Annotated in this window: 52 protein-coding genes and 1 pseudogene (1 of these 53 cut by a window edge); 29 read left to right on the top strand and 24 right to left on the bottom strand. The window is 69.3% G+C overall.

Annotation, left to right across the window (positions count from 1 at the left end; translation table 11 throughout):
* From ACFYWY_RS35445 to ACFYWY_RS35375, 15 genes are all read left to right on the top strand, one after another.
* Positions 1–454, top strand: partial view of a sigma-70 family RNA polymerase sigma factor gene (locus ACFYWY_RS35445; RefSeq protein ID WP_389194732.1) — the end only. 605 nt of this gene lie to the left of the window's left edge; only the last 454 of its 1,059 coding nucleotides appear in the window; its start codon lies beyond the left edge, outside the window; it ends in the stop codon at positions 452–454.
* Positions 455–594: 140 nt separating this feature from the next.
* Positions 595–1,539, top strand: coding sequence for an ABC transporter ATP-binding protein (locus ACFYWY_RS35440; RefSeq protein ID WP_389194729.1), 945 nt, complete (start codon positions 595–597; stop codon positions 1,537–1,539).
* The gene (locus ACFYWY_RS35435) at positions 1,536–2,306 is read left to right on the top strand and encodes an MlaE family ABC transporter permease (protein WP_389194726.1); all 771 of its coding nucleotides are present in this window, start codon (positions 1,536–1,538) and stop codon (positions 2,304–2,306) included. The genes ACFYWY_RS35440 and ACFYWY_RS35435 overlap by 4 nt, the downstream gene beginning before the upstream one ends.
* A 3-nt stretch (positions 2,307–2,309) precedes the next feature.
* Positions 2,310–3,128 carry an MlaE family ABC transporter permease gene (locus ACFYWY_RS35430; RefSeq protein WP_389194723.1) on the top strand — a complete coding sequence of 273 codons (819 nt, stop codon included), beginning with the start codon at positions 2,310–2,312 and terminating at the stop codon, positions 3,126–3,128.
* A gap of 7 nt (positions 3,129–3,135) precedes the next feature.
* On the top strand, positions 3,136–4,401 hold the full coding sequence (locus tag ACFYWY_RS35425; protein ID WP_389194721.1) for an MCE family protein: 1,266 nt from the start codon (positions 3,136–3,138) through the stop codon (positions 4,399–4,401).
* On the top strand, positions 4,398–5,450 hold the full coding sequence (locus ACFYWY_RS35420) for an MCE family protein (protein ID WP_389194718.1): 1,053 nt from the start codon (positions 4,398–4,400) through the stop codon (positions 5,448–5,450). The genes ACFYWY_RS35425 and ACFYWY_RS35420 overlap by 4 nt, the downstream gene beginning before the upstream one ends.
* On the top strand, positions 5,447–6,427 hold the full coding sequence (locus ACFYWY_RS35415) for an MCE family protein (RefSeq protein ID WP_389194716.1): 981 nt from the start codon (positions 5,447–5,449) through the stop codon (positions 6,425–6,427). The genes ACFYWY_RS35420 and ACFYWY_RS35415 overlap by 4 nt, the downstream gene beginning before the upstream one ends.
* Before the next feature lie 14 nt (positions 6,428–6,441).
* Positions 6,442–7,563: an MCE family protein gene (locus ACFYWY_RS35410; RefSeq protein WP_389194713.1), complete on the top strand. Its 1,122-nt coding sequence runs from the start codon at positions 6,442–6,444 to the stop codon at positions 7,561–7,563.
* Entirely contained in the window at positions 7,560–8,864 is a 1,305-nt protein-coding gene (locus ACFYWY_RS35405; RefSeq protein WP_389194710.1) for an MCE family protein, read from the top strand. Before ACFYWY_RS35410 ends, ACFYWY_RS35405 begins: the two co-directional genes overlap by 4 nt.
* Positions 8,861–10,132 carry an MCE family protein gene (locus tag ACFYWY_RS35400; RefSeq protein WP_389194708.1) on the top strand — a complete coding sequence of 424 codons (1,272 nt, stop codon included), beginning with the start codon at positions 8,861–8,863 and terminating at the stop codon, positions 10,130–10,132. The genes ACFYWY_RS35405 and ACFYWY_RS35400 overlap by 4 nt, the downstream gene beginning before the upstream one ends.
* Entirely contained in the window at positions 10,105–10,680 is a 576-nt protein-coding gene (locus tag ACFYWY_RS35395) for a hypothetical protein (protein WP_389194705.1), read from the top strand. Before ACFYWY_RS35400 ends, ACFYWY_RS35395 begins: the two co-directional genes overlap by 28 nt.
* 46 nt (positions 10,681–10,726) lie before the next feature.
* Positions 10,727–11,488, top strand: coding sequence for a hypothetical protein (locus ACFYWY_RS35390; RefSeq protein ID WP_389194703.1), 762 nt, complete (start codon positions 10,727–10,729; stop codon positions 11,486–11,488).
* A gap of 219 nt (positions 11,489–11,707) precedes the next feature.
* Positions 11,708–12,547, top strand: coding sequence for a TIM barrel protein (locus ACFYWY_RS35385; protein ID WP_389194701.1), 840 nt, complete (start codon positions 11,708–11,710; stop codon positions 12,545–12,547).
* Between the two features lie 38 nt (positions 12,548–12,585).
* Positions 12,586–13,473 carry a 2-hydroxy-3-oxopropionate reductase gene (locus ACFYWY_RS35380; RefSeq protein ID WP_389194698.1) on the top strand — a complete coding sequence of 296 codons (888 nt, stop codon included), beginning with the start codon at positions 12,586–12,588 and terminating at the stop codon, positions 13,471–13,473.
* A gap of 174 nt (positions 13,474–13,647) precedes the next feature.
* Complete coding sequence (locus ACFYWY_RS35375) at positions 13,648–15,114, top strand: catalase (protein ID WP_389194695.1); 1,467 nt, start codon at positions 13,648–13,650, stop codon at positions 15,112–15,114.
* A gap of 535 nt (positions 15,115–15,649) precedes the next feature.
* On the opposite strand, the gene gcl is transcribed toward ACFYWY_RS35375, so the two are convergent.
* Complete coding sequence (gene gcl, locus ACFYWY_RS35370) at positions 15,650–17,437, bottom strand: glyoxylate carboligase (protein ID WP_389194692.1); 1,788 nt, start codon at positions 17,435–17,437, stop codon at positions 15,650–15,652.
* A 203-nt stretch (positions 17,438–17,640) separates the two neighbouring features.
* On the opposite strand from gcl, the gene ACFYWY_RS35365 reads away from it, so the two are divergent.
* Both ACFYWY_RS35365 and ACFYWY_RS35360 read left to right on the top strand, forming a co-directional pair.
* Positions 17,641–18,405, top strand: a complete 765-nt coding sequence (locus tag ACFYWY_RS35365) for a hypothetical protein (protein WP_389194689.1) — start codon at positions 17,641–17,643, stop codon at positions 18,403–18,405.
* A 72-nt stretch (positions 18,406–18,477) separates the two neighbouring features.
* The gene (locus ACFYWY_RS35360) at positions 18,478–18,987 is read left to right on the top strand and encodes a GNAT family N-acetyltransferase (protein ID WP_389194686.1); all 510 of its coding nucleotides are present in this window, start codon (positions 18,478–18,480) and stop codon (positions 18,985–18,987) included.
* 149 nt (positions 18,988–19,136) lie between these two features.
* Here the strand turns inward: ACFYWY_RS35360 and ACFYWY_RS35355 are convergent, their stop codons facing one another.
* Together ACFYWY_RS35355 and ACFYWY_RS35350 are read right to left on the bottom strand one after the other, a co-directional pair.
* Positions 19,137–20,753 carry an AMP-binding protein gene (locus ACFYWY_RS35355; RefSeq protein ID WP_389194684.1) on the bottom strand — a complete coding sequence of 539 codons (1,617 nt, stop codon included), beginning with the start codon at positions 20,751–20,753 and terminating at the stop codon, positions 19,137–19,139.
* Complete coding sequence (locus tag ACFYWY_RS35350; RefSeq protein ID WP_389194681.1) at positions 20,750–22,438, bottom strand: AMP-binding protein; 1,689 nt, start codon at positions 22,436–22,438, stop codon at positions 20,750–20,752. Before ACFYWY_RS35350 ends, ACFYWY_RS35355 begins: the two co-directional genes overlap by 4 nt.
* Positions 22,439–22,566: 128 nt before the next feature.
* On the opposite strand from ACFYWY_RS35350, the gene ACFYWY_RS35345 reads away from it, so the two are divergent.
* Both ACFYWY_RS35345 and ACFYWY_RS35340 read left to right on the top strand, forming a co-directional pair.
* Positions 22,567–23,367 carry a LuxR C-terminal-related transcriptional regulator gene (locus ACFYWY_RS35345; protein WP_389194751.1) on the top strand — a complete coding sequence of 267 codons (801 nt, stop codon included), beginning with the start codon at positions 22,567–22,569 and terminating at the stop codon, positions 23,365–23,367.
* Positions 23,368–23,472: 105 nt separating this feature from the next.
* A complete protein-coding gene (locus tag ACFYWY_RS35340; protein WP_389194678.1) occupies positions 23,473–24,120 on the top strand; it encodes a LysE family translocator in 648 nt (215 codons plus the stop codon).
* A 6-nt stretch (positions 24,121–24,126) separates the two neighbouring features.
* Here the strand turns inward: ACFYWY_RS35340 and ACFYWY_RS35335 are convergent, their stop codons facing one another.
* A complete protein-coding gene (locus ACFYWY_RS35335) occupies positions 24,127–25,266 on the bottom strand; it encodes a winged helix DNA-binding domain-containing protein (RefSeq protein WP_389194675.1) in 1,140 nt (379 codons plus the stop codon).
* Between the two features lie 148 nt (positions 25,267–25,414).
* Here ACFYWY_RS35335 and ACFYWY_RS35330 point away from each other — a divergent pair, with 148 nt between their 5' ends.
* Together ACFYWY_RS35330 and ACFYWY_RS35325 are read left to right on the top strand one after the other, a co-directional pair.
* Positions 25,415–26,554 (top strand): magnesium and cobalt transport protein CorA, encoded by a 1,140-nt coding sequence (locus ACFYWY_RS35330; protein WP_389194672.1) that lies wholly within the window; start codon positions 25,415–25,417, stop codon positions 26,552–26,554.
* Positions 26,555–27,092: 538 nt separating this feature from the next.
* On the top strand, positions 27,093–27,578 hold the full coding sequence (locus tag ACFYWY_RS35325) for a DUF1932 domain-containing protein (protein ID WP_389194669.1): 486 nt from the start codon (positions 27,093–27,095) through the stop codon (positions 27,576–27,578).
* Here ACFYWY_RS35325 and ACFYWY_RS35320 read toward each other — a convergent pair.
* Both ACFYWY_RS35320 and ACFYWY_RS35315 read right to left on the bottom strand, forming a co-directional pair.
* A complete protein-coding gene (locus ACFYWY_RS35320) occupies positions 27,508–28,809 on the bottom strand; it encodes an MFS transporter (protein ID WP_389194666.1) in 1,302 nt (433 codons plus the stop codon). The two genes, ACFYWY_RS35325 and ACFYWY_RS35320, sit on opposite strands and share 71 nt — an antisense overlap.
* A complete protein-coding gene (locus tag ACFYWY_RS35315; protein ID WP_389194663.1) occupies positions 28,806–32,027 on the bottom strand; it encodes a BTAD domain-containing putative transcriptional regulator in 3,222 nt (1,073 codons plus the stop codon). Before ACFYWY_RS35315 ends, ACFYWY_RS35320 begins: the two co-directional genes overlap by 4 nt.
* 378 nt (positions 32,028–32,405) lie before the next feature.
* Here ACFYWY_RS35315 and ACFYWY_RS35310 point away from each other — a divergent pair, with 378 nt between their 5' ends.
* Entirely contained in the window at positions 32,406–33,071 is a 666-nt protein-coding gene (locus ACFYWY_RS35310) for a 4'-phosphopantetheinyl transferase (RefSeq protein ID WP_389194660.1), read from the top strand.
* Between the two features lie 287 nt (positions 33,072–33,358).
* On the opposite strand, the gene ACFYWY_RS35305 is transcribed toward ACFYWY_RS35310, so the two are convergent.
* A complete protein-coding gene (locus ACFYWY_RS35305; protein WP_389194658.1) occupies positions 33,359–34,219 on the bottom strand; it encodes an alpha/beta fold hydrolase in 861 nt (286 codons plus the stop codon).
* Between the two features lie 64 nt (positions 34,220–34,283).
* Here ACFYWY_RS35305 and ACFYWY_RS35300 point away from each other — a divergent pair, with 64 nt between their 5' ends.
* A complete protein-coding gene (locus ACFYWY_RS35300; RefSeq protein WP_356232160.1) occupies positions 34,284–34,817 on the top strand; it encodes an isochorismatase family cysteine hydrolase in 534 nt (177 codons plus the stop codon).
* A 48-nt stretch (positions 34,818–34,865) separates the two neighbouring features.
* Here the strand turns inward: ACFYWY_RS35300 and ACFYWY_RS35295 are convergent, their stop codons facing one another.
* From ACFYWY_RS35295 to ACFYWY_RS35250, 10 genes are all read right to left on the bottom strand, one after another.
* On the bottom strand, positions 34,866–35,258 hold the full coding sequence (locus ACFYWY_RS35295) for a PPOX class F420-dependent oxidoreductase (RefSeq protein WP_389194656.1): 393 nt from the start codon (positions 35,256–35,258) through the stop codon (positions 34,866–34,868).
* Positions 35,255–36,769 carry an FAD-dependent monooxygenase gene (locus tag ACFYWY_RS35290; RefSeq protein ID WP_389194653.1) on the bottom strand — a complete coding sequence of 505 codons (1,515 nt, stop codon included), beginning with the start codon at positions 36,767–36,769 and terminating at the stop codon, positions 35,255–35,257. Before ACFYWY_RS35290 ends, ACFYWY_RS35295 begins: the two co-directional genes overlap by 4 nt.
* Positions 36,766–38,337, bottom strand: coding sequence for an MFS transporter (locus ACFYWY_RS35285; RefSeq protein WP_389194651.1), 1,572 nt, complete (start codon positions 38,335–38,337; stop codon positions 36,766–36,768). Before ACFYWY_RS35285 ends, ACFYWY_RS35290 begins: the two co-directional genes overlap by 4 nt.
* 87 nt (positions 38,338–38,424) lie before the next feature.
* Entirely contained in the window at positions 38,425–39,462 is a 1,038-nt protein-coding gene (locus tag ACFYWY_RS35280; RefSeq protein ID WP_389194648.1) for a 3-oxoacyl-[acyl-carrier-protein] synthase III C-terminal domain-containing protein, read from the bottom strand.
* Positions 39,449–40,270, bottom strand: coding sequence for an HAD family hydrolase (locus ACFYWY_RS35275; RefSeq protein ID WP_389194645.1), 822 nt, complete (start codon positions 40,268–40,270; stop codon positions 39,449–39,451). The genes ACFYWY_RS35280 and ACFYWY_RS35275 overlap by 14 nt, the downstream gene beginning before the upstream one ends.
* A 4-nt stretch (positions 40,271–40,274) precedes the next feature.
* Positions 40,275–41,240 (bottom strand): aldo/keto reductase, encoded by a 966-nt coding sequence (locus tag ACFYWY_RS35270; protein ID WP_389194643.1) that lies wholly within the window; start codon positions 41,238–41,240, stop codon positions 40,275–40,277.
* 73 nt (positions 41,241–41,313) lie between these two features.
* On the bottom strand, positions 41,314–42,522 hold the full coding sequence (locus tag ACFYWY_RS35265) for a beta-ketoacyl-[acyl-carrier-protein] synthase family protein (protein ID WP_389194640.1): 1,209 nt from the start codon (positions 42,520–42,522) through the stop codon (positions 41,314–41,316).
* A gap of 20 nt (positions 42,523–42,542) precedes the next feature.
* On the bottom strand, positions 42,543–42,782 hold the full coding sequence (locus ACFYWY_RS35260; protein ID WP_356232142.1) for a phosphopantetheine-binding protein: 240 nt from the start codon (positions 42,780–42,782) through the stop codon (positions 42,543–42,545).
* A gap of 72 nt (positions 42,783–42,854) precedes the next feature.
* A complete protein-coding gene (locus tag ACFYWY_RS35255; protein WP_389194637.1) occupies positions 42,855–43,901 on the bottom strand; it encodes a beta-ketoacyl-ACP synthase III in 1,047 nt (348 codons plus the stop codon).
* Positions 43,898–44,893: an AfsA-related hotdog domain-containing protein gene (locus ACFYWY_RS35250; RefSeq protein ID WP_389194634.1), complete on the bottom strand. Its 996-nt coding sequence runs from the start codon at positions 44,891–44,893 to the stop codon at positions 43,898–43,900. The genes ACFYWY_RS35255 and ACFYWY_RS35250 overlap by 4 nt, the downstream gene beginning before the upstream one ends.
* A 532-nt stretch (positions 44,894–45,425) precedes the next feature.
* Between ACFYWY_RS35250 and ACFYWY_RS35245 the strand changes: the two are divergent.
* Together ACFYWY_RS35245 and ACFYWY_RS35240 are read left to right on the top strand one after the other, a co-directional pair.
* Positions 45,426–45,554, top strand: a pseudogene (locus ACFYWY_RS35245) (CorA family divalent cation transporter); the annotation flags it as partial.
* A 730-nt stretch (positions 45,555–46,284) separates the two neighbouring features.
* On the top strand, positions 46,285–46,599 hold the full coding sequence (locus ACFYWY_RS35240) for a hypothetical protein (RefSeq protein WP_389194631.1): 315 nt from the start codon (positions 46,285–46,287) through the stop codon (positions 46,597–46,599).
* Between the two features lie 297 nt (positions 46,600–46,896).
* Here the strand turns inward: ACFYWY_RS35240 and ACFYWY_RS35235 are convergent, their stop codons facing one another.
* From ACFYWY_RS35235 to ACFYWY_RS35210, 6 genes are all read right to left on the bottom strand, one after another.
* Positions 46,897–47,268, bottom strand: coding sequence for a hypothetical protein (locus tag ACFYWY_RS35235; RefSeq protein WP_389194629.1), 372 nt, complete (start codon positions 47,266–47,268; stop codon positions 46,897–46,899).
* 73 nt (positions 47,269–47,341) lie between these two features.
* Entirely contained in the window at positions 47,342–48,388 is a 1,047-nt protein-coding gene (locus ACFYWY_RS35230) for a fatty acid desaturase family protein (RefSeq protein ID WP_389194626.1), read from the bottom strand.
* A complete protein-coding gene (locus tag ACFYWY_RS35225) occupies positions 48,385–48,918 on the bottom strand; it encodes an STAS domain-containing protein (protein ID WP_389194624.1) in 534 nt (177 codons plus the stop codon). Before ACFYWY_RS35225 ends, ACFYWY_RS35230 begins: the two co-directional genes overlap by 4 nt.
* Before the next feature lie 580 nt (positions 48,919–49,498).
* Positions 49,499–50,347 (bottom strand): ribonuclease BN, encoded by an 849-nt coding sequence (locus ACFYWY_RS35220; protein WP_389194622.1) that lies wholly within the window; start codon positions 50,345–50,347, stop codon positions 49,499–49,501.
* Positions 50,348–50,386: 39 nt separating this feature from the next.
* Positions 50,387–50,557 carry a hypothetical protein gene (locus ACFYWY_RS35215; protein WP_381194364.1) on the bottom strand — a complete coding sequence of 57 codons (171 nt, stop codon included), beginning with the start codon at positions 50,555–50,557 and terminating at the stop codon, positions 50,387–50,389.
* A 68-nt stretch (positions 50,558–50,625) separates the two neighbouring features.
* Positions 50,626–50,781: a DUF6131 family protein gene (locus ACFYWY_RS35210; protein ID WP_389194619.1), complete on the bottom strand. Its 156-nt coding sequence runs from the start codon at positions 50,779–50,781 to the stop codon at positions 50,626–50,628.
* 1,364 nt (positions 50,782–52,145) lie between these two features.
* Here ACFYWY_RS35210 and ACFYWY_RS35205 point away from each other — a divergent pair.
* From ACFYWY_RS35205 to ACFYWY_RS35190, 4 genes are all read left to right on the top strand, one after another.
* Entirely contained in the window at positions 52,146–52,520 is a 375-nt protein-coding gene (locus ACFYWY_RS35205) for an STAS domain-containing protein (protein WP_389194616.1), read from the top strand.
* Between the two features lie 64 nt (positions 52,521–52,584).
* On the top strand, positions 52,585–53,316 hold the full coding sequence (locus tag ACFYWY_RS35200) for an ANTAR domain-containing protein (protein WP_389194613.1): 732 nt from the start codon (positions 52,585–52,587) through the stop codon (positions 53,314–53,316).
* Between the two features lie 5 nt (positions 53,317–53,321).
* Entirely contained in the window at positions 53,322–54,122 is an 801-nt protein-coding gene (locus ACFYWY_RS35195; RefSeq protein ID WP_389194611.1) for a GAF domain-containing protein, read from the top strand.
* Positions 54,123–54,322: 200 nt separating this feature from the next.
* Positions 54,323–55,231, top strand: coding sequence for a flavin reductase family protein (locus ACFYWY_RS35190; protein WP_389194608.1), 909 nt, complete (start codon positions 54,323–54,325; stop codon positions 55,229–55,231).
* 147 nt (positions 55,232–55,378) lie between these two features.
* Here the strand turns inward: ACFYWY_RS35190 and ACFYWY_RS35185 are convergent, their stop codons facing one another.
* Positions 55,379–56,437, bottom strand: a complete 1,059-nt coding sequence (locus ACFYWY_RS35185; RefSeq protein WP_389194605.1) for a VWA domain-containing protein — start codon at positions 56,435–56,437, stop codon at positions 55,379–55,381.
* Positions 56,438–56,584: the final 147 nt, after the last annotated feature.

Here is a 56,584-nt window from a genome sequence, read left to right as displayed (position 1 = left end):
GGCGGCGACGCTGGTCGTCGCCGGGTTCATCCTGCCGTACGCCCACGACTGGGACCGGCCCGGTGCCGGGCCCGCCCCGTCGAAGGCCTCGGACGTGCGGACACCGGACCACGGCCGAGCGGAGCCGTCCGCCGCCGGCACCCCCGCAGAGACGGTGTCGGGGACCGCCACGAGCGGGACGGACGCGCCCGGAGTCCGACTGCCCGCACTGCCGTCCCTGCCGGAGGTCACCTTGCCACCGCTGCCGCCGCTCTCCACCCCGGACGTCCCTGAAGTGCCTAACGTCCCCGACATACCTGACGTCCCCGAAGTGCCGGACGTGCCGGACGTGCCCCTTATGACTGTCGCGCCCGAGGTGACCGTGCCCTCCGTGCCGGAGGTGCCCATGACCACGCCATCGCCCTCGGTGCCCCTGGCCACCCCGTCCGCCCCGGTGTCCCTGCCACGCCCATAGCTGCCCGCGGCCACCTCGCACACCGATGTTCACCCCTGATTTCGCGCCCGTAAAAAATTTCGTGCTTGGCCGCGACGGACGGGCCGCCCTTCCCCGTAGAGCAGATGTCGGAGCTGCTCCACTGCTGAAGGGTGAACCGGATGGGTGTCGAGATCTGTGTGGAAGGGCTGACCAAGTCCTTCGGCCACCAGGTCATCTGGCAGGACGTTTCGCTGACGCTGCCCGCCGGCGAGGTTTCGGTCATGCTCGGCCCTTCGGGCACCGGCAAGTCCGTGTTCCTCAAGACGTTGGTCGGCCTGCTCAAGCCGGAGGCCGGTTCGATCCGGATCGCGGGCACGGACATCACCAAGCTGCGCGAACACGACCTGTACGAGGTGCGGAAGCAGTTCGGCGTGCTGTTCCAGGACGGCGCGCTGTTCGGGTCGATGAACCTCTACGACAACATCGCCTTCCCGCTGCGTGAGCACACCCGCAAGTCGGAGAGCGCGATCCGGCAGATCGTCCTCGAGAAGATGGACATGGTCGGGCTCATCGGCGCAGAGGAGAAGCTGCCCGGCGAGATATCCGGCGGCATGCGCAAAAGGGCCGGACTGGCGCGGGCCCTGGTGCTCGATCCGGAGATCATCCTCTTCGACGAGCCGGACTCGGGTCTCGACCCGGTGCGCGTGGCGTACCTCAATCAGCTGATCGTCGATCTCAACGCACAGATCGACGCGACCTTCCTGATCGTCACGCACGACATCGCATCGGCCCGGCAGGTCCCGGACAACATCGGGCTGCTCTTCCGCCGCGAGCTGGTGATGTTCGGCCCCCGGGAACAGCTGCTGACCAGCGACCAGCCGGTCGTACGGCAGTTCCTGAACGGCCGGATGCAGGGGCCGATCGGCATGGCGGAGGAGAAGGACGCCGCCCAGGTCGAGCAGGAGCTCGCGCGTCTCGGCGACGCAGAGCTGAGCGTTCCCAAGGCCGCCGACGAGTTGACGCCGCGCCTGCTGCCGAGCCCCGGGATCACCCGGCCGCCCCGCTGGGAGGCGATCGCCCGGCGTGAGGCGGCGCTGAACAAGGTGGAGGTGGCGGACGCATGAGCCTTTCCCCGACAGGCGCGCTGCGACATTCCGGCAGCCTGTTCGCGATGGCCCTGGACGTCGTACGGACCTTCCCCAGGCGCCCGTTCCAGGTACGGGAGTTCATCCAGCAGGCCTGGTTCATCGCGAGCGTCACCATCCTGCCCACCGCCCTGGTCTCCATCCCGTTCGGGGCGGTCATCGCCCTGCAGATCGGCAGTCTGACCCGCCAGCTCGGCGCGCAGTCGTTCTCGGGCGCGGCCTCGGTGCTGGCCGTGCTGCGGGAGGCCTCGCCGATCGTCACCGCACTGCTGATCGCGGGAGCGGGCGGCACCGCGATCTGCGCGGACCTCGGGGCGCGCAAGATCCGTGAGGAGATCGACGCGATGCAGGTGCTGGGCATCGACCCGATCCACCGCCTGGTCGTACCGCGGGTGCTGGCCTCGATGGTGGTGGCCGTGCTGCTCAACGGTCTTGTGTCGGTGGTCGGGGTGGCCGGCGGCTACTTCTTCAACGTGATCCTCCAAAACGGTACGCCCGGCGCGTATCTGGCCTCCTTCACCACCCTCGCCCAACTGTCCGATCTATGGGCAGCCGAGCTGAAGGCCCTGGTGTTCGGCGCCATCGCGGCGATCGTCGCCTCGTACAAGGGACTGACCGCGAAGGGCGGGTCGAAGGGCGTGGGCGACGCCGTGAACGAGTCCGTGGTGATCACTTTCATGCTGCTGTTCGTGACGAACTTCGTGATGACCGCGGTGTACTTCCAGGTCGTTCCGCAGAGGGGTTGACCGATGCCGCTGATGAATCGTCTGCTGCTGGACCGGCTCGAGGAGCTGGGCGGCCAACTGTCCTTCTACGGACGCTCGCTGGCCTGGACCGGCCGCACGCTGCGCCGCTACAAGAAGGAGACCCTGCGTCTACTCGCCGAGGTGAGCTTCGGCCGCGGGGCGCTGGCGGTGGTCGGCGGGACGGTCGGCGTCATCGCCTTCCTGTCCTTCTTCACCGGCACCGAGGTCGGCCTGCAGGGCTACGCCGCGCTCAACCAGCTGGGCACCTCCAACTTCGTGGCGTTCCTGTCCGCGTACTTCAACACCCGTGAGATCGCCCCGCTGGTGGCCGGTCTCGCCCTGTCGGCGACGGTCGGGGCAGGGTTCACCGCCCAGCTCGGGGCCATGCGGATCAGCGAGGAGACCGATGCGCTGGAAGTGATGGGCGTCCCCTCCCTGCCGTTCCTGGTGACCACCCGGATGATCGCCGGGTTTGTCGCCGTGATCCCGCTGTATGTGATCGGACTGCTGTCCTCGTACTTCGCGGCGCGCACCATCACGACCGGCTACTACGGACAGTCCGCGGGCACCTACGACCACTACTTCCAGCAGTATCTGCCGCCGGTCGACGTCCTGTGGTCCTTCGGCAAGGTGATCGTCTTCGCCGTCGTGATCATCCTCGTCCACTGCTACTACGGCTACTACGCGAGCGGCGGCCCGGCCGGCGTCGGCGTCGCGGTCGGCCGTGCCGTGCGGACCTCCATCGTCGCCATCAACATCCTGGACTTCTTCCTCAGCCTGGCGATCTGGGGCGCCAACACGACCGTACGGATAGCGGGGTAGAAGATCCATGCGCATTCCCATTCCCGTCCCGACACGCGGCGCACGACTGCGGCTGTACGGCATCGTCTTCATCGCGGTCATCGCGCTTCTGCTGTCGCTGTCCGTCGCCGTCTACCAGCAGGTGTTCGTCTCCGTCGTACGGATCACGCTGGAGGCCGACACCCTGGGCAACCAGCTGGACCCGCGGGCCGACGTCAAGCTGCGCGGGCTGCTGGTCGGCGAGGTGCGCGAGGTCCGGGCCGACGGCCAGAAGGCGACGCTCGACATCGCCCTCAAACCGGAGCACGTCTCCCGCATCCCGGCCGACGTGCACGCCCGGCTGCTGCCCAAGACACTCTTCGGCGAGAAGTACGTCGATCTGGTCGCCCCGCGCGGCTCCGCGGGGCGGCACATCCGCGCCGGGGACGTCATCACCCAGGACCGCACCGAGGCCGGCATCGAGCTCCAGCATCTGATGAACGACCTGCTGCCGCTGCTGCGGACCGTTCGGCCCGCCGAACTCAACGCCACGCTGTCGGCGTTCGCCACCGCGCTCGACGGGCGCGGCGACCAGATCGGCGCCAACCTCACCCGTTTCGAGCGCTATCTCAGCCGGCTCAACCCGCACATGCCGTCCATCAAGGAAAACATCTCGCGGTTCGCCGATGTGACCGCGGTGTACGGGGACGCTGCACCCGATCTGCTGAGGATCCTGCGGAACACCGTCACCACCAGCCGCACTGTCGTCGAGCAGCGGGAGCAACTGGCCTCCGCGCTCACCGCGACCGCCGACGCCGCCGGCACCGCGGACGGGTTCCTCGACGAGAACGAGGGCCGGCTGATCACCCTCGGCCGCGTCTCGCGACCCACGCTGGCCCTGTTCGCCCGCTACGCGCCGGTCTACCCCTGCCTCCTGGACGGCCTGGTGAAGCAGACGGCGGCCTCCGAAGAAGCCTTCAGGGGCGGAGAGATGCGCATCACCCTCGAATTCGTCCGCCCTCGGCCCGCGTACAAACCCGGTGAGGAACCGCGCTATGCAGAACGTTCAGGACCCGACTGCAGGGGGTTGCCCAACCCCCGGGTGCCCGCACCGGACACAAAGCTCAATGACGGTACGTCGGCGCACGGCTCGGGAGGCGGTACCCATAGTGCTGTGTCCGCCACCGAAGCCGAGCAGCGTGCGGTCGGCTCACTCGTGGCGCCCGTCATGGGAGTTCCGGCCGACCAGGTGCCGGCCGTCGCGACGCTGCTCTTCGGCCCGATGGCCCGCGGAACGGCGGTGAGCGTCGCATGACGAAGTCAGGAGCCATTCAGACCGCGGCCCCGCTGATCAAGTTCATTCTCTTCGCCGTGGTGACGGTGCTGGTGACGGCGATGCTCGCGGCCACCATCGTCAACCTCTCCTTCACGCCGCAGGAGACGTACCGCGCGGTGTTCAGCGACGTCACCAGCCTGGAGGAGGGCGACGACATCAGGGTCGCCGGAGTGCGGGTCGGCGAGGTCGAGGACATCCGGATCAAGGGCGGCGGGATCAAGGACCGCACGCTGGCGGAGGTCACCTTCACGGTCGACCACAACCGTCCGCTGTTCTCCAGCACCGGCGCCGTCGTCCGCTACCGGAATCTGGTCGGACAGCGGTACATCGCGCTGACGGAGGGCGCGGGTGACGGGGCGCCGCTGCCGCCCGGCGCCCGGATCCCGCTGGCCAGGACCCAGCCGGCGCTCGATCTCAACGCGCTGCTGAACGGATTCAAGCCGCTCTTCGCCGCACTGAGCCCCGACGACATGAACCAGCTCGCCACCGAGATCATCAAGACCCTGCAGGGAGAGGGCGGGACGGTGAAGAGCCTGCTCGCCCACACCGCCTCCCTGACCACCACACTCGCCGACCGCGACAAGCTCGTCGGGTCCGTGATCGACAACCTCAACGAGGTGCTGAAGACGCTGGACAAGCGCGGCGCCCGCTTCTCCGGACTGCTCAAGCAGTTGCAGCGGCTGATCTCCGGGCTGTCCGCCGACCGCAAGCCCATCGGCGAGTCGCTGACCAGCATCGGCCAACTGACCGAGGCAACTTCGGGCCTGATCGAGGACGCCCGCCCGCCGCTGAAGGACGACATCGCCGAGCTGACCGACCTCACCGGAACGCTGAACAGACACGAGAAGACCGTGGAGGGCGTGCTGAAACGGCTGCCGAACAAGCTGAACAAGTTGACGGGGACGGCGTCGTACGGCTCCTGGTTCAACTTCTACCTCTGTGACTTCGACGGCCGGATCGTGCTGCCGAAGACCAGGCAGGTGCTCACCCCTGAGCTCCATGTCGCGAGGGCGAGGTGCGGCCAGTGATCCCCTTCCGTGAGCGCAACCCCGTAATGATCGGGGCGGTCGGCATCTCCACGCTCGCGCTGCTGGCCGTCGCGGCGTTCAACGCCGACAGCCTCCCGCTGATCGGCAACGGCGAGACGTACAGCGCGGCATTCTCGGAAGCGGGCGGCCTCAAACCCGGCGACGAGGTGCGCATCGCCGGGGTCAAGGTCGGCAAGGTCGACGAGGTCGATCTGGACGGCGACCATGTGAAGGTGACCTTCAAGGTCAAGGGGGACCCGGAGTTCGGCACGAGGACCGGCGCGGCCATCCGGATCAAGACGATCCTGGGCTCCAAGTACCTCGCGCTGCAGCCGAAGGGGGCAGGGCAGCTACCGCCGGGCAGCGAGATCCCGCTGAACCGTACGGTTCCGGCGTACGACGTCGTGACGGCGTTCAGTGATCTGACCACCACGACGGAGAAGGTCGACATGGACCAGCTGGCGAAGGCCATGGACACCATCTCCGCCACCTTCAAGGACTCGCCGGCCGACGTGCAGGCATCCATCAAGGGGCTTTCGAGGATCTCCCGTACGGTGGCGTCCCGCGACGAGGCCCTGCGTGAACTTCTCAAGCACGCCAACGGGGTCACGGGCGTTCTCTCCGAACGTTCCGGCGACTTCTCCCGGGTGGTCAAGGACGGCGACAAGCTGTTCCGGGAGATCACCAGGCGGCGTGCGGCGATCCATGCGCTGCTCAAGAGTTCGGCCGCGATGGGCATCCAGCTCTCCGGCCTCGTCGAGGACAACCGCAAGGAGATCGGCCCGGCGCTCAAGGGCCTGAACGCGGTGGTCACCATGCTCGAACGCAACCAGGCCTCCCTCGACCGCAGCGTCAAGCTGCTCGCCCCCTATGTACGGGTGTTCACCAACACTCTCGGCAACGGCCGCTGGTTCGACAGCTACATCCAGAACATGGTCGCCGCTCCGGTGGTTCCGCGGACGGGAGGCTCGCAATGATGGGGAAGTTCCCGATGAAACGACGACTGGCTCTGGTCACCGCGCTGGTGCTGGTCGCCACCGGGGCGATCGTGTTCTGGCCGCGCTCGTCGCCGGTCAAGGTCACGGCGTACTTCCCGCGCACGGTGGGCATCTACCCCGGCTCGGACGTACGCGTCCTCGGTGTCCGCATCGGCGAGGTCAAGAAGATCACGCCGAGCGGCAAGCGGGTGCGGGTGGAGCTGGAGTACGAGGCCGGGCGCAAGGTCCCCGCGGACGCCAAGGCCGCGATCATCAACTCCTCGGTGGTCAGCGACCGTTACGTACAGCTGCTGCCGGTGTACCGGAGCGGGCCGACGCTCAAAGACGGCGCCGTCATCCCCGAGCACCGCACGGCCGTCCCGGTCGAACTGGACCGCGTCTTCGACAGCCTGCACACCACGGCCGAGGCGCTCGGTCCGCGGGGAGCCAACGCGGACGGTTCGCTGTCCCGGCTCCTCGGGGTGAGCGCGGACAACCTCCACGGCCAGGGGAAGCAGCTGCACCAGACGGTGGAGGATCTGTCGCTGGCGGTCGGCACGCTGTCCGACGGCCGGAAGGACCTGTTCGGCACCGTACGGAATCTGCAGGTGTTCACGGCTGTTCTGGCGGCCGACGACGACAGCGTCCGTTCCTTCAACGACAGCCTCGCCAAGGTGGCCGACCAGCTGGCCGGGGAGCGCAAGGACCTCGCGGCGGCGCTGCGGCACCTGGGAGTGGCGCTGCGCGATGTGACGGAGTTCGTCAAAGCGAACAAGAAGTTGCTGACGGCCGATGTGAAGGGCCTGAGCAAGGTCACCAAGGTGCTGGTCACCCAGCGGGCTGCGCTGGCCGAGCTGCTGGAGGTCGCACCCGCGGGGCTGTCCAATCTGCAGAACGCCTACAACCCGTCCTCCGGCACCCTCGACACCCGTAACAACCCGGACCATCCCCAGGACCCGGCCGCGCTGTTGTGCTCGCTGCTGAGGACGACCGGTGACACCGGCGGCAAGAACCCCGACTGCGGGGAGCTTGAGACGCTGTTCGACTCCCTTCCGAAGCTGTCGCCGAATGTGCCGACCGCGGGCACGGGACCGGTGGACAAGACCCTCGGCGGAATCCTGGAGGCCCGTGCATGAGCGCGCTGCGCAAGGGGAGGGCAGCCGCCTGGGCGGCCGTCGGCTCGCTGTTGATATCCGGCTGCGACATCAACGGGTGGTACGACGTCGACCTGCCCGGCGGCGCCGCCTCGGACGGCAATGCCTTCAAGGTCACCGTGGAGTTCAGGGACGTCCTCGACCTGGTTCCGCAGTCCTCCGTGAAGGTCAACAACGTCACCGTGGGCGCCGTCGAGAAGGTGGAGCTGACCGGCTGGCACGCCCGGGTGCGGCTGCGGGTGGCCGATTCGGTGAAACTGCCCGCCAACGCAGTGGCCGAGCTGCGCCAGACCAGCATGCTCGGTGAGAAGTACGTGGCACTGTCCGCCCCGCCGGGTACCGCACCCGTCGGCAAACTCACCGACGGCGCCCGGATCCCGCTGTCCCGCAGCGGCCGCAACCCGGAGATCGAAGAGGTGCTGGCCGCGTTGTCGGCTCTGCTCAACGGCGGCGGAGTGGCGCAGCTCAAGACCATCACCGTGGAGCTGAACGAGGCCCTGGCGGGCCGGGAGAACCGGGTCAAGTCCCTGCTCACAGAGTTGGACACCTTCATCGGCGGTCTCGACAGCCAGCGCGCGGAGATCATCCGCGCGCTGAACGGCATAGACCGGCTGTCCAAGCGACTCGCCAAGGAGAAGACGACGGTCGCCCAGGCCGTCGACACCATGCCGCCCGCGCTGAAGGTGCTGGCCGACCAGCGCAAGAACCTGACACGGATGCTCACGTCCCTGTCGAAGCTGGGCACGACGGGCACCCGGGTGATCAACGCCTCGCGGGACGATGTGGTCGCGAATCTGACGAGCCTGCGGCCGATCCTGGAGCAGCTGAACAAGGCGGGCAACGACCTGCCCAACGCCCTGGAACTCATGACGACGTATCCGTTCCCGCGCAGTGCGACGAATGCCATCAAGGGCGACTACGTCAATCTCAAGATCACCGCCGATCTGGATCTCGCGAGCATCTACGGCAACCTCGGCGACGGGAACGGGAAGCCCAAACCCCCGGCGAAGCCCGGAGTTCCGGAGGTGCCGGGTGCCCCGGAGGTCCCCGAGGTGCCAGGAGTTCCCGGCCTGCCACGACCCTCCACACCGACGTCCGGGCCAGGTGTTCCGGGCACTCCGAACGACCCGCCGGCCCCCGGCGATCCGCTGTGCCCGCCGGTGTGCACCAGCGGCTACGCCTCGTACGGCGTACCCACCGAACCCACAGAAAACACCGACGGCTACCCGCCCGGAGTCGACCTCGCTCTCGCGGAGCTCATGCTGAAGGGGATGCAGCCGTGATCACACGCAGCGTCAAGACGCAGTTGGTCGCCTTCGCCGTCCTCACCGCCGTCGGCGTGTCCTACGTCGGCGCCCAGTACACGGGGCTGTCCGAAGCGGTCCTCGACCGCGGGTACACCGTCCGGGCCGACTTCGCCGCGTCCGGAGGCATCTTCAAGGGTGCCGAGGTCACCTATCGCGGCGTGCCGGTGGGCCGGGTCGGCGAGCTGCGGCTGACCGGCTCGGACGGCGTGTCGGTGGCGCTGGACATCGAGGACGGCCAGCGGATACCGGCGGACACTCTGGCCGTGGTCGCGCACCGTTCGGCTGTCGGCGAGCAGTACGTCGATCTGCAGCCGCGCGTTACCGGCGGCCCCTATCTGCGGCACGGCAGCACGATCGCCCGCGGTGACACGCGGGTGCCACTGCCGTCCACGGATCTCGTCATGAGTGTGGACCGCCTGGTGAAATCCGTCGGCAAGGAGGATCTGCGGATCACGGTCGACGAGCTGGGCAAGGCCTTCGCGGGCACCGGCCCGCACCTGAGCCGACTGGTCGACTCGGGCAACCGGCTGATCGAGTCGGCGTCCGACTCGCTCCCGCAGACCATCACGCTGATCGAGGACTCGCGCGTGGCACTCAAGACGCAGTCCGACAAGGGCTCGGCGATCAAGTCGTTCTCCCGCGACCTGGCGGACCTCACCGCCGAGTTGAAGTCCAGTGACGGTGACATCCGCAGGCTGACCGGCGCGGGCGCGCCCGCGGCGAACGAGCTGAACTCGCTGCTGAAGGCCAACCGGACGCATCTTCCGGTGCTGTTGGGCAATCTCATCAGCGGCGGCCAGATCACGGTGGCGCGGCTACCGGGCGTCGAGCAGTCGCTCGTCACCTTTCCCGTGGTGGTCGCGGGCAGCTTCACCGTGATCCCGGGCGACGGCACCACCCACTTCGGCATGGTCGTCAATGCCGACGAGCCGCCGGCGTGCCGGCAGGGCTACGGGACGCAGCGCCGCGACCCCGCGGACACGAGCGAGCGTCCGGCGAACACCGCCGCACGCTGCACGGCCCCGCGCGGCGGCAAGACCTCGGTCCGCGGCGCCCAGAACGCGCCTGGAGCCTCGGGTTCCGGCGGGGCCGGCCCGGCCGCGTTCATCACCCCCTACGACCCGGAGACCGGCGCCGCGGCCGGCCCGGACGGATCGTTCGTCGAGATCGGCTCGACGGGCGGAGAACAGAACGTGTTCGGAAAGGACTCGTGGCAATGGCTGCTCGTCGGACCGATGGCATGACCGGCGGTCGCGTCGCGCGCGCGACACGGCGGCTGCGCGAACTGGGTATCAGACTGGTCGAGGCCGCACGGCGGGGGAGGGCACTGCCCGCGACGCTCGCCGTGGCGACGGCCGTGACGACGGTGCTGAGCGTGTGGCTGACTTTCCAGCTGTACGAGCAGCGCCTGCAGGAGCAGCGGCATCAGGCCATTCTGGCCGCCGCACGCCAGTCGGCGCTGAACTTCACCTCGCTCGACTACCGGCACTACGCACGGGACAGCGAGACCGTGCTGAAGGGCGCCGCCGGCGACTTCAAGGAACAGTTCGCGGCGCAGACCGCGGAACTCACGAAGCTGGTGGCCGCGAACAAGTCGGTCTCCGAGGGCCAGGTGCTCGAAGCGGGCATCACCCGCGCCGACGAGAACACCGCCCGGGTCATGGTGGTCGCCGACAGCAAGGTGACCAACACCGCCGCCCCCGAGGGGCAGGCCCGCACCTACCGGCTGCAACTCGACCTTGTGCTCGAGAACGGTCGCTGGCTGACGTCCAACGTCGAGTTCGTCGGCTGACCGCGTCGCCCGGACACACCCCGTACCACCAGTGAGGAGAGACACCGTGGCGAACCCCAGCACGCGGAGCCGCCGCGCCGGCTCACCCGGAAGCCGGTCCATGGCCGCGGCCGCCCGTGCCGCAGCCAGGCGAGCCGAGCGCACCGGCCCGGGCCCCGGGCCCGACTCCGATCTCGACGACACGCAGGTCCCGGCCCTGCTGGCCGTCGGACGGGTCCTGGAGACGGAGGACCCCGTTGAGGCACCCGATGAGCAGACGGCCGCGGACAAGGCCGGTGACGGCCCCACCCGGCCTTCGCGGTGGCGGCAACGCGGACTCATAACCGCTGTGCTCGCCGTCCTGGTCGTGGCGGGGCTGGTCGCGGTCACGGTGCTCGGGTGGAAGTACTGGGACGCCCGGCAGACGGACCGGGCGCGGGCACAGGCGCTCACAGCCGCGCAGAAGGCCGCTCCCGTGATCCTGTCATACGACCACCGGCATCTGGACCGGGACTTCGCCGCGGCGCGTGGCCACCTCACGGGTTCCTTCCGTGACGAGTATCAGCGGACGACCACGAAGGTGGTGGCCCCGACCGCCAAAAAGTACAAGGGCGTGGTCAAAGCGACGGTGGTGAAGCCGGCAGGCGGTGGCGCGCCGGCGGCATCGGTGGTGTCGGCCTCACCGGACCGGGCCGTCGTCCTGCTCTTCGTCAACCAGGTCACCAGCAGCACCCAGATCTCCGGCCCCCGCGTGGACCTGAACCGGGTACGGATGACCCTCACGCTCACCTCCGGCGGCTGGAAGGTGAGCGCGGTCGACGCTCTGTAGCGCCCGTACGGGCTCCGCCCAGCGGGCCGTACCCACCCGAGATCCACCCAAGACCCACCAAGTGCCTCCCGAGCCGGGACGGCGGAAGCCTGGACAGGCCTTCCGCCCCCGCTCGGGAGGCTCTTTTTTGTGGACCCGCCCTTGACAGCCCTCCCGACCACCAGGCAATCTTCCGTTAAGCAGAAACTGACTTCCGCAATACGGAAGGAGCGCACCCTTATGGGATACACGGACCAGCGCTTCGATGTGAACCTTTCGATCCTCTTCACGGAACTCCCGCTCCTGGAGCGCCCGGCGGCCGCGGCCGCCGCCGGCTTCACCGCGGTCGAGCTGTGGTGGCCCTGGATCGAGACCGCCACCCCGCCGCAGGCCGAGCTCGACGCCCTGAAGAAGGCGCTCGACGACGCCGGCACCCGTCTGGTGGGACTGAACTTCTACGCCGGGCGGCTGCCGGGCCCCGACCGCGGCGCGCTCTCCGTGCCCGGCGAGGAGTCCGACCGCTTCCGCGCCAACATCGACGTGGCCGCGGGCTTCGCCGCCTCGGTCGGCTGCAAGGCGCTCAACGCGCTGTACGGCAACCGCGTCGAGGGCGTCGTCCCGCAGATCCAGGACGCCCTCGCACTGGAGAACCTGGTGCTCGCCGCCCGTGCCGCCGACCGGGTCGGCGCGACCCTGCTGGTCGAGACCTTGAACAAGCCCGAGTCCCCGCTCTACCCACTGGTGAGCGCCCCGGCCGCGATCGAGGTCGTCGACTGGGTGAACGCGGCGACGGGCCTTGGCAACGCGAAGTTCCTCCTCGACATCTACCACCTGTCGATGAACGGCGAGGACGTCAGCCAGGTCATCGCGGCGTACGCCGACAGGACCGGTCACGTCCAGATCGCGGACAACCCGGGCCGCGGCGCGCCGGGCACCGGCTCGCTGCCGCTGGAGCAGTTGCTCGACGAGCTGAAGAAGGCCGGTTACGACGGCTGGGTCGGCCTGGAGTACAAGGCCGGCGACCGCCCGAGCGCGGAGTCCTTCGACTGGCTCCCGGCCGAGGCCCGAGCGGCCCGCTGAACTCCCTGACGTACCAAGGTTTCTAGGAAGGCACCCTCATGAGCACCCCCAAGATTGCATGGATCGGCCTCGGCATCATGGGCTCCCCCATGTCCGAGAACCTGATCAAGGCGGGTTATCAGGTCACCGGTTTCACGCTGGAGCAGGACAAGCTGGACCGGCTGGCCGCGGCCGGCGGCACCGCAGCGCCCTCCATCGCCGAGGCCGTCAAGGACGCCGATGTCGTCATCACGATGGTGCCCGCGTCCCCGCAGGTCGAGGCCATCGCGTACGGCCCCGACGGCATCCTGGAGAACGCCAGGCCGGGCGCGCTGCTGATCGACATGTCCTCGATCACCCCGCAGACCTCGGTGGACCTGGGCAAGGCCGGTGCGCAGAAGGGCATCCGTGTGCTGGACGCCCCGGTCTCCGGCGGCGAGGCCGGCGCGATCGAAGCCGTACTGTCGATCATGGTCGGTGGCGAGCAGGCCGACTTCGACAACGCCCGGCCGATCCTCGAAGCCCTCGGCAAGACCATCGTCCTGTGCGGCCCGCACGGCTCCGGCCAGACGGTGAAGGCCGCCAACCAGCTGATCGTGGCGGTCAACATCCAGGCCTGCGCAGAGGCCGTGGTCTTCCTGGAGAAGTCCGGCGTGGACCTGGCCGCCGCGCTCGACGTCCTGAACGGCGGTCTGGCCGGCTCGACCGTACTGACCCGCAAGAAGGACAACTTCCTGAACCGGGACTTCAAGCCCGGCTTCCGGATCGAGCTGCACCACAAGGACATGGGCATCGTCACCGACGCTGCCCGCAATGTCGGCGCCGCACTGCCCGTCGGCGCGGTCGTCGCCCAGCTGGTCGCCTCGCTGCGCGCCCAGGGCGACGGCGGCCTCGACCACTCCGCCCTGCTGCGCTCCGTCGAGCGTCTCTCCGGCCAGCGGGTCTGACTCCCAGATTTCCGGGCGGCGTTGGCGCTGACACCTGTCCTGTCGCGCCCAGGCGCCGGCGCCGTCCGGAACACCACCCTTCGTTTTCAACAAACTGTTGACGCGATGTTCGAGTCGAATTTACGCTCCTCGCACCGCCAGCAGCCCCAGCACGGAAGGTCACATCCCGCCACCATGACGCAGCGTGTGCTTACGACCGAGTCAGGCGCCCCGGTCGCCGACAACCAGAACTCCGCCACCGCCGGCGTCGGTGGCCCGCTCCTCCTCCAGGACCAGCACCTGCTGGAGAAGCTCGCCCGCTTCAACCGGGAGCGCATCCCGGAGCGCGTCGTGCACGCCCGCGGCTCCGGCGCATACGGCTACTTCGAGGTGACGGACGACGTCACCGGCTTCACCAAGGCGGACTTCCTGTCCGAGGTCGGCAGGCGCACGGAGACGTTCATCCGCTTCTCCACCGTCGCCGATTCGCTCGGTGGCGCGGACGCGGTCCGTGACCCGCGCGGCTTCGCGCTGAAGTTCTACACCGAGGACGGGAACTACGACCTCGTCGGCAACAACACTCCGGTGTTCTTCATCAAGGACCCCATCAAGTTCCCGGACTTCATCCACTCGCAGAAGCGCGACCCGTTCACGGGCAGGCAGGAGCCGGACAACGTCTGGGACTTCTGGGCGCACTCCCCCGAGGCGACGCACCAGGTCACCTGGCTGATGGGCGACCGGGGCATCCCCGCCTCGTACCGCCACATGAACGGCTACGGTTCGCACACCTACCAGTGGACGAACGCCGCCGGTGAGGCCTTCTTCGTCAAGTACCACTTCAAGACGAACCAGGGCGTCCGCTGCCTGTCCTCCGAGCAGGCCGCGGAGATCGCGGGCAAGGACGGCAACAGCCACCAGACGGACCTGCTGCAGGCGATCGAGCGCGGTGTGAACCCGTCCTGGACCCTGTACGTCCAGCTCATACCGGCCGCCGAGGCGGCGGACTACCGCTTCAACCCGTTCGACCTCACCAAGGTGTGGCCGCACGGCGACTACCCGCTGCAGCGCGTGGGCCGCCTGGTCCTGGACCGCAGCCCAGACAACGTCTTCGCCGAGGTCGAGCAGGCCGCGTTCTCCCCGAACAACTTCGTGCCCGGCATCGGCCCTTCGCCGGACAAGATGCTCCAGGGCCGGCTGTTCGCCTACGCGGACGCGCACCGCTACCGACTGGGCGTCAACCACACCCAGTTGGCGGTCAACGCGCCGAAGGCTGTGCCTGGGGGTGCTGCCGAGAACTACGGTCGCGACGGTCTGATGGCCACGCGCAACGGATCGCGCCAGGACAAGAACTACGAGCCCAACTCGTACGCCGGTCCCGCGCAGACGGACGCCGCGCTGTCGGCCCCGCTCGCAGTCCAGGGCTGGACGGGCACCCACGCGGCCCCGGCCCACGTCAAGGACGATGACTTCTTCCAGGCGGGCGAGCTGTACCGGCTGATGTCCGAAGAGGAGAAGTCCCGCCTCATCGCCAACATCGCCGGTGGGCTGTCGCAGGTCACCCGCGACGACGTGATCGAGAAGAACATCGCCCACTTCCATGCCGCCGACGCCGATTACGGCAAGCGCGTCGAGGAGGCGGTCCGCGCCCTGCGCGAGGATTGAGCGAACGGCAACACCCGGGCTGCGTCCGGGACATGACGGGAGGTCATGTCCGGACGCGAGCCCGCGCCGCGGACCCGGATGAGGGGTGTCACGCGGAGCGGGCGGAGGCGAGGACCGCGGCGGCAGGCGATGCCAGTGCGGTGGTGAAGGTCCGCGGGTTCTCTTTCTGACCTGAAGGAAGGGAGCCCGCGGAGCAATCTCCGCCGCCGCGGTCCCAGCCGGAAGCCGGCCCGGGCCACACACCCCGAAGCGCAACACACCCCGAAGCGCAACACACCCCGAAGCGCCACACAGTCTCCGCCCGGCCGCGCGAACGACCCGTCGCGACGGCCTCGCACCGTCGGGCGGCCACAACTGCTCCCCCAAGGCCTGACCCTCACACAGAGGGTCAGGCCTTGACCGTTCTCCCCGCCGCCCGCAGAACGCCAGTCCAGCAGCCGCAGGAACGCAGCGCCCTTGGGGCGGGCATGCGAAACGGCCCCCGCCCCGACACAGCGTCGGGACGGGGGCCGTTCACCCCTCGGCGGCAGTTGCCTCAGACCGTGAGCGGCTTGATCGCCGTCGGCGCGTGACCCGGCTCCGTGGCCAGTTCCTCGAACTCGACGACATTGCTGATGTCCGCCGTAGTGCTCATCGAGATATTGGTGATCCGCTCCAGGATCGCCTCCACGACGACCGGCACCCGGAACTCCGCGGCCAGCTTCTTGGCCTCCTCGAAGGCCGGCAGCAGCCGGTCCGGCTCGGTGACCCGGATCGCCTTGCAGCCCAGGCCCTCGACGACCTTCACGTGGTCGACGCCGTAGACGCCCAGCTCAGGAGCGTTGATGTTCTCGAACTCCAGGTTGACCTGGAAGTTGATGTCCAGGCCGATCTGGGCCTGACGGATCAGGCCCAGGTAGGAGTTGTTCACCAGGACATGGACGTACGGAATCCTGTGCTGCGCGCCGACCGCCAGCTCTTCGATCATGAATTGGAAGTCGTAGTCGCCGGACAGGGCGACGACCGGCGACTCCGGGTCCGCGGTGGCGACGCCGAGCGCCGCCGGGATCGTCCAGCCGAGCGGGCCCGCCTGGCCGCAGTTGATCCAGTGGCGCGGCCTGTAGACGTGCAGCATCTGCGCGCCGGCGATCTGGGAGAGGCCGATGGTGGTGACATACCGGGTCTCCGGACCGAAGGCCCTGTTCATCTCCTCGTAGACGCGCTGCGGCTTCAGCGGCACGTTGTCGAAGTGCGTACGGCGGTGCAGCGTGGCCTTGCGCTCCTGCGTGGCGGCGACCCACTCGGCGCGGTCGGGGAGCCTGCCCGCGGCCTTGAGTTCGCGCGCCACCTCGACGAAGAGCTCCAGCGCGTCCTTGGCGTCGGAGGCGATCCCGTAGTCCGGGGCGAAGATCTTGCCGATCTGGGTGGGCTCGATGTCCACATGGACGAACTTGCGGCCCTTTGTGTAGACGTCGAGCTTGTAGCCGGTGTGGCGGTTGGCCCATCGGTTGCCGATGCCCAGGACGAAGTCGGACTCCAGGAAGTTCGCGTTGCCGTAGCGGTGCGAGGTCTGCAGGCCGACCATGCCCGCGTTGAGGTCGTGGTCGTCCGGGATGGTGCCCCAGCCCATCAGGGTCGGGATGACCGGCGTGCTGGTGAGCTCGGCGAACTCGACCAGCAGGTCGGAGGCGTCGGCGTTGATGATGCCGCCGCCGGCGACGATCAGCGGGCGCTCGGACTCCAGGAGGAGGGAGATCGCCTTCTCGATCTGGGCGCGGGTGGCGGAAGGCTTGTAGACGGGCAGCGGTTCGTACGTCTCCGGGTCGAACTCGATCTCGGTCAGCTGGACGTCGATCGGCAGGTCGATCAGGACCGGTCCCGGGCGGCCCGAGCGCATCAGGTGGAAGGCCTGCTGGAAGACGCCGGGGACCTGCGCGGCCTCCAGGACGGTCGTCGCGGCCTTGGTGACCGGCTTGGCGATCGAGGCGATGTCGACGGCCTGGAAGTCCTCCTTGTGAATCACGGAGGTCGGCGCCTGGCCGGTGATGCACAGGATCGGGATCGAGTCGCCGATGGCCGAGTACAGGCCGGTGATCATGTCGGTGCCCGCCGGGCCCGACGTGCCGATGCAGACACCGATGTTGCCGGCGTTGGCGCGGGTGTAGCCCTCCGCCATGTGGGAGGCGCCTTCGACATGGCGGGCGAGCGTGTGATCGATCCCGCCGCCGGCCTGGAGGGCCTTGTAGAAGGGGTTGATCGCCGCACCCGGCACACCGAACGCGTTCGTGACGCCTTCGCGCTTGAGGATCTCAACTGCCGCTCGGGCAGCGGTCATACGAGGCATGGATGCTCCTGCTTCGGCCAGGCGGAGTCGGACTCTTCAGCGTCACTCGAGAGTGTCGATTCCGTAATGCGGAAGTTTAGTTCTGCTATACGGAAGCAATGTAGGACGCGCACGGAACTGCGTCAAGGGATGGCAGAAGTCCTCCCCAAGGCCTTGCGCTTGGTGGACGATGTACGCCAGGACGAAGGGGAAGGGGGACCGCGGTGGCCGAGACCGTGCCGGTGCGCTGTCCGTCCTGCCGGCGCGACCATCTGTACGCGGCGCAGGTCTATCCGTGTCCGTGCGGCGCCCCGGTCACCCCGCCGCTGCTGCGCGCCGCCCCCGCGGAGCCGATCACGCACCGCACCTGGACGGACGACTGGGTGACGGTCCGCTGCCGGGAGTGCGGCCGCCAGGACCAGTGGCCGCAGCCGGAGCTCGGCTGCCTGTGCGGCACGGTGCTGCGTATCCCAGTCCGCCCGGTGAGCGCCCCCGCCCCGGCCGCGCCCGCCCCGGCCTCCCCCGGCCCAGCTGCTCCCGACTCGACGCCGCCCTTGGCGGCACGCCCGTCGCGCATCCCGCTGCCCCACACCGCGACCGCCGTGGCGCGCCCCTCCTTCCGCCCGGTCACGATCCGCACCGCGCGGGACGCCGTGACCGCGGCTGCGCTCTATCTGAAGTGGCTGGGGTTCCGGGACGTCGTGCAACCGGAGGTCCGGCCCTCGTCCGGAATAGATCTGCGCGGCCCCGGCCTGGTCGCCCAGGTCGACCCGTCCACCCGCCCCGCCACGCTGCGCGATGTCGAGTGCCTGTGGCTGAACGGGCTGACCATCTCGGCGTCGAGCGTCTTCTTCTCCCTCGCGGGGTACGCGGACGACGCCAGGTCCCGCGCGGACGATCTCGGCATCCCGCTCTTCGTCATGGACCTCACGGGCAGCCCGCAGCCGGTCAACGGCCCGGCGGACGAACTCGTCTCAACCGGCGTCTGAACCCGGCCTTCGCCACGACGCCTGGGTGTGCGCGAGCTGCCGGGGCTGAAACGGCTGGGCCATACTCCCCGTATGCGTATCCGACCGGCCGCACTCGCCGAACTTCCCCTGCTCCAGGACATCGAGAGGGCGGCCGGCGAGCCCTTCCGCGGACTCGGCATGGCGGTGATCGCCGACGACGATCCCCCGGCGCTCGACCTGCTGGAGCGCTACCGCCGCCTGGGCCACGCCTGGGTGTCGGCCGACGCCGCCGACCGTCCGGTCGCGTATCTGATCTCCGACACGATCGACGGCGCGGCCCATATCGAGCAGGTCTCGGTCCACCCGGCCGCCGCCCGCCGTGGGCTCGGCCGCGCCCTGATCGACCACCTCGCCGCATGTGCGGCCGCCGACGGGCTGACGGCTCTCACCTTGACGACCTTCACCGAAGTCCCGTGGAACGCGCCCTACTACACACGCCTGGGCTTCCGCTCGCTGGCCGATGGAGAACTCACCGAAGGGCTACGGGAGATCAGACGCGCGGAGGCCCGGCACGGCCTGGACCACTGGCCGCGGGTCTGCATGCGGAGGGAGCTCGACTAGGCGTTTCCGGGGCTCCGCCACAGAACCCGTACGCTGGATTCTCCAGCCCCTCCGGCGATTGAGGAGCGGGGTCTGGGGCGGAGCCCCAGTTCCTGGGGGAGGGCGGGCAGGGGACGAAGCCCGCCGCAGGCGCACCGCACCCGCACCCCCTACCTCTCCCCCGCGAGCCCGTACCGCCGCCGCAGCTCCACCTTTCTGACCTTGCCGCTCACCGTCATCGGGAAGTCGGCGAGGATCTCGAGACGGCGCGGGACCTTGTAGTGCGCGAGCTGTTCCCGGCAGAACGCGGCGATGTCGTCCAGCGTCGGCGGGTCCGCGGGATCACGGGGGACAACGCAGGCCAGAATCTCCTCGCCGTAGCGCTCGTCGGGGACGCCGACCACCTGGACGTCCGCGATCTTGGGGTGGCCGTACAGAAACTCCTCGATCTCACGCGGATAGACGTTCTCACCGCCCCTGATGATCATGTCCTTGATCCGGCCGACGATCTGGACGTAGCCGTCCTCGCGCATCACCGCCAGGTCGCCCGTGTGCATCCAGCGGCCCGCGTCGATGGCCTCGGCGGTCTTCTCCGGCTCGTTCCAGTAGCCGAGCATCACGCTGTAGCCGCGGGTACGCAGCTCACCGGCCTCACCGCGGGGCAGGGTCACACCGGTGACCGGGTCGACGATCTTGACCTCGACATGGGGCAGCACCCGGCCCACCGTGCCGGTGCGGCGCTCCAGATCGTCGTCGCGCCGGGTCTGGGTGGAGACCGGGGAGGTCTCCGTCATGCCGTAACAGATCGACACCTCCGCCATGTTCATCTCGGCGACGACCCGCTTCATCACCTCCACCGGGCAGGGCGAGCCCGCCATGATGCCGGTGCGCAGGCTGGACAGGTCGTACGAGGCGAAGTCCGCGAGGTTCAGCTCGGCGATGAACATCGTCGGGACGCCGTAGAGCGAGGTGCAGCGCTCGTCGGCGACCGCGCCGAGGGTGGCCGTCGGCTCGAAGGAGGGGGCCGGGATGACCATGCACGCGCCGTGCGACGTGGCGGCGAGATTGCCCATGACCATGCCGAAGCAGTGATAGAAGGGCACCGGCAGACAGATCCGGTCCCGCTCGGTGTAGGCGACCATCTCCCCCACGAAATAGCCGTTGTTGAGGATGTTGTGGTGGGAGAGCGTCGCGCCCTTGGGGAAGCCGGTGGTGCCCGAGGTGTACTGGATGTTGACCGGGTCGTCGCAGGACAACTCGGCCTCGCGGGCTGCCAGTTGCTCGTCGGTGACCGTACGGGCCGCGTCCAGGAGCACGTCCCAGGAGCCGTCCTCGATGTAGTGGACGGCCCGAAGTTCGGGACAGCGTGGGCGCACCTGCTCCACCAGTGCCCGGTAGTCGCTGGTCTTGTGCCGCTGCGAGGCGCACAGGACCGAGATCCCGGCCTGTTTCAGTACGTACTCGAGCTCGTGCGCCCGGTACGCCGGATTGATGTTCACCATGATCGCGCCGATCCGGGCGGTGGCGTACTGCACGAGCACCCACTCGGCGCAGTTGACCGCCCAGATCCCGATCCGGTCGCCCTTGGCGACCCCGGTCCCGAGCAGCCCGCGCGCCAGCCGGTCCACCGCCGAGCCGAATTCTGCATACGTCCAGCGGGTGCCCGCGGGCACGTCGACCAGCGCCTCGCGGTCGGGGTGAGCCGCGATCGTCCGGTCGAGGTTCTGGCCGATGGTGTCGCCCAGCAGCGCCCTCTCGCCGGTGCCGTGCGCGTAGGAGAGCGTCATCGCAGGTCCCCCTCGTCGTACTCGGCGGCCGAGCCGTCGGCCGTACGCTCGCGCAGCTCGATCCGGCGGATCTTGCCCGAGACGGTCTTGGGCAGTTCCGCGAACTCAAGTCGGCGGATGCGCTTGTACGGGGCGAGTAGGGAGCGCGAGTGTTCGAAGAGGAGCTTCGCCGTGCCGGGGCCGGGCTCCCAGCCCTCGGCGAGCACGATGTACGCCTTCGGCACGGCGAGCCGGACCGGGTCGGGCGCGGGCACCACCGCCGCCTCCGCCACCGCTTCATGCTCCAGCAGCGCACTCTCCAGCTCGAACGGCGAGATCTTGTAGTCGGACGCCTTGAAGACGTCGTCGGAGCGCCCGATGTAGGTGATGTATCCGTCGGCGTCGCGCGCTCCGATGTCGCCGGTTCGGTAGAAGCCTCCGGCCATCGCCTCGGCCGTACGCTCCGGGTCCCCGTGGTAGCCGGTCATCAGCCCGACCGGATCGCCGGACAGATCCAGCGAGATCTCGCCCTCCACGGCGCCCGGCTCGCCCGTCACCGGGTCGAGGAGCACCACCCGGTAGCCGGGGCTCGGGCGGCCCATGGAGCCGGCTTTCAGCAGCTGACCGGGGCTGTTGGAGACCTGCACGGCCGTCTCGGTCTGCCCGAACCCGTCCCGGATGGTGACGCCCCACTCGCGCCGAACGGTCTCGATGACCTCGGGGTTGAGCGGCTCTCCGGCCGCGACGACTTCGCGCGGCGGCAGACGCAGCTGGCCGAGGTCCGCCTGGATCAGCATCCGCCACACGGTGGGCGGAGCGCAGAAGCTGGTCACTCCCGCGCGGTCCATCTCCGCCATCAGCCGGGCCGCGTCGAAGCGCGTGTAGTTGTGGATGAATACGGTCGCCTCTGCGTTCCAGGGCGCGAAGAGGTTGGACCAGGCATGCTTGGCCCAGCCGGGCGAGGAGATGTTCAGATGCACGTCGCCGGGCTTGAGCCCGATCCAGTACATGGTCGCCAAGTGGCCGACGGGGTACGAGAGATGGGTGTGCTCGACGAGCTTGGGGTGAGCGGTCGTGCCGGAGGTGAAGTAGAGCATCAGCGGGTCGTCGGCGTGCGTGACACCGTCGGGCTCGAACTCCCCGGGCGCGGCGAACGCCCCGTCGAATTCGAGCCAGCCCGGCACGCCGGCCGAGCCCCGTTCCGCCACCGCGATCCGGGTGTAGTCCCCCGGCACCTCGGCGAATTTCGCGGTGTCCGCCTCCCGCACGATGACGTGCCGGGCGCGGCCGCGTTCGATCCGATCCCTGAGGTCCAGCGGGCCGAGCAGCGGGGTCGCGGGGATGACGACCGCCCGCAGCTTCATCGCGGCGAGCGCGATCATCCACAGTTCCTGCTGGTTGCCGAGCATCACGAGGATCCGGTCGCCAGCCCGTACACCCTGGGCCCGCAGCCAGTTGGCGACCTGGTTCGAGCGCATGGACATCTCACCGAACGAGACGGTGATCTCGCGGCCGTCCTCCTCGACGATGTGCAGCGCGGTCCTGTCGTTGGCGGTGGCGATCCCGTCGAACCAGTCCAGCGCCCAGTTGAACCGCTCGGGCCGCGGCCAGGCGAAGCCTTCGTACGCCGCCGCGTAGTCCTCCCGGTGCTCCAGCAGAAAGTCCCGGGCCGCCCGGAAACTCTCCGTCGCGCTGCCTGACGTCATGTGTCCTCCTCATTGCGGGACCAGCTACCGACATCGTGTAATCGGTGACCCAGGTCTCACTACCCCCGTACGGGGGTGACCCAGCACGGAGAGAAGGGGACGTGCACGAAACGGCCGATGCGGTGGAGATGCGAGCGGCGCTGCTGCGGCTGCGCCGGGCGACCGGGCTGCCGGTCGCCTTCGGCGGTCTGCTGCACGACGCACGCCGGCTGCGGATCGCCGAACTGAGCGGCGCGGCGACGGGCGCGCTGCGGGGCCTCGCGATCTGCGCGGGCAACGGCCTCGGCGGCAAGTCCATCGCGCTGTCCCGGCCGTGCGCGGTGACCGACTACCGCTCGGCGCGCCACATCAGCCACGAGTACGACGCGGCGGTGGCGACGGAGGGGCTGCGCTCGGTGCTCGCGGTGCCCGTCGTCGTACACCGCAAGGTACGGGGCGTGCTCTACGGCGCGCTGCGTGAGCCGACCGCGATGGGCGACCGGGCCTTCGACGCCGCTGTGGCGGCGGCGCGTGATGTGGAGCAGGCGCTGGTCGTACGGGACGAGGTGCAGCGGCTGCTGGCGGCGGCGCGGGAGCCGGTGGCGGGTTCCGGGGCGTGGGAGGAGGTCCGCGAGGCGCACGGCGAACTGCGGGCGCTGGCCCCGCGGATCGCCGACCAGGCGCTGCGGGAGTCGCTGCTGTCGGTCTGCGGCCGGCTGGCGACCGCGGCGGGCGGCCCGCCGAGCGAGCACGCGGTCGCCCTGACGCCACGCGAAGTCGATGTGCTGGCGTGCGTCGCGGCGGGCTCGACGAATGCGGTCGCGGCCCAGCGGCTCTGCCTCAAGCCGGAGACGGTGAAGGGGTATCTGCGATCCGCGATGCGGAAGCTGGGGGCGCACACCCGGCTGGAGGCGGTGGTGACGGCGCGGCGAGCGGGGCTGCTGCCGTAGGGCTCATCGGGGGGAACCGGTGTCGGGCTCACCGGTCCGGCAGACGGCGGGGAGAAGCCTCCGCGGCTCTAGAGGGAAGGCCGGGGCATAGCGTTGAATGACGGGATGGTGTCGACCGACCGCCTCCTCGCATTCGCCGCGATGTCCCTGCTGGTGATCGTGATCCCGGGGCCGAGTGTGCTCTTTGTGATCGGCCGGGCTCTCGCCCACGGCCGCCGGACTGCGGTGGCCACCGCCTTGGGCAACGTCTTCGGCTCGTACGCCCTCGTCGTGGCCGTCGCGCTGGGCGTCGGCGCTCTGGTGGAGCGGTCGGCCGCGGTGTTCATGGCGGTGAAGCTGGCGGGCGCGGCGTATCTGGTCTTCCTCGGAGTGCAGGCTTTCCGGCACCGCAAGGACATGAAGGTCTCGGACATGGCGGCGTCCCCGGCAGGACCGGCGCGCGGCGACGTCCGTACGGTCGTGGACGGCATCCTGGTCGGCGTCACCAACCCCAAGGGCATCGTGTTCTTCGCCGCGGTGCTGCCGCAGTTCGTGGACCACTCCGCGGGCCATCTGCCGGCCCAGATGCTGCTGCTCGGCCTGGTCCCGATCTCGATCGGCCTGGTGACTGACACGCTCTGGGGTCTGGGCGCGGCGGCTGCGCGCAGTTGGTTCGCCCGCTCGGAGAGCCGTTTGTCGATGGTGGGCGGCGCCGGCGGGTTCGCGATGATCGGCCTGGGCGTGACGGTGGCGGCGACGGGCCGCGCGGACTGACGCCCGCTACCCGCTGAACGTCTCGAAGCGGATGTCGTGCGCGGTGGCCGAGGACATGGCGCTGAGCATCCGCTCCCCCTCCTCGGCCACGGCGGCCTGCTGCGCGCGGGTCAGCTTTCCGAAGGCCTGGACGGTCACGGTGGCGGTCGCGGTGGCGGTCGCGGTGTCGTCGGGTTCGGTCAGCCGCCAGATGCCGGCGAGGTATCCGTCGACGAGGAGGGTCGGGTACGCCTGGTTCCCCTTCCACGTGCGCAGCCTGTACTCCTCGGGCACGAGGCGGCTGCGGTCGGCGTGCGAGAGCAGCAGATTGTCGAACTCGGGCAGGAAGCGGGGCGGCGCCGGGGTCCCGGCGTCCGGCCGGGGTCCGTCGGGGATGTCGAAGAGCTCGACGCCGTTCTCGTCCTGGAAGACGGCCAGCCGCGGCCGCAGGCGCTCGAAGACCTCCCGCATCCGGGTCAGCCCGGACCAGATCTGCATGTCCTTGACGGAGGCGGGGCCGAAGGCCGCGAGATAGCGGAGCACGGTGGCGTCGGGCGCGGGCGCGGGCTCCGTCGTCCGGCCGAACCACTGCTCGGCGGTGGTGAGCATGACCTGGCCGCTCCTGCCCCACAGGCCGCGCGGGGTGACCTGCACCAGCGGCAGTACGCAGCGGGCGGCGACGGAAAGGGCGAGCGGATCGGCGTCCGGCCACTCCTTCAGCAGCGCCTCGCGCAGCTTCTTCATGGTCCGGGGCTCCTCCTCGACCAACTCACGGCTGAGGGCGCGGAGCCGGGCCAGATCGACCCCGGCCAGGCCCGCCCGGAACTGCTTGAGTTCCCGGTCGCGCGCGGCCTGGACCAGCGGCCGCAGGGTCAGGCAGTCCTCGGCGGTGTGCATATGGATGGTGGAACGCATGGTGACCAGTCGCGCGACCTCGCGGGATGCCATCAGCGCGGAGAGCTCTTCGGGGTCGAAGCCGTCCATCCGGGCGGCGAGGGCGAAATACGGCGGCTTCACGTTCTGCGCCTGGAGGCCGACGAGGTGCTCGACGGCGCCCCTGACGGACATCGCGGACTTGGGGGCGCGGCGCAGCAGGAGCTGACGCTGGAGCGTTGCGCGGTTGAGGGCGCGATTGCCGAGTACGGGGTACGTCGTCTTCGAGGCCATGCGCCCCACGCTACTCAGACTTGCGGACAGTTACTGTCCGCAATGGGAGGCCCTCTCGCCGCCCCGTCATGCCGGGGCAATTCGACGCGGATATCCTGCACCGAAGCCGTACGCACGTTACGTGTTCGAGGTGGAGGTGAGACCCGCGATGCCGCTGTCCCCGAAGAAGCACCAATGGCGCCGCCGGCCCCTGTTGCCCACGAGCCCGCCGCCAAAGGTCCCCGCGGCCGCCGAGCCCGCCGCCCCCTCCCCCGTACACAAGGACCAGGGCAGCGTCGTCCAGGCCGCGCTCTACCGCGAGGGCAACCGCGTCGCGACGCCCGACTCGCTCGCCGAGACCTTCCGCCGGCTGCGTGAGTTCCCCGACGGCATGGCGTGGATCGGGCTGCACCGGCCGACCGAGGCCGAAGTCCATTCGCTCGCCGCCGAGTTCGACCTGCATGAACTCGCCGTCGAGGACGCCCTGGAGGCCCACCAGCGCCCGAAGCTCGAACGGTACGGCGACACCCTGTTCGTGGTGCTGCGCGCCGCCCGCTATCTCGACGCCCAGGAGGAGGTCGACTTCGGCGAGCTGCACGTCTTCGTGGGCAAGGATTTCCTGATCACGGTCCGCCACGGCGCGGCCCCCGACCTGTCCGCGGTACGCCGCCGCATGGAGGAGACCCCGGAGCTGCTGGCCCTCGGCCCGGAGGCAGTGCTGTACGCGATCCTGGACGCGGTGGTCGACGGCTATGCCCCGGTGGTGGCGGGCGTGCAGAACGACATCGACGAGATCGAGACCGAGGTCTTCAGCGGCGACCCCGCGGTGTCCCGCCGTATCTACGAACTCTCCCGCGAAATGGTCGAGTTCCAGCGCGCCACCCGCCCCCTGGTCGGCATGCTGCGCGGCCTGATGGCGGGCTTCGCCAAGTACGGCACGGACGAGGAGCTGCAGCGCTATCTCCGTGACGTCGCCGACCACGTCACGCACACGAGCGAGCGTGTGGACGGCTTCCGCCAGGCGCTTGCGGATATCCTCACAGTGAACGCGACGCTGGTGACGCAGCAGCAGAACGCGGAGATGCGGGCGCTGGCGGAGGCGGGATTCGAGCAGAACGAGGAAATCAAGAAGATCTCGAGCTGGGCTGCAATTCTGTTTGCCCCCACACTTGTGGGAACTGTCTACGGCATGAACTTCGACAGCATGCCGGAGCTGCACTGGGGCTTCGGATACCCCTTCGCCATCACCCTCATGGCAGTTGTCTGCGTGAGTTTGTACGTCATCTTCAAGCGCCGGGACTGGCTTTAGGCCAGCCACCTCCAGCCCTCGCCAACGTCATTGGCTTTGCGATCACGTACATCTTGCCATGTCGATCCGCCGGTCGGGGTGGGCGGCGTCCACCGGGACGTAGGCGGCGCCGCACCGGAGGATGCCTTCGAGTACATGTATGAGTGCAGTTGGAGCTTCGGATACCCCTTTGCCATCGACTTAATGGGGGTTATTTGTATCACTTTGTACCTTATTTTCAAGCGGCGGGACTGGCTCTGAGCTCAGCGCTCCTGGAGCAAGGCTCGTTCACGCTTTGCTCTCGCATCCCTCGACAACAGGACCGTGAAGGGCTCTGCGGAGTCCCTGGGGAGAGGAGATCCCTGCGATCTCCTCGCACTGCCCCCAACGAGCCCAGGAAAAGGTCCCATTGGGCCTGCCACCGGAGCCTGAGCAGAATCCAGGGAGAATCGGTTCCCTACCGGCGGCGCCAGCTCCCATCATGTGAGGCGCATCAGTCTTCCGCCCGCTGTTCGCGGCGGCTCCGACCCACACTCGAAGATCTAACTGAGAGTGATGGATGCGCCGGTCGAGCCACCCCTCCGCGCAGCGTTCTCTGAAGATGGCCTTCGCCGCCTTCCAGAAGTCCGCCGCCCTCGCGGCCGTATCGCACGCCCTGGCCAGGAGCCACGGTCTGGGCGACGAACTGGCCCTGGAGGCCGAGTCGTTGACCTCGAGGATTCTCGCCGACGTGGACTATCTGCCGAGCCTCGCCGCCCGTGCCTGGTGCTGGGCGCCCGAGATGGAGGAGATCGCGGCCGCCCTGCGCGCCACCGGCCTCCCGCCCGCGCTGGCCGAGGCCAGCGCCACGGTCCTGCGCCCCTGGACCGGCGACAAGGACCGCTTCGACCTGCCCCTGGAGGACGTCCTGGCCCACCTCCAGGGGCCGAAGACCCGACCGCGACCTGCAACGGGGCGGGGCATGGGCGGCGCGGTCAGGTCCGGCCGACGGCCGCCAGGTCCACGTCCTTCGTCTCCCGGTACCGGAAGAACGAGACAGTGCTGATCAGGCAGAGCACCACGACGTACCACCGGTACCAGGAGGCGTGGCCGTGCGCGGCGAGGTACTCGATCAGGTAGGGCGCCGTGCCGCCGAACAGGGCCACCGTCAGCGCGTACGGCAGGCCGACGCCGCTCGACCGCACCGACGTCGGGAACATCTCCAGCGTCGCGGACGGAGCGGCCGCCGCGTAGCAGCCGAACAGCAGCAGCGCCGCCGTCATCACCACGCCCAGCCGCACCGCCGAGCCCGACAGGAGCCCGAAGAGCAACGGCGACAGACAGGCGAACCCGCCGCCGAACACCAGCAGCAGCGGACGGCGCCCGAACCGGTCGGCTGCCATGCCGAACAGCGGAAGCGCGGCCATGAACACCACCTGCGCGACGACGGCGGCCCACAGCGCGGTGTTCGCCGGTACGCCGTACTGGAGTTGGGCGTACAGCGGCAGGTACGAGGCGAAGGTGTAGTAGACGACGGTCGCGCCCAGCGTGAAGCCAACCACGCGGGCGGCAGCGCGCGGGTGCGTACGCAGCACCTGCCGCGCCGGGTTGCGGGGCCGCTCCCGTGCCGCGTCGAAGACGGGTGTCTCGGGCATCCGGCCGCGCAGGTACCAGCCGTACACGGCGAGCAGCGCGCCGAGCGCGAAGGGCACCCGCCAGCCCCAGCTTCCCAGTTGGGCGGGAGTGAGCGTGTGGTGCAGCAGTAGCGCGAGCAGCGTGGCCGCGAGGGTGCCGAGGGTTGTGCTGATGTAGACGGCGCTCGAGTACAGGCCGCGGCGCCCGCGCGGCGCGATCTCGTTCACGTACGTGCTCATCGCCGCGCCCTCGCCGCCCGCGGACAGCCCCTGTAGCGCCCTGGCCACCACCAGCAGCACCGGGGCCAGTACGCCGACCGTCCGGTAGGGCGGAGCGAGCGCGATCAGGAGGCTGCCCCCCGCCATCATCAGCAGGGACAGCCGCAGCGCGGCGCTCCGGCCGTTGCGGTCGCAGTACCCGCCGATCAGCGCCCCGCCGAGCGGCCGGAACAGGAACCCGACGGCGAACACCGACAGGGTCTGCAGGAGGTTCGTGGTGCCATCGCCCGACGGATAGAAGTGCGGGCCGAGCAGCGCGGCGAACGTCACGAACGTGGCCCAGTCGAACCACTCCATGGCGTTGCCGATGGAGGCGACCACCAGCGGCCGCAGCCGGTCCCGCCTCACGGATACGCGACTCGCCTGTGCGGCAAGGGTGTTCACGATGCCGTCCTCTCGTGCTGTGAGCGTGTGGCAGGTGTGGTGCCGAGCCGTGCGCGTACGTCGTCGGCCTCGGCAACGCCGATCTCGGTGAACGCCTCCAGGGCCTGGGTCCAGTAGTCCCGCGCCCGCGGGTGGTCGCCGTCGAACGTGGCGACGGTGCCCAGGACGTGCTGGGCCCTGGCGATGTTCAGACGCTGTGCGGTCGGCTGCGACAGGGCGAGCGCCAGCTGTGCGCACTCCTCGGCGCGGTGCGGGTCACCCAGACTCAGATAGAGCGGGGCCAGTTCCAGGAGGACCTTGCTGCGGGCGATGTGGTTCACGCTCCCCTCGGCGAGGGAGCGGGCCGCCTCGGCGTGCCCGGCGGCATCCTCACGGCCCAGCAGGCCGTCGGTGACGGCCATGCGGGCCAGCGCGTACGCCTCGCCGTCGACGTAGCCGATCTGCCGGGCCCCGTCGAGCGCCGTGGCCGCGTAACGGGCCGATCGCGGCAGCGAGTCGAGGCCCGCGCTGATGGCGGAAAGCAGGCACAGGGTCTCCACCTCGTAGGTGCGGTCGCCGCACTCCTGGAAGGAGCTCAGCGCCCGCTGCGCCGAGTCGAGCGCGGTCTCGTGCCGGCCGATGTCCAGGTCGACGAGGGCGAGCCCGTACAGCGAGATGCTCCTGTCGTACGAGGAGTCGATGGACTCGGACACCTTCAGTGCCCGGGTGAAACAGGACCGCGCCTCGGACAGCTCTCCGGTGGCCTGGCGCACCAGGCCCAGGTTGCGCAGGCTGTACGAGCTGATGTGGTGCAGGCCGAGGCCGCCCGCGGTGGCCAGCGACGCGGTGAGGCATTCGGTGGCGCGCGCCATGTCGCCGTGCGTCCAGTGGATGAACCCCAACAGGCCCTGGGTGGTGGCCTCGAGCCGGGGTGAGCGGATGCTGTGCGCGACGTCGAGCGCCCGCCGTGCGGCCTCCTCGGCCCGCCCGCCCCGGCCCAGGCTGAGGTGGGCGAGGCTCATGTTGTTGAGCGTGGCCGCGACCTCCTCGGCCATGCCGAGGCGGTCGTGCAGCGCGAGGCTCTTCTCCTGGTGCGCGATGGCCCGCTCGTAGTCGCCGAGCGTGTTGTGAAGGTTGGCGAGGCTGCGGTGCATCGCCGCGATGCCGCGCTCGTCGTGGTGGGTCTCGGCGGCGGACAGGCCGATACGGGTGGTCTCCCGCCATTCGGTGCGGTACTTGCCCGTCCAGAAGAAGCCGCGCAGGGCGTCGGCCAGGTGCCAGGACAGGTGGTGCGGGCCGTGCGTTCCGAAGTGGCGCACACAGGCCATCAGGTTGCGCCGCTCGGCCAGCAGCCAGGCCGTCGCGTGGCTCTCGTTCGGGAACTGCGGCGCGTCGAATGTCGCCTTCGGCCGCTCCGGCTGGGCGAGCCGCACGAACTCCGAGTAGAGGACGTCGGCCGCGGCGCAGGCGCCCGCGAGGTACCACTGGCCGAGCCGCTCCAGGGCCTCGGCCCGCTCCCGCGCGGAATGCTCGGCGAGCGCGCGGCCTTGCGCGTACTCGCGCAGCAGGTCGTGGAACTGGTAGCGGCCAGGGGCGGGTTGCTGCAACAGGCTCGCCGTCTCCAGGCGGCTCAGACCGGTCCGCGCCTGCGCCTCGCTGATGTCGGCGAGCACCGAGACGGCGGCGGGGGTGAAGTCGGAGCCGGGGAAGAGCCCCGCGAGGCGGAAGACCGCGCGGTCGTCCGGGGTCAACGCGTCGTACGACAGGGCGATGGCCGTGGAGACGGCGGACGTGGTGTCGCCGTCGACGGACAGGGCGGCGAGGCGGTTGCCGCGCCGCAGACTCTCCAGGTAGTCCTCGGTCTGCCCGCCCGGGGCGCCGATCAGGTTGGCCGCGGCGATCCGCAGCGCGAGCGGCAGGTAGCAGCACAAAGCGACGACTTCGCGTACCACGTCCGGCTCGATCGCCACCGCGGCCTGCCGCATCATGCCGGTAACCAGCTCGGCCGACTCCCGTTGGCTGAGCGTGCCGACGCGGATCACCTGGGCGCCGTGCGTGACCGCGAGGGACCGCAACTGCCGCCTGCTGGTGATCAGTACGGAGCATCCCGCGTCCCCGGGGATGAGTGGCAGCACCTGCTCGACGCTGGACGCGTTGTCCAGCACCACCAGCACGCTCTTCCCGGTCAGCTTCGACCGGTAGAGGTTGGCCTGTTCGACCGGGTCGACCGGGATCTGGTCCGCGGGCACGCCGAGGCTGCGCAGGAACTGCGAGAGCACCTGGTCCGGCGGGAGCGGCGCGTGCTCCCCGCCCTGCTCGTAGCCGCGCAGGTTCACGTACAGCTGCCCGTCCGGGAACGCGCCCCGCACCCGGCTGCCGAGCCAGACCGCGAGCGCCGTCTTGCCGACGCCGGGAGGCCCGGACAGGACCACGACGGGGACGCCGGTACGGTCCGGCGCCGGCGGAAGCATCGTCTCGACCCGGTCGACGACGTCGTCCCTTCCCACGAACCCCATGGCCAGCGGCGGGAGTTGTGCAGGCACCGTGACAGCCTCGCCGCCGCCGGGGCGCGGTCCGTTCGGGGCCGCGAGGGCGGGGTCCGATTCGAGGATGCCGGTGTGCAGGGCGCGCAGCCGCTCGCCCGGTTCGACGCCGAGCTGCTCGACCAGTTCGCGGCGGGCCTGCTGGTAGACGTCCAGCGCCTCCGCCTGCCGCCCCGAGCGGTACAGAGCCAGCATCAGCAGGCTCCAGAAGTTCTCCCGTAAGGGGTTGTCCAGGGCGGCGGTGCGCAGGTCCTTCACCAGCTGCCCGTGCCTGCCGAGGTGGAGTTCGGTCTCGAAGTACGCCTCCAGCGCGCCGAGCCGCTCGTCCTCCAGGGCCGGGCACTCGTCACGGCGCAACGAGTCCGACGGTATGTCCGCGAGCGGCGCACCGCGCCAGACGCTCAGCGCCTCGGCCAGCAGCCGTGCCCGCTCCTCCGGCGTCTCGGCCTGCCGCGCGAGCCGGACCAGGCGGCGGAACCGAGTGAGGTCCAGCTCCGCTTCGGCCACGTCGATCCGGTAGCCGCCGGCCGCCGTCTCCACCAGGTCCGCGTCGCCGAGCAGCATCCGCAGCCGTCGTACGTACGTGTGCAGTGCTCCGCGTGGATTCGACGGCTTGCGCTCGTCCCACAGCCAGTCGGCGAGACGGTCGTTGTCGACGACCTCGCCGGACCGCAGCAGCAGCGCCGCCAGCAGCACCCGGAGTTTCCCGGAATCAATTGCCAGTTCTTTGCCCGCGACGCACGCGGAGAGCGTCCCGAGTATCCCAAAGCTATCCCCGGCGCGATGCGCCGGGACGCTAGGCGATGGGACGAATTCGATTCGTTCCATGCAGTTCTTGCCATCCCCCGTAGGCGTGTGCACATCCTCCCCCGCGCTTGCGAGCCGCGTCATTGCCGGAACGCGCGCAAGGGACTGTTCAGTTGTGCGCTAGCCACCTTAGGGGATACCGACGGCGGGCCGGGGGTGGCGCCTTGTTCGATGGGTCACATGGTAACGTCCGCCGCGGCCTCAGCTGAACGGCGGCCGATATCGGGGGACTTGGTGATCGAAGGACTGCTGCCGCAAAGTGTTGCGGTGGCCGAGGACGTCAGTGACGCCCCCGGTGACGAGCGTGTCCTCTCGTCAGCCGAACGGGCTCTGATCGCGGCGGCGTTGCCCGAGCGGAGGGACCAGTTCGCCGCCGGGCGCGGCTGCGCCCGCCGCGCCATGGAGCTGCTCGGCGAGGAGCCACGGCCCGTGCCCGCCGACGCGACGGGGGCTCCCCTCTGGCCGCCGGGGCTGGTGGGGAGCATCACGCACTGCCGGGGGTACCGGGCCGCGGTGGTCGCCCGCCGTGCCGACGTCACGGCGCTCGGCATCGATGCCGAGCCGAACCTGGGGTTGCGCGACGGTGTCCTGGAGCTTGTCTCGTCCGCCGGGGAGCGGGCACGGCTGCGGGAGTTGGCGGCGCTCCTGCCCCACGTCCGCGTGGACCGGCTGCTGTTCAGCGCCAAGGAGGCGGCATACAAGGCGTGGTATCCATTGCACGGGATCCGGCTGGGTTTCCGGGACGCGGAACTCACGCTGTCCGGGCGGGTTTGTGGAAATGGCGCGGGCGGCTCTGGGGACGTGACGGAGGGGACCTTCCGGGTCCGCCTGAGTGAGCGGAGTGGTGCGGCGCGGGAATTTCGCCACGAAGTGCTCCACGGCCGTTGGGCGGTACGGAATTTCCTCATCCTGACGGCTGTTACGTTGGAGTGACGGGCTCGTCACGAACTACCAACCGTTTCATGTTTCCGGGCTCTTTGTTCAATAGGCAACCGTGCTCATACGGTGCCGGTGAACCAGGAAATAGTCGTCCTCAGCGGATCCGAGAAGGACGCTTCGTCGAGGCGGTAGGAGGGGTGCCGACTCCGCAGTGCCTGGAGGAACAGAGTTTCCGTGTCCCGACAACCGGTGTCGGAACTCACCCGCGCCCTGGGCTGTATACGCGAGGGGGCGGTCCTGCCTGTTGCGTGACGCATCACAGTCTCCTTCGTACGCGACATTCATGTCCTGCGCAGATGGTCGACGACCAGCGAGCTGATGGTCGACGACCAGTGCGGCGGGAAGATGTGGCCCATGCCGGCGATCCGCCACAGGCGTGCGTGCGGGATCACCCGGCGCAGTTCCTCGCCGTGCTCCAATGGCAGGACGGGGTCCCGCTCGCCGTGCACGACGAGCGTCGGCACGTCGAGGGCGGCGATCCGCCCGGTGAGCGGGGGCGTGCGGTCCAGGGCCGTCGCATGGCGCCAGGCAGTGTCGGGGCCGTGGTCGCGGTCCTTCACGCGCCTGACCAGATCGACCCAGTACGTCCGGTCGAACGGTACGTAGGACCCGACCAGCACCTGCCAGCCGTCGACGGCCGCGGCCAGGCCCTCCTCGGGCCCCTGGGGCGGGGACGCGGCGAGCCGGGCGGCGTGCTCCAGCATCGGCCGGCGCGGACCGGGCAGTCCGGTGCGCGGCGGCAGCCATACGTCGCCGTTCGCGTCCGGGGAACTGGACAGCAGCACCAGCGACCGGACGAGTTCGGGCCGGTCGAGCGCGAGCAGCTGGGCCACCATGCCCCCGACGGACTGACCCGCCACGTGCGCCGAGCCAAGTCCGAGCCCCACGAGCACGTCGGCGGCGTCCGCGGCGAGCGTCGACAGGTCGTACTCGTCGTCGGACTTCCCCGACCTGCCGGTGTCCCGGTGGTCGTAACGCACCACGAAGTACCCGTCCTTGGCGATCAGCCGGCACAGCTCGTCCGGCCACACGATGCCCGGCGCCGAGCCGCCCATCACCAGCAGCACCGCCGGATCGCCGCGGCTGCCGAACGTCTCCGTCCACAGTCGCAGACCGTCCCGCGTCGCGATTGGGCTCTCCATTGGGCTGTTTCTTCCCCTTGGTAGGGTGCGGTGGACCGCTGATCATCCGTCCTGGGGGAACAGAATGACCCGCGCACGCACGGCACTTGTCCTGGTTGATCTGCAGCGGTGGATCGTCGACATGCCGTGGCAGCCACTAGGCGGTGACGTCGTGGCCGACGCCTGCACAAGGCTGCGCGAGCACTTCGCGAACACCGGCTCCTCGCCCGTCGTCTTCGTCCGGTACGTACGAGAGGACGGCTCCGACGGCGGCATCAGTGCCGCCCCCAACCAGCTGATCTCCGGTTTCGAACCGCGTACCGGCGAGCACCTGGTGACCAAGCACGGCCTTGACGCCTTCGAGGGCACCGACCTCCACGACCGGCTGCGCGGCGAAGGCGTCACCGAGGTCGTGGTCGCCGGACTGTCCACCGCGCACGGTGTCGCGTCCACCGCCGCGACGGCGCTGCGTCTGGGCTACGGGGTGGTCGTCGTCTCCGACGCCACGGCCAGCGTGGACGAGGCACAGCACCGCGAGGCGCTCGACCGCCTCACCGCGCTCGGCGCGGGCACCACCGTGGTCGCGGACCTGGTGACCGCGAAGGTCAGCGGAAACTGACCCTCGCGGTCCGGCGGTGCGGCATGGGCCGGCCTCAGGCCGACCGGATCACTGGTGGCTGACCGCTGTGGGCTTGACCACGTAGACGATGCGGTGCGCGACGTCCGGCGGTGGGCCGTCCAGCTTCATGCCGTACCGCTCCGCGAGCTGCGCGAAGAACTCACCGGACGAGTCGTCGTCGATCCGGACCACCTCGCCGCGGATCTCCAGGTAGCGGTACGGCTGTTCCGGGTCGTTGACCGACACCGCGACATGCGGGTCGGCCGTGATGTTCTTGTACTTGTAGCGGACCGTCGTGTTGGTGAACCGGACGTACTCGCCGTCCCAGGAGAACCACATCGGGTTCACCTGCGGCCCGCCGCCCGCTGCCCGGATCGTGGCCAGATGACCGAAGAGCGGCCGCTCCAGCAGATCCTTGTGACTGTCCGGAATGAGACTCATGCCGTGTGTTCCTTCACTTTCTCTTGTTCGTCCTGCCGGGCCCCGAGCAGGGGGCGGAACAGGTCCGTCAGTCGTGCCCGCATGGTGGCGGTGTCCTTGGCGATCCAGTCCACGTGACCGTCCGGCCGGGCGAGGACGAGCGCGGGCTTTCCGCGGCGCGCCTCGGTGCGGACGTCGAGTACCGCGCCGAGCCGGTCCGCGCACCACCGGGTCAGCTCCCGCACCGACGCGTCCTGCGCCCCCGTGAGGATCAACGTGTGGCGGAGATCGTCCAGTTCGTTCCGCTGCGGCAGCGGCACCAGCGCGCCGGGCACGAAACCGGCCGTCTTCCTTCCGGCCGAGGGTTCGGTCCGGTACTTGGTCCGCAGACCGGCGAGCCACGGGATGTACGCCAGGTCGAAGAGGCGCAGGCCCGAAGCGACCCGCACCAGGTTGTCGCGCAGGACGACCTGGTGGCCCTTGCGCAGCAGCCACAGCTTCGTCTGCACGTCGGCCTGGCGCACCACCGCGCGCGCCACGTCCCCGCGCTCGCTCACATAGGTGTCGAGCAGCCGCTCGGCGCTGTGCCCGCGCCAGACGAGGGCGAGCTTCCACGCCAGGTTGTGGGCGTCGTTGACACCGGTGTTGAGGCCCTGCCCGCCGGCCGGGCTGTGGATGTGCGCGGCGTCGCCGATCAGGAAGACTCGGCCGACCCGTGTCGTGTCGGCGTGCCGCGCGTGCACGTTGAAGACGCTGATCCAGTCGGGGTCGCGCAGCCGGATCCCGCCGGGCCCGCGCTCGTCGACCAGGCTCTGCACCATGGCCAGGTCGACGTCCTCCGGGCTGACCCCGGGAGGCGCCGAGGTGAAGACGCGCCAGCGGCCGTCCGGCAGCCCGCAGGCCACCAGGATGCCCCGAGGTGAGCAGAAGTAGTGCGTCATACGGTGGTCGAAGCGGGTGTCGACCCTCACGTCCGCGACCACGAACCGCAGTTCGTACGTGGATCCCTCGAAGCCGATGCCGAGATGGCCGCGGACGATGCTGCTCGCCCCGTCCGCCCCGATGACGTACGCGAACTCCTCCTCGTACTCGGTGCCCTCCGGGTGGCGCAGGCGGGCCAGCACCCGGTCGTCGAGCTGCTCGAAGCCCAGCAGCTCGGTCCCCCACCGCACACTGCCCCCGACCGATGCGAGGTTGGTCCGCAGGACCTCCTCGATGTCCGGCTGTGGGCAGATCAGCGGCTGGGTCGCCGGCTTGTAGCGGAGGTTGGCGATGACCTTGCCGGCGGAGTAGTACCGCATCTGCGACTGGGGCAGCGCACGCGCGGCGAGCAGGTCCTGCCCGCCGACCCGGTGGATCAGCTCGACGGTCCGCGGCCACAGGCCCAGCGCCTTCGACAGCGTGCTGGGTCCTTCGGCCTTGTCCACGCAACGGACAGGTACACCACGCCGGATGAGTTCGGTCGCCGCGGTGAGCCCGGCCGGTCCCGCGCCCGCGACCAGCACGGGCAACGTACCCGCGGGGGTCGTCATACGGTCGCCTCCTCGGCGACGGCTTCGGCGGGCGCGGCCGGCTGGGCGGCGCGCTCGCGCAGCATCACGCTCACCAGCACGGCGCTCGCGGCGCAGATGGCGACGACCACCCACAGCACCAGGTGCAGGCCGTCCGTGTAGCTCCCGGTGAGCAGGTCGAGGAAGTCGGAGCGGGCGGAACCGGTGACGGTGTCGGCCGCTCCGGCCAGGTCGCCGCTGATCACGCGGTCGGCCACGCCGCCCGCGTCGACGCCGTTCGCGCCCTCGACTCCGGACAGGCCGTCGGAGATGTGCGAGCGGGTCGAGTTGAGCAGCACGGCGCTCATCACTGCGATAGCGAACGCCTCACCGGCCAGCCGCATCGTGTTGAAGAGACCGGCGGCGGCACCCGCCTGCGTCGGCTGCACGGAGGTGATCGCCGCGCCGTCCACCAGACCGGCCGTCATGCCCATCGAGATGCCGAGCAGCAGCAGCGGACCGACCAGCGCCACCACGGACACGTCCGGGTCGATCAGGGTGAGCCAGCCCGCGCCCACCGCGGCGACCACGAGGCTCAGAGTGAGGATGAGCCGGGTGGACACGCCGCTCTTGACCAGCTTGCTGACGACGAGCGGAACCGCCAGGACCGGCAGGGTGAGCAGCAGCATCGTGGCGCCCGAGGCGTTCGTGCTCATCCCCGTGACCCCGGTGAAGTACGTGGGCAGCAGCACCAGCAGGCACACGAAGCTGAAGGACAGCGCGACGGGGATGAGCGAAACCGCCATGAACCGGCCCTGCTTGAGGAGCGAGAGATCGATCATGGGCTGCCGCTGGCGCAGTTCGGCGGCGGCGAACAATGCCATCAGTACGAGCGCCGCGGTGAACAGCAGCAGCGTCGTACCGCTCGTCCAGCCCTGCTGCGGCCCCTGGACGATGGCGTACATCAGGCAGAACAGGGACAGCGTGAACGTGGTGGTGCCGGCCCAGTCGACCTTCGTCGCGGCGGGGTTCTTCGACTCCGGCATCAGCGGTACCGCGACGAGCACGAGCACCGAAATGAGCAGGTGCGAGAAGAACACCGAACGCCAGCCGAAGGTGCTGACGAGCAGACCCGCGGTAGACGGGCCGAGTGCCAGACCGGCACCGGCCGACGAGCCGAGGATCGCGAAGGCCCGCGCCTGGGCGGCCCCCTCGAACGTCGTGGCCAGTATCGCGGCACCCGAGGTCATCACCGCCGCGGCCCCGAGCCCGGCGAGCGCACGCGCCACGTCGAGCACCTCGATGCTCGACGTCACTGCGCTGACCAGGGTCGACACGGCGAACAGGGCGGTACCGCCGGCGAACATCCGCCGACGGCCCACGATGTCCGCGAGCGAGCCGCAGCCGAGCATGAAGCAGGCGAAGGCGAGGTTGTAGGCGTTGACCACCCACTGCAGCGGGGCGAGACCCACGTCCAGATCGGAGCTGATATCCGGAAGGGCGACGGAGGTACCGGTCAGCGAGGCGGGCAGGACCAGGACGGCGAGACAGACCGCGACAAGCGTCAGTGTCGGATTGCCGCGACCGGTGTCCGGACGAGCCGTACTCATGAAACGTCCCCTTTCAGGGGGTTGTTGGGGGGATAGGTGTAGACAGGCGTACGAGTGGAGTCAGCGGGCGGGCCGGGCGAACCGGGATCAGCCGGCTGGCCGGGCGACGACCGCGCAGGTGAAGCCGAAGCCCCCGCCCGCGGAGATGGTGAGGGCGATCTCGCCCGGCGCGAGCAGCTCCTGCTCACGGATGTCCGCCAGGTTCGCCGCCATGTCACCTGCTCCCAAGTGGCCCGTGCGGTTGCCCAGTTCGACGACCCTTGCCTTGGTCAGGCCCTCGACCGCCGGGTGGTACGTCTCGCGGCGGACCTTGATGCCCACCCTGGGGAGGGCGAGGACTCGGATGCGGGGGTCGTCGACGTCGATGCCGGCCTCCTCCAGCGCGGTCGTGACGATGCCGCGCAGCGCCGCGTGCACCCCGCTGTAGAAGCTGTCGAGGCCGACGTCGTTGATGAATGCCTTCTTGGTGCGCTTGACGTCGATCCGGTCGCTGATCCACCGGCTCGCCGGGGTGAACTCGTCGCGCCCGCGGTGCAGTCCCTCGGCCGCCGACACGGCGGCGCTGGACAGGCCCAGCAGCGTGAACTCGTCGACGGCGTCGTCACGTTCGTGCAGCAGGACCGCCGTAGCCCCGTCGCCGTAGAAGACGCCGTAGTCGCCGGCCCAGCGGTCGAAGCCCTCGTCGGGGAAACGGTCACCGGTGGTGACGAGCGCAGTGCCGGTGGAGGGGTCGGCCCGCAGCCGGGACGCGGCCGCCTCCAGTGCGGTGCCGCCGCCGTTGCACATCACCTGGATGCCCAGCGGGACGTCGCGCACCGCGCCGACCCGGTGCGCGACGTAGTGCGCGGGCGACCAGAAGTCGTGGCCCTGGTGGTGGATCCAGGCGTGCGCGGTGAACCCGAGGCCGGCGCCGTCCCAGCCCGCCGCGGCGAGCGCGCCGCGCGCCGCCTCCACCGCCATGTCCGGCGCCGAGACCGTTCCCGAGACCGGGACTTCGGTGACGCCGGTGTTCGTCAGGTCCTCATTGCTGATTCTGCCGCGCGTGAGGGCGTCCTGGGCGGTCTCGACGGTCACCGGCAGACAGGTCCTGACGGCCCGGATCCCCAGCCCGTTACCGAGTCGCATTTGTGAGTTCCTCCGTGCTCGACGTGGATGGAGCGGGCGAGGTGTGCGAAGAGGGGGCGGCCGGGTGTCTGGCCGGGGCCGCAGCGGCGGTCCCCTGCGCTGCCGCTGCGGCCGCGGCGGTCCCGGGCAACCGGATCCAGCCGAACCGGTCGGCGTGTTCGGCGAGCACCGGGTCGTCACCGACGACCGCCGCACCGCCCACGCAGGTCAGCAGCGGCAGGTCCGAGGCGTGGTCGCCGTACGCGACGCACTCCTCGGGACGTGCGCCCGACCGGTCCATCAGGGCGCGTGCGGCCGTGGCCTTCGCCGCGCCGATCACCGCGGTACGCACCTCGCCCGTGTACCGGCCCGCGGCCACGTCTGGCTCGCTGCACAGCACGTGGTCCGCGCCGAGGTGCTCCGCGATCGGTTCGAGGCAAGCGCGGAACGACCCCGAGACGAGCGCGACTTGATATCCCTCGGCCTGGAGCCGACGCAGTTCGCCTACGACGTCCTGGTGGAGGAAGCCGTCCCGCTGCCGCTCGCGGGCGAACCAGCGGCGCCCGCTCTCGGCGACGGCCTCCTGTTCCGCCCCCGCGTAGTTGCGGTAGTAGGCGCGGTTGGTCTCCTCGCGGGGCACGCCGGCCCGCGCCGCACGCGTCAACTCCCCCGCGGCCGCGCGGTATCGGTCCGGATCGGCGAGGTGGAACTCCAGGAAGGAGAACATGCTCTTGATGTCGATGAGCGTCTCGTCGACGTCGAAGAACGCGATCCGGACGGGCAGTTCAACCACCTCGATGCTGTCGCCCATGCGCTCAGTACCTGTCATGAGCTCAGTACCTGCTTCCGACGGCGGCCGGCAGCGCGGCCAGGTCGGCCAGGTCCTCCTCGGTGAGGTGGACCTCCGCCGCGGCCAGGTTCTCCCGCAGATAGCGGGAGTTCTTCGTGCCGGGGATCGGCACCACCCGCTCGCCCTGCGCGAGCGTCCAGGCGATGGCGACCTGGGCAGGCGTGACCGAACGGCGGTCGGCGACCTCCCGGATCACGTCGACGATGCGCTGGTTCGCCTCCATCGCGGCACGGTGGAAGCGCGGGTTGGCGGTGCGGAAGTCGGTGTCCTCGAACTGGCCGGCGTGCAGGGTCCCGGTGAGGAAACCCCGGCCGAGCGGCGCGAACGGGACGAAGCTCGCCCCCACGCTCTCGCACCAGCCGACTGTCCCGCCCGACTCGCCCTCCAGCGCGTCGCGCGTCCACAGCGAGAGTTCGGACTGGACGGCGGTCACCGGGTGGATCCCGTGAGCCTCGCGGGCCTGTGCGACCGTGGGCTCGGAAAGGCCGAGCCAGCGCACCTTGCCCTCGTCGACGAGCTCCGCCATCGCGCCCCAGGTCTCCGCCAGCGGGACGGCGGGGTCGATGCGATGGACGTAGTAGAGGTCGATGACGTCGAGGTCCAGCCGTCGCAGACTGGCCTCGACCGCCGTACGCAGATAGGCCCGTGAGTTGTCGCGATGGGCCGCCCGCTGTTGGAGGTCGTCCAGGACGATGCCGAACTTCGTCGCGACGACCGCCTCGTCCCGGCGGCCAGCGACGGCCCGACCCAGCAGCGTCTCGTTGTGGCCCGCCCCGTAGAGATCTGCCGTGTCCAGCAGGTTCCCGCCGAGGTCCAGTGCCTCATTGATGACCCGGATGGAGCGTTCGTCGTCCCGGGCGGACTCCTGGTAGAGCCAGCTCATGCCCATGCACCCGAGGCCGACGCCGCCGATCTTGATTCCCGTGTTGCCCAGATTCCTCAGGCGCACCTTTCCTCCTTCTGTTCTCATGCGGCCGTGAACTGCTCTCGAGCCGCGGACTGTTCTCGAACGGCCGCAAATCTCAAGCGGCCGCGAAGACGAGTGCGGCGTTGTGGCCGCCGAAACCGAGTGACGTGCTCACCGCGACCTCCAGATCCCTCTCCGCCGCCGCGCCCGTCGTGATGTTGAGGTCGATCTCGGGGTCGAGCTCGGTGAGGTTGGCCGTCGGCGGGACCACGCCGTCGCGCAGCGCCAGCGCGGTGAAGGCGGCCTCGATGGCGCCCGCGGCGGCGAGCGCGTGCCCCGTGACGCCCTTGGTCGAGGTGACCAGCGGGCGCTCGCCCAGGACGCGGCGCAGCACGCGGCCCTCGGTGACGTCGTTGAGCGGCGTCGAGGTGCCGTGCGCGTTGACGTGGTCCACCTCGTCCGTCCCCGCTCCCGCGTCGGCGAGGGCGGCGCGCAGCGCGCGCTCCATCCCGGCGCCGCTCGGGTCGGGCGCGGTGGCGTGGTACGCGTCCGTCGACGAGCCGAAGCCGATGACGTTGGCGTAGACCGAGGCACCGCGCGCCCGCGCGTCCCCGGGCCGCTCCAGTACGAGGATCCCGGCGCCCTCTCCCGCGACGAAGCCGTCGCGTGCCGCGTCGAACGGCCGGGACGCGGCGCCCGGGTCCTCGCGCCGCCCCGAGAGGCCGCCCATCCGGGTCAAGCCGGTGATGGTCGCGGGCGTCAGGGCGGCCTCGGCGCCCCCGGCGAGCACCACGTCGCAGGTGCCGGACCGCAGCAGGTCCCGGGCCAGGCCGATGGCGTTGGAGCCGGACGCGCAGGCGGTGGCCGTGACCATGCTCGGCCCGAACGCCCTCACGTCGATGGCCAGTTGGCCCGCCACCATGTTCGACATCCCCATGGGGATCATCAGCGGCGAGACACTCTTCGGCGCGTCCTCCAGGAACCTGCGGTGCTGCTGCTCCCAAGTCGCCGTGCCGCCAAGGGAGTTGCCGACAATGACGCCCACCCGTGTGCCGTCCCAGTTCTCCGGGTCGAGGCCCGCGTCGGACACCGCCTGGCGGGCGGCGACGATCGCCAGCTGCGTGAAGCGGTCGAGCCGCCATGCGTTGCCCGGCCCGAGCAGCGCCCCGGCGTCGAAGCCTGGCACGCGACAGGAGAAGTCGACGGGGAGTCCGGCGAGTTCGGGATCGGGGGCGGCGGTCGACCGGCCGGAGCACACCCGCTCCCAGCTCGTCTTCGCGTCAAGGCCGGCGGCGGTCACGAGTCCGACCCCCGTGATCGCCACGGCTCCCTTCGATGGGTGGGTCACGCGCGTACGCCCTGGGACTCGATGAGCTCGACGGTGTCCCTAATGGTCGTCTCGCCCTGGAGGACGTCGTCGTTGAGGTCGACCCCCAGCTCCTTGTTGATGAGCATGGTCAGCTCGATCAGCGCGAGCGAGTCGAGGGCCAGGTCCTTGTAGGCGATCACCGGCTCGATCTTCGCGGCGGGCACGCCGAGCTGGGAGACGAGCAGACCGGTCAGCTTTTCCTGTACAGCGCTCATGATTGGGCTTTCTTCCTTTGCTTGGCTTGCGTTGGTTGCTTGGCGCAGGCGTGTCTCTCCGCGCAGGCGGGGTTACGTCGCGCAGGCGGGTTCAGGCGGGGCCGCAGGGCCCGGGAGTGGTTCGACGGGCACCTCGGGCAGCTCCAGGGCCGCGGCCCCCCAGGTGAGGCCCCCGCCGAAGCCGCACAGCAGCACCCGGTGGCCCGGTGCGATCGAGCCCGTGTGCACGGCGTCGGCCAGCGCCAGGGGTATGGAGGCGGCAACGGTGTTGCCGACCCGGTCGAGGTTGACCACCAACTTCTCTTCGGGCAGCCCGAGCTCATTGCCGACGGCGGTCAGGATGCGGATGTTGGCCTGGTGGGCGACGAGCCGGTCGATGGACTCGAGGGGCCAGCCGAGCTGCTTCGCCAGCCGCCGGGACGACTCGCTCATCCGCGTCACAGCGTTGCGGAACACCGAACGGCCATGCATGGTGAAGAACTCGTCGCCCGGCGCGGCAAGCCCCTTCGAGCGGTGCTCGGACCCACCGCCCGGCACGGTGATCAGATCGGCCTGGGAGCCGTCACTGGCCAGGTCGAACCCGAGAAGCGCACCACTCTCCCCCATGCGTCCGGCGCGCAGCACCGTCGCACCCGCGCCGTCCCCGAAGATCGCCCTGGTCGTGCGGTCCTCGGGGTCGAGGATGGTGGAGAAGGTGTCGGCGCCGATCACCAGGGCGCTGTCGGCGATCCCCGCCCGGATCATGCTCGACGCTGTCGCCAGCGCGTACACGAACCCCGTGCACACGGCGGCGACATCGAATGCGGGTATCTCCCCGAGCCCGAGCCGGCTGGCCACTTCGGGCGCCGTGGCCGGGCACGGGTGGTCCGGAGTGCTCGTGGCAAGAACGAGCAGGTCCACCGAGTCCCTACCCGCGGAGGCGAGCGCCCTGGCCCCCGCCTCGACCGCGACGTCCGAGGTGGACAGACCCGGCGGCACCACGAACCGCTGCCGGATCCCGGTGCGGGTCGTGATCCACTCATCGGTGGTGTCGAGTTGCCGGGCGAGGTCGTCGTTGGTGATCCTCGTCGGCGGCAGCCAGCCGCCGAGCCCCGCGAGAACCGCCGCACGTCCACTCACCGTGCGCTCCGGTGCGACGCGGGAACGGCCGTAGTCTCCACGGTGCCGGACGCGACCTCCTCGCCGCTCTGCAGGAAACCGATCCGGAAGCTCTGGATCCCGTCGCGGTCGCGCTCGGGGACCGCGCTGACCGTGGTCGGCGCGTCGAGTTCGGCGAACTTGGCGAAGCCGAGGTCGAACCCGACCAGCGTGGTCCCGTCGGCGGGCCTGCCGAGGAGCCGGGCACCGGCGAGCAGTGCGGCCTGCCGCGCGGCCTCGGTGAGCACCATGCCCGGCAGATGGTCCTGCACATGGTCGAACATGCTCGGGTTGTCGTTGGGGGTCCGTACGCCGGCGGAGATTCCGTCACCGTCGTGCACGGGGTCGATGAGCAGCGCGTTGACCGGGTTGGCGCGCCCGAGGTCCTGAGGGTCGACCGTCGCCGGGACGGTCGCGACGTCGTCGGACAAGACGGGCGGGCTACCGCGCCGCTTCGACCGGACGAAGGAGTACGTCCCCGACGACAGGTAGCCGACCGCCATGCGCACCTCGCCGACCTCCTCACCGGAGAGCAGGAGGCGAATCTCGTACGTGACGGACCGGGCGGGCGCGGTCGCGTCGGCGGGCCGGTCGGTGGTGAGCTGCATGGTCAACTCCGCCGGGTCGCCGGAGTGCGCGGCGAACAGGCCGGGCAGCCGCATGGACCACGACTGCAGGACGAACTTCGTGTCGCCGTCGACGCCGAGATGGGTGTGCGCGCCATAGGTCTCGGCCTGTCGGGCGCACTCCAGGAGCAGGACCGGGTCGACGACCGTGTGGCCGACGTGATCGGTGAAGTACGCGTGCGAGGATGGGAGTTGGGCTCCGGCGAGAAAGCGCTGCCCGTCCACGGCCGAGGTGTCGGTGAGGAACACCTCCGACAGGGCCCGCCGATGAAGCAGACGCCGGTCGACGGACCGAACGAATCCGAGCTCCTGTACACCGGGCGCAAAGGTACTTGTGAACACCGTCATCGGCAGGTAACCCCCTGTCAAGAGCACGGCGGTTCCCCACCGACACTCTCGGAATCTCTTGATCGTGAACCGCCGGACCACCCCGTCCGCGGCCGACGGGAAAGAAACTAGCCGTGGGCTCTTTCGTCCCGCTGTCGGAGCGTGTAAGGGGCTGACATCGCGCCGTCAGGGCCCCTGACCTGGGGCTTTTGAAGGACCTCGGGGCGTTTGGCCCCCGTCACCGGTGCTCGCGCGGCCCGTCTGGTCGAGTTCACCGGCATCCTGCAGCAGGCGCTGCGCGATGTGAGCGCCTGGGCGGAGAAGGGCACGGCGCCCGCGCGAGGGACCTCGTACCACGTGACCGACAGCCAGGTCACGGTGCCGGCGAGAGCCAGGGCGCGCCTGGGGAGAATCTGGGGAGTTTGCCCCGGCACTGGGGACCGCGTGGGGAGAATCGGCTGCGTAACACGGGCATGACACTGAAAGGCCGTGAATGACGCTCCACCGCAGGTCAGGGGCGCGTTTCCGCAGGTCAGGGCCGTTCGGGAGATGGATTTATGGAATGAACTTCGAGGCCATGCCGGAGCTGAGCTGGGCGTTCGGATACCCCTTCGCTGTAGCTCTGATGGCCGTTGTTTGCGTGAGTTTGTACTTCATCTTCAAGCGACGGGATTGGCTTTAGGCCACCACCCGGTTCGCACCGACGGCGTCGAATTTGCTATCGCGCACACATCATCACGGCACTCCACACGCGCTGGGGAGTGGCTGGGGAGAATCAGTGCTCATGATCTCCTCTACCTTCCGATCGGCAGCCGCCGGACCCTTTGTCGATGCAGAGCCGCAGCGCCCCTTCCAGCTCGCAGGGCTCAGTAGCAATCGACCGGGCCAACGCCCCTGTCTTCTCTGAGGACCAGAAGCAGTTCCCGTATCCGGTTGAGGTGATCCGGTTGATCGCATCAGCGACACCACGCGCAGACGGCTGCAGCGTTCGCTGGACCTGGAGGACGCGCGGCTCCCCGCCGCGTGAGGCAGCCGCGGGTGCGTCGGGGCCGCTGGTGGCCTGCGAGGCGCCCTGCCCCTGCTCGGAGAGGGCACTGCGCAGCTGGAGGGCTGGGCGCAGATCACCGTCGGTGCCCCCGCTCGTCTCCTGGGCGCCACGGAGGCCATTTGATCGTCGGCGGGCTCATTTCCCTGTTTCTGCCTCCAGGTCGCTCCAGCTATCCAGGACGTGCGCTATCCGTAGCCGCAGTGTTGGTCTGCCTGGTTTCCCTGCCGAAACCTGCGTCGCGAATCCGCGCGTATCGCACGTAATGCACACCGCGGACCGGGACGCGTTTGTGCGACGGGACGCAGTGACTACGATCCAGCCGCAGCGAGATCACCCAAGTCGGCCCCCGAGGTACGGCCTTCATGTGATCTACCTGATTGGCGGCCCGCCCCGGGTGGGCAAGAGCACCCTCGCGTGGATGCTGCTGGACCGAGAGGGCCTCCCGGGTTGCCCGACCGACGCTCTCGTGTCGATGCTGCAGCGCGCTGCCCCTGAGCACGGTGTGCGGCATGGTACGCATTCGGACAAGGCAGTGCTCGCTCAGCCGTTCCTCATTGAGTTCATCCGTGCAGCTGCGGAGGCTCTTGATGACTCCGATCCCCAAGATGGCTATGTGGTCGAGGGCGACATCGTCACACCGCCGCGGCCACGGCCGCCGCCGGTGTCGGGATGCCACTGACCTCCGTATTCCTCGGAGATACAAAGCTGACCCCCGAACACCTGCGGGCCGCCCCGGACTGGCTCGAGGGAGCCGATGACACCACCTACCGGGAGATCGCCGCATGGGTCAGGGACCAGAGCGCTGCCCTGCGCAAAGCGTGTACGGCCGGCGGGCACGTCTACATCGAGTTGGGGACCGGCTACACGCAGGGCATCGAACGGGCCTACTCGGCTCTGTTAGAGAGGACTGGGCCATCCAGCGCCAGCACCCTCCCCAGGGGCTCTGCTTGATGCCACGCGGACGTCCCCGGGTCCCTCAGGAGCCCTCCTCCAGGCCGAGGGAGGACCGCAGCTCCCGGTGGGCCTTTCCGGTGCCGCTGCCCTCCTGACCTTCCAGCAGGGCAGCGGCGATGGCGTCCAGCTTGCTCTGGACCGCCCGTTCGGCCCGCAGCTCGGAGTTCTTGAGCAAGGCCAGCAGGAGCAAGGTCACCGCCGACATCGCCTCGCCCGCGAACACGAGCCACTTGATCGGCAGGCCGATCAGGTGCAGTACGACAGCCACGGCGACCAGGATCAGGCAGACCACGAAGAACGTTGCTGAGCTGGTGAACCGTGAGGCATTCTCGGCCAGCCTCTCGAACGGTTTGTTGCGCGAGCCACCTCGGTCGGACGGGTGCTTGAGAAGCATGCGACTTCTCTACAGCGGACCGTGGCCCGCCCGGCGCTGCCACGCACACTGACGGACCGGCTTGAGCAGTCGGTCAGCCTGTTTGTCGCAAGGGGGCGCTGGCGTGGTGCAGGCTCTTGATTGCTTGCCTGTAAGAGTCGATCAGTCCCGTCTGGAGGTACGGCACGTCCAGCTGCTCGCAGTACCGGCGGACGATGCCCTGGGCATGTCGCAGATTCGGTGACGGCATGCTGGGAAACAGGTGGTGTTCGATCTGGTAGTTCAGGCCGCCCAGGATGACGTCGGTGATCCGTCCGCCGCGGACATTGCGTGAGGTGAGGACTTGGCGGCGCAGGAAGTCGGGGCGGTGCGGGCCGGTCAGGGTGGGCATCCCCTTGTGGTTGGGGGCGAAGATGGAGCCCAGGTACACCCCGAACAGGCACTGGTGCACAGCGAGAAAGGCCACGGCCTTGCCAGGCGACAGGACGGCGAACAGCAGGGCGCAGTAGAGCGTGAAGTGTCCGAACAGCAGGATGCCTTCCAGGCGGCGCTGTTTGAGGGAACGGTCCGCGAGGGCACGGACGCCGGCTACGTGGAGGTTGAATCCCTCCAGGGTGAGGAGCGGCAGGAAGAGGACGGACTGGACCCGTCCGACCACGCGGGGCAGCTTTGAGGCTTGGCGGGCCTGGGCCTGGCTCCAGACAAAGATGTCGGGTGCGACGTCCGGGTCGAGGTCCTCGTGGTTGGGGTTGGCGTGGTGGCGGGAGTGTTTGTCCTGCCACCATCCGTATCCCATCCCGATCCCGAGGTTTCCCGCTAGGCGACCTGCGCGGGCGCTCGCTTTCTTGCGCCTGAACACCTGCCGGTGCCCCACGTCGTGCGCGACCAGAGCCACCTGTCCGAACACCCCCGCCAGAACAACACCAACGGCGAGCGTCCACCAACTGTTGCCCACCAGCAGGAAGGCACCCCAGCCGGCCAGGTACAGGGCAACGACGAGCACCATGCGCACGGCGTAGTAGGCGGGGCGGCGACGCATCAGACCGGCCTGCTTGATCTGTTTCGACAACCGGGCGAAATCACTGCCGCCCGTTGGGTGACTTTCAGCAGCGGATGAGCGGAGCGGCACCTGGGTACTCATGACCGTTCCTCAGTCCCGGATGCCGGGCTCATGCCACTCAGGCTGCCGCAACGCCAGACCGTTTGCCAGAACCGCGATCCGTCCGGACCGTCTCGTACCGAAGCTGATGAGGGTGGCCTTGAGGGGACGTGACGTGGATGAGCTGTTGTTCCGACATCGTGGTCAGTCCATGTGTGTGGGTCGGAAAGGGGGCGCGGGGCATATACCGGGCGTTGGGGTCGTCGGCGAGGTTCGCCGTCGGCGTCAGAGGGCCGATGCCTGGCGTGGGGCCCGCGATCACGAGGCACTTGCCGGGAAGAGGCGCAGTACCGGAGCGGTGACGGGCCATCGATGAGGAAGCGGGTACCGGTCATGGCCAAGAACGGGACATCAGCGGGCAACGCACCGTGCAGACGCACAGAACCTCCCTGATACCGGCCCGATGTGCGGGCGGCCAGCAGAGTATTCAGACCGCTGACGTCGCAGAACGTCAGCCCCCTGACATCGATTTCGATGTCCAAGTCCACCAAGAGGATGTGCGCAATATTCATAGCGCCTCAGTCAGAAACGGCCCGACACCGCAGCAACACACCCGGGGTCAGGCGGTCCCGCACGCCGCAAGTGCGGACCTTCCTCCGGACAAAACGCAGGAAATGAGCCACCACGTGATCACACACGCTGCTCCCGCCACGCAAGAACTCCGCTTCCAAGGAAGCGCGCTTGTGCACGGCCCTGCATCACCGCTGTGCTCAACACGCCAAGGGTCCGGGGCGCTGGTCCCACCCTACGCCCCCGGCCAAGTCCCGGACAGGGTGCGGGACGTACTGACGGCGGTTGAGGGCACGGCATACGCGGCGACGATGTCTCCGAGCACGACCCGGCGCTCCAACACTGGCCTCCTTGGAAATCCAGCGCCTGGCACCTCTCGCGGGCGAGGAAGCCCGCACCGCTGTCAGCCGCGCGCTGCCGCAGATGTCATGTCACGGCAGATCCCCGGGGCCGTCACGCCTGAGGACCATCCGGCGACGGGTTGGAGGTACCGGTGGCGGCGTGGGCCTTGTGCTTGCCCACCGCTCAGGGTCACCGAGCCGGAAGAGGAGTGCGGCAGGTGCAGCCGCCGGGGGTAGGCAGCTACGGGGCTGCAGTTCCTCTGCGGCGCTTCAGCGCGTGCGCCATGCGTGAAAAATCCTCGTACAGGAGCCGACCGGCCAGCGCGCCGCCGAAGACGACGACACCCACACCGACCAGCCAGGACTGGATGACCAGGACAGTTCCGACGGGGCCATAGGTGACGGTGCTGGATGCGATCAACGGCGAGAAGACGAGCCTGGAGAAGACCCGCAGACCGAGCAGTCCGATAACGGTGACGACGGCGCCGGGAAACAGGGCGCGCCAGCGAATCCGCCCGCCGAGCAGCAGGCGCTGGGACCACCAGGGGAACAGGACGGCGCTCAGCGACGCGACCGCCCCACCCGCCAGCGGCTCGCGCCGCAGAGTCGTGGTGGCGGAGAGGAGGAGGTATCCGGTGAGGACGGCGAGCCACACCACATGCCGCCACCTGGCCCACCACCGGGCCGGCGGCAGGTCCCAGACCTTCTCGTAGCCGCTCTGCACCGCCGCACCGAAGGTCAGGCCGAACACGGCGAGGGCGGCAATACCGAAGGCCGTCGTGGTCCGCAGGGCCTGGCCGGGCCCGATGAACAACTTCTCGACCTGTTCTCTGGAGGCCGTCGACACGCCGAGCCCCTCCCCCAGCCACTGCGCGAACCCCTGCCCCTGCTTGGGATCGCCCGAGGAGACAATGATCAGCAGCGGAACCAGCGTGAGGAATCCGAGCGCGGCGAAGCCCAGGGCGCGCTGCCCCAGTCCGAGATCGCTGCTCCGCCGCCACACGCGCCCGACTGGTGAGCGGCTGACCGTTCGGCGTACCCGACGCAGCGGAGACGAACGGTTCCCGGCAGTGGAAGGCTTCATGGACATGGTGCTCGTGGATCGGCGGTCCGACATCTACCGCACGGGTCAGTGGGCCGGGCGCCGACGCGATCGCGATATCGAGCGCACGAGCAGGTACAGGACGGCGACCACGGCGAGCAGCACCCCTGTGGACAGCAGATACAGCAGGCCGTCCACGACAGCGCCGATGACGACCAGCGCGATGGCGCTGCCGAGCAGAACCAGGAAGAAGATCATGGCGCTACGCCTCCTGGAGTCGTGGGGGGACTGGGCGGCGGGGTCGCACCAGGGCGGGCCCAAGCCGTCTACCAGTAGTGCCGACGCCCCCCGACCGCGTGACCGACCGCCCCCAGGACCCACAGGATGATCCCAATGACGACCAGGATGATCCCGAGGGTCCACAAGATGGCGATGCCGGCCACGAAATCGATGACGAGCAAGATGACCCCGAGAATGATCATGATGACCTTCGCAGGTACCTCAATCTCAGAGTAGGCGCAACCTGTGACGGTGGCCTGGCGGCCGGCCCCCCTTGCACCGGCGAAGCACTCAGTCGCAGCCCCCGGGAAACCGCCCAAGTATGGCGAGATCTCGACCACGGCGTCACGACGGCCCTTCGCTGCGCGAATGGCAGGCGCGCCCCGGACGCGGAGAGGCAGTCCGGGGCTCGACACCGAAGCGGGGGCGGGCTCCCGGCGCAACGGCGGCCCCGTGACGGGACCTTTCTTACTGCGGCGGTCTACCGGGCCGGGGCTCCTGGAAAAATTGGTGGACGCGCCGACGCGGAGTTCGCCGGGGGACGGTCGGGTAGGTCTTCGCACAAACTGCTGGAGCGCTCGGCACTGCTGCCCGACTGCACCGTCGAGAGCTGCGGGGTGGACCGACCCAAGGTCGCGTAGCGACGGCGACCGCGGGACGTCCACGCTTGTGACGAGGCACGTTCGGCACAGATGCGCAAGGCGCGCTTCCGATGGAGCGCGGTCAACCTCTCGACGCAGCCGGGGCTCGGGGATGCACCGTGCACGTCAGGCGTTGCCGCACCCCGTGAAGAGGCGTCAATTTCGCGATTCAGGCCGTTCCTGCAGGCCGAGGTAGGGGCGCTATCCGTAACCTCCGGGCAGGACTACGGTGTTGAGTGAAGCCCCAGTCCCCGGCAGCGATGTTCTGTTGTGCTCCGGGAAGGTTGGCCGTGTCCGTCTTACTTCTCATCCTCATAGTGGCCCTGTTCGGCCTCGGCTTCCTCAGCCCCGTCTGGTGGGTGGCCGCAGCCGTTCTCATCTTCGGTCTCGTGCACTCCGGCCGAGGTGGCGCCAGGGGTGGGTCCCGCGGCGGCGATTCCGAGTACCAGGGTTACCAGGACTACCGGGCCTACAGGGACCGTCAGGACCGCTGGGACCGCCGGTACAGGCGACAGCGCCTGAGCCATTGGAACCGTCGGGACCGTCGGGACGGCCGGTGAAGCCGGACGCCGGAGGAACGTGCCGCGGGGTCGGTGGAAGGCGGTGGCCGAGGAACGGCTGCCGGGGGGTAGGCGCGAGAGCTATGCTGCGATGGACGTCCCAGACCCCGGCGTGGCCCAATGCTGTTGTCGTGCTGGTGCCTGCGGGGAGTGGACAGTTCGTCTGGATCACCACAGGCCCACCTTCGAGGCGAAGCCGGTCGGGTTCACGGCCCTGCAACAGGGTTGCCATCCGTCGCTCTTGCCTGACCTGTAAAGGCGTCCGACCACGCGGAATACGTGCCAGGCGTAGCCGAAATCCCAGGCCCGCCCAGCGCTGCACCAGGTGGTCATAAGAACTGAGGCACTATGCCTGTTCTGCCAAGCTTGAACATCCACCGACGCGACCGGGGAAGCCACGCGACCATCACCCTGGCGGGTGAACTCGACCTGGAGACGGCACACTCCGTGCGGGTGGTGATCGAAGACTGCCTGGGGGACGGAATCCGTACGGTCGACATCGACCTGACCCTCCTCACCTTCTGCGATGTCAGCGGCCTCAATGCCTTCCTGGTCGCATCTCGGCTCACCACCACGGCCGGGGGGTCGCTGTGTCTGCGCCACCCGAGTCAGATGCTGACCCGCCTCCTGGATCTGACCGCCACCGGCTTCCTCCTCTACGACCGGCCCTTGGTATCCGCATCGCGTGCCGCCGTCGCGGACGACCTGGCCGCCGGGCGTCCCACATCGCTGGCCTCGTGACCGGGCCGGGAAGCATGACCAAGAGCCCGCTCGGCGCCGGCGGCACGGGGCAAGGTGGTGGTGGGTGATCAGTGACCGCATGGTCAGGGTTCTGCGCCTGCTGCAGTCCGACGACGGCTCCGGCCAGGTCGCCGATGTCACCGCGGCCGGCGCCGCCGCGCTGGGCGTGGACGGCCTCGCGGTCTCCCTTGTCACCGAGGGCGACCTCACCGAGCTCCTGTGGTGCTCGGACGCCGCGACGCGCCGCTTCGAGGACCTTCAGCTCACCCTCGGGGAGGGCCCCGGGCCCGACGCGGCCCGTACCGGCGCGATGGTGTGGGTGCCCGACCTGGTCGGCGTTCGCCTAGCGCGCTGGCCCGCGCTGGCCATGGATGCCCCCGCCCTGCCGACCCGGGCGGTCTTCTGCTTCCCGATGGGGATCGGCGCGATCCGCACAGGTGTGCTGACCGCCGTACGCCGCACCCCGGGCCCGCTGACCGCACAGCAGGCCGACGACGCGCTGATCCTGGCCGACGCCCTCACCGCCCGGTGCCTGGGCAGCGGCGAGCCACGCGTGGCCGGGCCGACCCCGGCCGGCTCCCCGCCCACCCTGCAGCACGCCGTGATCCACCAGGCGACGGGCATGGTCAGCGTCCAACTCTCCCTGCCCCTGCCCCAAGCCCTGCTGCGGCTGCGCGCGTATGCCTACAGCAGTGGGCGCTCCATCACCGACATCTCCCAGGACGTGGTGGACCGACGGCTCCGCCTGGACCACAACGGCAACGGCAAGCCCCCGACCGTCGTAGACAAGGACTGATCGACATGCCCCGCGAACAACGGCTCACCGAGGTCTTCGTGGAAGTCGCCGACTCCCTGACCGACGACTTCGACCTCATCGACTTCCTCCAGCAGCTCTCGGTGCGCTGCATGGAACTGCTGGACGTGGCGGCGGTCGGCATCCTGCTGGCCGACCAGCACGACACCCTGCAGACCATCGCCGCCTCCGACGAACACACCCGGCTGCTGGAACTCTTCGCCCTGCAGCACGACCAAGGCCCCTGCGTGGATTGCTACAAGAGTGGCCAGGCCCGCACCAACATCAACCTCACCGATCCGAAGACCACGGAGAGCTGGCCGCAGTTCGCCACCCGCGCCCACGAGACGGGATTCGTGGCCACCAACGCACTCCCGCTACGGCTGCGCGGCCGCGTCATCGGCGCACTCGCCCTGTTCCAGACCGACCCCGAACCCCTCAGTGATCAGGACATCACCCTCGCCCAAGCCCTGGCAGACATCGCGACCATCGCCATCCTGCAGCAGCGCACCCTGGACCACAGCCACATCGAGCGTGCCCAACTCCAGTACGCCCTCACCAGCCGCATCGTCCTGGAACAGGTCAAGGGCATCCTCGCGGAACGCTGGCACATCTCACTCGACGACGCCTTCACCGCCTTCCGCTCCTACGCCCGCGCCCACCAACGTCAGCTCGCACAGCTCGCCCGCGAGATCGCCGACGGCGACTTCGACACCACCCTGATCCCCCACCCGGCCAGTCGCCACCCGAGCGGTGACCCGACGACACCGGGTGCCGTCAGCCGGCACCCCGAACATCCGCTGCCGTAGAGGTCTCGGCGCCGAATCCGCCCACCGCTGTCTGTCGGCTCTGGACCGACTGGCAGCGAAAAGCCATGTTTCCGCAAAGCCGGAGCCGGACAGCTCCGCCCTTCAACCGCCTGAGCAGCATCAACAGCGAGGTGACACCCCCTCAGAACGAGCGTCAAATAAGCGTCAAGATATCGCCCGTAACACCCACACCGCACATAATGCGCATTCACAGAACCGCAGGTCAGGCGTCCTTCTTCACCGGCTCAAGGATCGCCACGCACTCCACGTGGTGGGTCATCGGAATGCGGTCGAAGCAGATCGTCTCGCCCCGACCAGTACACCCGCTAGACGTCGTGGACATCGCCAGCCCTCGCGGAACGTTCGTACTCGAAGAAGGCACCCGCCCGATCGTCCTCATCTCCGCAGGGATCGGTGCCACTCCGGTGCTCGCCATGCTCCACCAACTCGCCGCCACACGAGACCAACGCCCGGTCTGGTGGACCCACATCGCCCACGACCGCCCCCACCACGCTTTCGCGGACGAGGCCCACGCGCTCCTGGCGCAACTCCCCAATGCCCACGAGTACATCTACTACACCGCCGAAACCGCCCCACATCTCGACGAGCCCCACATCACCCAGGGGCGTCCGACCGCCCAATCACTCGCGGCCCTGGGCATTCCCACAGACGCCGACGCCTACCTCTGCGGACCGCCCGCCTTCATGGACGACCTCGGAGGCTACCTGCGCGATCACGGCCTGCGCCCCGAACGGATCCATATGGAGCAGTTCAGCGCCCTGCCCGCCATCAATCCCGGAGTATCGCCCACCGCCGTGGTGCGGCCGCACCAACCACCCGGTCCACAAGGCACCGGCCCCCTCATCACCTTCGCCCGCAGCGGCATCACCACCCCATGGTCACCCGCTCACGCGTCACTCCTCGATCTCGCCGAAGCCTGCGACATCCCCACCCGCTGGTCCTGTCGCACCGGCGTCTGCCACACCTGCATCACCCACCTCGTGGCAGGCGACGTCACCTACAGCACCCAACCTCTCGAACCTCCCGAGGCCGGCACCATCCTCGTCTGCTGCAGCAAACCGACCACCGAAGTGGTCCTCGACCTCTAGTCGGCCAGCAACGGCACGGGCCAGCCCCATTGGCATGAAGACCTCAACCTGACGTACACGAGATGCTCCCCGATGCCGAGGTCCACGACTGGCCCGATCCTTCGCAACTGGTCCTGGACCACCTGCTCTACGTCCTTCTCGTGAACTTCAGAGCATGATGAGCAGACGCGTCTTCGGCTTGAGCTTTCTGTTCACCGAACGACTCTGCACGTATACCTCCAACTTGGGATTACGCCCCGCCTTCACGGAGACGGTCCCCTGGATACCCGTGCCGAACAGAAGACTGCGTGCCGCGTCGCCCGTGTATGCGCGGTCAGTGTCCTTCTCGACCACGATGACTTCCTTGTCGGGCTGAACCTGAACCCGCGTGCCCAGCTGGTAGTAGCACGACCCGCGTTCGTACGTCACGCCCGGATGCGAATCAACGAAGGACCGAATCTCGACCTCCGTGTCGACCTTCAGGAGTCGATACTTGTCGGCCGGGACCGGTTCGAGGTTCGCCCGCACGTCGTCGACCGATATGTCCTGGCCGACCGCGAACAGGTTCTTCGTGCCGCGCACGCCCTGCTCGCGGCCACGGAGGAAGCTGGTGGCGGCAGCGCGCACGGTACCGATCGCCTCCTCGACACCCTCCTGGGAATCCGCATCCCAGATGGCGATGTTTCCGGCCGGGAAGCCGTAGTTCTGGGCGGTTCGCTTCGCCAGGGAGTTCGGAACGAGGATCGCGGAAGTCCAGTGGCCCGGAAGCGCACCCATCTTCGCCGCGATCTTGTCGAGCCAGGGGCCGAGGATGGCCATGTCGCCGTCGTGCCGTCTGTCGCCGCCGGAGGCGTTCTCCTCGCCGTCCGTCACCACGATCTGGAGGAAACTGTGCTCGCCGTACGCCTCCCAGATGTGGCCCAGGTCGTCCAGTGACTTCAGAGAGGCCTCGATGAGGGCCGTAGCGCCATTGTTGACCTTGTACAGACCCCGCATGGACGGCAGATGCTTCACGTCCATGTCCCAGACCAGGTTCTCCACCTTATGGTCGAAGGAGTAGAGGCTGATCCGGGTCTCATGACCGAGGCTGTCCGACTCGGCCTTCAAGCCCGCCACGAACTCGTCCACGACGCGGATGAGTTGACTCTGGTGCTGATGCATCGAACCCGAACAGTCCACTACCAGCGCGACGTGATTCACCTTGTGCTGGATCTTGTTGGTGGACACGTTTCTGCTCCTTCTCCGAGGCTCCCCGAGTGATGTATCCACACTATGGGGAGGCACTGACATTTAGCTTTGGAGATGGCCCTTCGGGATCTTCGGGGGCTGCGTAGGGTGCGTCGGGTCTGGTTCTTCGGGCACGGCTGGATCACT

It is taken from the genome of Streptomyces sp. NPDC002870 (genome assembly GCF_042888505.1).
Classification (GTDB): Bacteria; Actinomycetota; Actinomycetes; order Streptomycetales; family Streptomycetaceae; genus Streptomyces.
The sequence above is the reverse complement of the archived record's forward strand: the minus strand, read 5'-3'. Positions and strand labels throughout refer to the sequence as shown.

Coding starts and splice junctions, on each gene's coding strand:
- ACFYWY_RS35395 (WP_389194705.1), top strand. CDS start 10,105: ATGGCTGCTCGTCGGACCGATGGCATGACCGGCGGTCGCGTCGCGCGC.
- ACFYWY_RS35340 (WP_389194678.1), top strand. CDS start 23,473: ATGGTGTCGACCGACCGCCTCCTCGCATTCGCCGCGATGTCCCTGCTG.
- ACFYWY_RS35285 (WP_389194651.1), bottom strand. CDS start 38,337: ATGAGTACGGCTCGTCCGGACACCGGTCGCGGCAATCCGACACTGACG.
- ACFYWY_RS35375 (WP_389194695.1), top strand. CDS start 13,648: ATGACGCAGCGTGTGCTTACGACCGAGTCAGGCGCCCCGGTCGCCGAC.
- ACFYWY_RS35230 (WP_389194626.1), bottom strand. CDS start 48,388: ATGAGTACCCAGGTGCCGCTCCGCTCATCCGCTGCTGAAAGTCACCCA.
- ACFYWY_RS35350 (WP_389194681.1), bottom strand. CDS start 22,438: ATGACGTCAGGCAGCGCGACGGAGAGTTTCCGGGCGGCCCGGGACTTT.
- ACFYWY_RS35420 (WP_389194718.1), top strand. CDS start 4,398: ATGACGAAGTCAGGAGCCATTCAGACCGCGGCCCCGCTGATCAAGTTC.
- ACFYWY_RS35410 (WP_389194713.1), top strand. CDS start 6,442: ATGAAACGACGACTGGCTCTGGTCACCGCGCTGGTGCTGGTCGCCACC.
- ACFYWY_RS35325 (WP_389194669.1), top strand. CDS start 27,093: ATGCGCCGGTCGAGCCACCCCTCCGCGCAGCGTTCTCTGAAGATGGCC.
- ACFYWY_RS35210 (WP_389194619.1), bottom strand. CDS start 50,781: ATGATCATTCTCGGGGTCATCTTGCTCGTCATCGATTTCGTGGCCGGC.
- ACFYWY_RS35300 (WP_356232160.1), top strand. CDS start 34,284: ATGACCCGCGCACGCACGGCACTTGTCCTGGTTGATCTGCAGCGGTGG.
- ACFYWY_RS35275 (WP_389194645.1), bottom strand. CDS start 40,270: ATGACAGGTACTGAGCGCATGGGCGACAGCATCGAGGTGGTTGAACTG.
- ACFYWY_RS35425 (WP_389194721.1), top strand. CDS start 3,136: ATGCGCATTCCCATTCCCGTCCCGACACGCGGCGCACGACTGCGGCTG.
- ACFYWY_RS35380 (WP_389194698.1), top strand. CDS start 12,586: ATGAGCACCCCCAAGATTGCATGGATCGGCCTCGGCATCATGGGCTCC.
- ACFYWY_RS35295 (WP_389194656.1), bottom strand. CDS start 35,258: ATGAGTCTCATTCCGGACAGTCACAAGGATCTGCTGGAGCGGCCGCTC.
- ACFYWY_RS35345 (WP_389194751.1), top strand. CDS start 22,567: ATGCGAGCGGCGCTGCTGCGGCTGCGCCGGGCGACCGGGCTGCCGGTC.
- ACFYWY_RS35250 (WP_389194634.1), bottom strand. CDS start 44,893: ATGACGGTGTTCACAAGTACCTTTGCGCCCGGTGTACAGGAGCTCGGA.
- ACFYWY_RS35280 (WP_389194648.1), bottom strand. CDS start 39,462: ATGCGACTCGGTAACGGGCTGGGGATCCGGGCCGTCAGGACCTGTCTG.
- ACFYWY_RS35435 (WP_389194726.1), top strand. CDS start 1,536: ATGAGCCTTTCCCCGACAGGCGCGCTGCGACATTCCGGCAGCCTGTTC.
- ACFYWY_RS35305 (WP_389194658.1), bottom strand. CDS start 34,219: ATGGAGAGCCCAATCGCGACGCGGGACGGTCTGCGACTGTGGACGGAG.
- ACFYWY_RS35360 (WP_389194686.1), top strand. CDS start 18,478: ATGCGTATCCGACCGGCCGCACTCGCCGAACTTCCCCTGCTCCAGGAC.
- ACFYWY_RS35190 (WP_389194608.1), top strand. CDS start 54,323: ATGCGCATTCACAGAACCGCAGGTCAGGCGTCCTTCTTCACCGGCTCA.
- ACFYWY_RS35335 (WP_389194675.1), bottom strand. CDS start 25,266: ATGGCCTCGAAGACGACGTACCCCGTACTCGGCAATCGCGCCCTCAAC.
- ACFYWY_RS35260 (WP_356232142.1), bottom strand. CDS start 42,782: ATGAGCGCTGTACAGGAAAAGCTGACCGGTCTGCTCGTCTCCCAGCTC.
- ACFYWY_RS35290 (WP_389194653.1), bottom strand. CDS start 36,769: ATGACGACCCCCGCGGGTACGTTGCCCGTGCTGGTCGCGGGCGCGGGA.
- ACFYWY_RS35225 (WP_389194624.1), bottom strand. CDS start 48,918: ATGAATATTGCGCACATCCTCTTGGTGGACTTGGACATCGAAATCGAT.
- ACFYWY_RS35235 (WP_389194629.1), bottom strand. CDS start 47,268: ATGCTTCTCAAGCACCCGTCCGACCGAGGTGGCTCGCGCAACAAACCG.
- ACFYWY_RS35215 (WP_381194364.1), bottom strand. CDS start 50,557: ATGATCTTCTTCCTGGTTCTGCTCGGCAGCGCCATCGCGCTGGTCGTC.
- ACFYWY_RS35195 (WP_389194611.1), top strand. CDS start 53,322: ATGCCCCGCGAACAACGGCTCACCGAGGTCTTCGTGGAAGTCGCCGAC.
- gcl (WP_389194692.1), bottom strand. CDS start 17,437: ATGCCTCGTATGACCGCTGCCCGAGCGGCAGTTGAGATCCTCAAGCGC.
- ACFYWY_RS35430 (WP_389194723.1), top strand. CDS start 2,310: ATGCCGCTGATGAATCGTCTGCTGCTGGACCGGCTCGAGGAGCTGGGC.
- ACFYWY_RS35405 (WP_389194710.1), top strand. CDS start 7,560: ATGAGCGCGCTGCGCAAGGGGAGGGCAGCCGCCTGGGCGGCCGTCGGC.
- ACFYWY_RS35385 (WP_389194701.1), top strand. CDS start 11,708: ATGGGATACACGGACCAGCGCTTCGATGTGAACCTTTCGATCCTCTTC.
- ACFYWY_RS35440 (WP_389194729.1), top strand. CDS start 595: ATGGGTGTCGAGATCTGTGTGGAAGGGCTGACCAAGTCCTTCGGCCAC.
- ACFYWY_RS35220 (WP_389194622.1), bottom strand. CDS start 50,347: ATGTCCATGAAGCCTTCCACTGCCGGGAACCGTTCGTCTCCGCTGCGT.
- ACFYWY_RS35330 (WP_389194672.1), top strand. CDS start 25,415: ATGCCGCTGTCCCCGAAGAAGCACCAATGGCGCCGCCGGCCCCTGTTG.
- ACFYWY_RS35355 (WP_389194684.1), bottom strand. CDS start 20,753: ATGACGCTCTCCTACGCGCACGGCACCGGCGAGAGGGCGCTGCTGGGC.